Origin of the sequence: Paraburkholderia elongata, assembly GCF_013177735.1 — a bacterium.
Lineage (GTDB): Bacteria > Pseudomonadota > Gammaproteobacteria > Burkholderiales > Burkholderiaceae > Paraburkholderia > Paraburkholderia elongata.
Genome location: NZ_WOEZ01000159.1, coordinates 1 through 49176 on the forward strand (window position 1 = coordinate 1; position 49176 = coordinate 49176).

Annotated in this window: 40 protein-coding genes and 2 pseudogenes; 22 read left to right on the plus strand and 20 right to left on the minus strand. The window is 62.3% G+C overall.

Features of this window, described 5'->3' with window-relative positions; genetic code table 11:
- The 4 genes and pseudogenes from GNZ13_RS28195 to GNZ13_RS28210 all read left to right on the plus strand — a co-directional run.
- Window positions 1-291, plus strand: a pseudogene (locus GNZ13_RS28195) (ABC transporter ATP-binding protein); the annotation flags it as partial.
- A 68-nt stretch (window positions 292-359) separates the two neighbouring features.
- On the plus strand, window positions 360-1466 hold the full coding sequence (locus GNZ13_RS28200; protein WP_172170693.1) for an ABC transporter permease: 1107 nt from the start codon (window positions 360-362) through the stop codon (window positions 1464-1466).
- 18 nt (window positions 1467-1484) lie between these two features.
- Window positions 1485-2414 carry an ABC transporter permease gene (locus GNZ13_RS28205; protein ID WP_063495881.1) on the plus strand — a complete coding sequence of 310 codons (930 nt, stop codon included), beginning with the start codon at window positions 1485-1487 and terminating at the stop codon, window positions 2412-2414.
- A 67-nt stretch (window positions 2415-2481) separates the two neighbouring features.
- Entirely contained in the window at window positions 2482-3576 is a 1095-nt protein-coding gene (locus GNZ13_RS28210) for a BMP family ABC transporter substrate-binding protein (protein ID WP_172170695.1), read from the plus strand.
- Between the two features lie 220 nt (window positions 3577-3796).
- On the opposite strand, the gene GNZ13_RS28215 is transcribed toward GNZ13_RS28210, so the two are convergent.
- The gene (locus tag GNZ13_RS28215; protein ID WP_074283352.1) at window positions 3797-4003 is read right to left on the minus strand and encodes a dodecin; all 207 of its coding nucleotides are present in this window, start codon (window positions 4001-4003) and stop codon (window positions 3797-3799) included.
- Window positions 4004-4175: 172 nt separating this feature from the next.
- Between GNZ13_RS28215 and GNZ13_RS28220 the strand changes: the two genes are divergently transcribed.
- The 6 genes from GNZ13_RS28220 (at window position 4176) to GNZ13_RS28245 (ending at window position 10719) form a co-directional block, all read left to right on the plus strand.
- Window positions 4176-5135: an NAD(P)-dependent oxidoreductase gene (locus tag GNZ13_RS28220; protein WP_172170697.1), complete on the plus strand. Its 960-nt coding sequence runs from the start codon at window positions 4176-4178 to the stop codon at window positions 5133-5135.
- A gap of 145 nt (window positions 5136-5280) precedes the next feature.
- Complete coding sequence (locus tag GNZ13_RS28225) at window positions 5281-6873, plus strand: ABC-F family ATPase (protein WP_172170699.1); 1593 nt, start codon at window positions 5281-5283, stop codon at window positions 6871-6873.
- A 410-nt stretch (window positions 6874-7283) separates the two neighbouring features.
- Window positions 7284-7736, plus strand: a complete 453-nt coding sequence (locus tag GNZ13_RS28230; protein ID WP_172170701.1) for an IS110 family transposase — start codon at window positions 7284-7286, stop codon at window positions 7734-7736.
- On the plus strand, window positions 7733-8593 hold the full coding sequence (locus GNZ13_RS28235) for a transposase (protein ID WP_172170703.1): 861 nt from the start codon (window positions 7733-7735) through the stop codon (window positions 8591-8593). Before GNZ13_RS28230 ends, GNZ13_RS28235 begins: the two co-directional genes overlap by 4 nt.
- Before the next feature lie 208 nt (window positions 8594-8801).
- Window positions 8802-9992 (plus strand): NAD(P)H-dependent flavin oxidoreductase, encoded by a 1191-nt coding sequence (locus GNZ13_RS28240; RefSeq protein ID WP_172170705.1) that lies wholly within the window; start codon window positions 8802-8804, stop codon window positions 9990-9992.
- 70 nt (window positions 9993-10062) lie between these two features.
- Window positions 10063-10719 (plus strand): OmpW/AlkL family protein, encoded by a 657-nt coding sequence (locus GNZ13_RS28245; RefSeq protein ID WP_172170707.1) that lies wholly within the window; start codon window positions 10063-10065, stop codon window positions 10717-10719.
- Window positions 10720-10856: 137 nt separating this feature from the next.
- Here the strand turns inward: GNZ13_RS28245 and GNZ13_RS28250 are convergent, their stop codons facing one another.
- The gene (locus GNZ13_RS28250) at window positions 10857-11060 is read right to left on the minus strand and encodes a DUF1289 domain-containing protein (protein WP_028199276.1); all 204 of its coding nucleotides are present in this window, start codon (window positions 11058-11060) and stop codon (window positions 10857-10859) included.
- Window positions 11061-11740: 680 nt separating this feature from the next.
- Between GNZ13_RS28250 and GNZ13_RS28255 the strand changes: the two genes are divergently transcribed.
- The 4 genes from GNZ13_RS28255 to GNZ13_RS28270 all read left to right on the plus strand — a co-directional run bounded on the left by GNZ13_RS28255 (window position 11741) and on the right by GNZ13_RS28270 (window position 15844).
- The gene (locus GNZ13_RS28255; protein WP_172170709.1) at window positions 11741-12841 is read left to right on the plus strand and encodes a polyamine ABC transporter substrate-binding protein; all 1101 of its coding nucleotides are present in this window, start codon (window positions 11741-11743) and stop codon (window positions 12839-12841) included.
- A gap of 92 nt (window positions 12842-12933) precedes the next feature.
- The gene (locus GNZ13_RS28260) at window positions 12934-14100 is read left to right on the plus strand and encodes an ABC transporter ATP-binding protein (RefSeq protein ID WP_172170711.1); all 1167 of its coding nucleotides are present in this window, start codon (window positions 12934-12936) and stop codon (window positions 14098-14100) included.
- Complete coding sequence (locus GNZ13_RS28265) at window positions 14097-15026, plus strand: ABC transporter permease subunit (protein WP_172170713.1); 930 nt, start codon at window positions 14097-14099, stop codon at window positions 15024-15026. Before GNZ13_RS28260 ends, GNZ13_RS28265 begins: the two co-directional genes overlap by 4 nt.
- The gene (locus GNZ13_RS28270) at window positions 15026-15844 is read left to right on the plus strand and encodes an ABC transporter permease subunit (RefSeq protein ID WP_028199271.1); all 819 of its coding nucleotides are present in this window, start codon (window positions 15026-15028) and stop codon (window positions 15842-15844) included. Before GNZ13_RS28265 ends, GNZ13_RS28270 begins: the two co-directional genes overlap by 1 nt.
- An 811-nt stretch (window positions 15845-16655) precedes the next feature.
- On the opposite strand, the pseudogene GNZ13_RS28275 reads toward GNZ13_RS28270, so the two are convergent.
- Window positions 16656-18059 (minus strand): annotated as a pseudogene (locus tag GNZ13_RS28275) (methyl-accepting chemotaxis protein).
- A 518-nt stretch (window positions 18060-18577) separates the two neighbouring features.
- Here GNZ13_RS28275 and GNZ13_RS28280 point away from each other — a divergent pair.
- Together GNZ13_RS28280 and GNZ13_RS28285 are read left to right on the plus strand one after the other, a co-directional pair.
- Window positions 18578-19984 (plus strand): selenium-binding protein SBP56-related protein, encoded by a 1407-nt coding sequence (locus GNZ13_RS28280; RefSeq protein WP_172170715.1) that lies wholly within the window; start codon window positions 18578-18580, stop codon window positions 19982-19984.
- Window positions 19981-20667, plus strand: coding sequence for a hypothetical protein (locus tag GNZ13_RS28285; protein ID WP_172170717.1), 687 nt, complete (start codon window positions 19981-19983; stop codon window positions 20665-20667). The genes GNZ13_RS28280 and GNZ13_RS28285 overlap by 4 nt, the downstream gene beginning before the upstream one ends.
- A 48-nt stretch (window positions 20668-20715) precedes the next feature.
- Here GNZ13_RS28285 and GNZ13_RS28290 read toward each other — a convergent pair whose 3' ends face one another.
- The gene (locus GNZ13_RS28290) at window positions 20716-21705 is read right to left on the minus strand and encodes an alpha/beta fold hydrolase (RefSeq protein WP_172170719.1); all 990 of its coding nucleotides are present in this window, start codon (window positions 21703-21705) and stop codon (window positions 20716-20718) included.
- A gap of 170 nt (window positions 21706-21875) precedes the next feature.
- Window positions 21876-23366 carry a flavin-containing monooxygenase gene (locus tag GNZ13_RS28295; RefSeq protein WP_172170721.1) on the minus strand — a complete coding sequence of 497 codons (1491 nt, stop codon included), beginning with the start codon at window positions 23364-23366 and terminating at the stop codon, window positions 21876-21878.
- A 144-nt stretch (window positions 23367-23510) separates the two neighbouring features.
- Here GNZ13_RS28295 and GNZ13_RS28300 point away from each other — a divergent pair, with 144 nt between their 5' ends.
- On the plus strand, window positions 23511-24200 hold the full coding sequence (locus GNZ13_RS28300; protein ID WP_172170723.1) for a TetR family transcriptional regulator: 690 nt from the start codon (window positions 23511-23513) through the stop codon (window positions 24198-24200).
- 121 nt (window positions 24201-24321) lie between these two features.
- Here the strand turns inward: GNZ13_RS28300 and GNZ13_RS28305 are convergent, their stop codons facing one another.
- The 3 genes from GNZ13_RS28305 to GNZ13_RS28315 form a co-directional block, all read right to left on the minus strand.
- Window positions 24322-25506 (minus strand): tetratricopeptide repeat protein, encoded by a 1185-nt coding sequence (locus GNZ13_RS28305; RefSeq protein ID WP_172170725.1) that lies wholly within the window; start codon window positions 25504-25506, stop codon window positions 24322-24324.
- Window positions 25507-25621: 115 nt separating this feature from the next.
- Window positions 25622-26302 (minus strand): PspA/IM30 family protein, encoded by a 681-nt coding sequence (locus GNZ13_RS28310; protein WP_172170727.1) that lies wholly within the window; start codon window positions 26300-26302, stop codon window positions 25622-25624.
- Between the two features lie 450 nt (window positions 26303-26752).
- Window positions 26753-27367, minus strand: a complete 615-nt coding sequence (locus GNZ13_RS28315) for a hypothetical protein (RefSeq protein WP_172170729.1) — start codon at window positions 27365-27367, stop codon at window positions 26753-26755.
- A 450-nt stretch (window positions 27368-27817) separates the two neighbouring features.
- Here GNZ13_RS28315 and GNZ13_RS28320 point away from each other — a divergent pair, with 450 nt between their 5' ends.
- Both GNZ13_RS28320 and GNZ13_RS28325 read left to right on the plus strand, forming a co-directional pair.
- Window positions 27818-30319: a penicillin-binding protein 1A gene (locus GNZ13_RS28320; protein WP_172170731.1), complete on the plus strand. Its 2502-nt coding sequence runs from the start codon at window positions 27818-27820 to the stop codon at window positions 30317-30319.
- Window positions 30320-30688: 369 nt separating this feature from the next.
- The gene (locus GNZ13_RS28325) at window positions 30689-31567 is read left to right on the plus strand and encodes a lipid A biosynthesis lauroyl acyltransferase (RefSeq protein ID WP_172170733.1); all 879 of its coding nucleotides are present in this window, start codon (window positions 30689-30691) and stop codon (window positions 31565-31567) included.
- A 1259-nt stretch (window positions 31568-32826) separates the two neighbouring features.
- Here the strand turns inward: GNZ13_RS28325 and GNZ13_RS28330 are convergent.
- From GNZ13_RS28330 to GNZ13_RS28340, 3 genes are read right to left on the minus strand one after another with little or no spacing between them, the layout of a single operon-like run.
- Entirely contained in the window at window positions 32827-34383 is a 1557-nt protein-coding gene (locus GNZ13_RS28330) for an efflux transporter outer membrane subunit (RefSeq protein WP_172170735.1), read from the minus strand.
- Window positions 34384-34387: 4 nt separating this feature from the next.
- Window positions 34388-37510 (minus strand): efflux RND transporter permease subunit, encoded by a 3123-nt coding sequence (locus GNZ13_RS28335; protein WP_172170737.1) that lies wholly within the window; start codon window positions 37508-37510, stop codon window positions 34388-34390.
- Window positions 37507-38730 carry an efflux RND transporter periplasmic adaptor subunit gene (locus tag GNZ13_RS28340; protein WP_172170739.1) on the minus strand — a complete coding sequence of 408 codons (1224 nt, stop codon included), beginning with the start codon at window positions 38728-38730 and terminating at the stop codon, window positions 37507-37509. The genes GNZ13_RS28335 and GNZ13_RS28340 overlap by 4 nt, the downstream gene beginning before the upstream one ends.
- 228 nt (window positions 38731-38958) lie before the next feature.
- On the opposite strand from GNZ13_RS28340, the gene GNZ13_RS28345 reads away from it, so the two are divergent.
- Entirely contained in the window at window positions 38959-39576 is a 618-nt protein-coding gene (locus GNZ13_RS28345; RefSeq protein WP_172170741.1) for a TetR/AcrR family transcriptional regulator, read from the plus strand.
- A 44-nt stretch (window positions 39577-39620) separates the two neighbouring features.
- Here the strand turns inward: GNZ13_RS28345 and GNZ13_RS28350 are convergent, their stop codons facing one another.
- The gene (locus GNZ13_RS28350) at window positions 39621-39833 is read right to left on the minus strand and encodes a hypothetical protein (protein WP_172170743.1); all 213 of its coding nucleotides are present in this window, start codon (window positions 39831-39833) and stop codon (window positions 39621-39623) included.
- Window positions 39834-40088: 255 nt separating this feature from the next.
- On the opposite strand from GNZ13_RS28350, the gene GNZ13_RS28355 reads away from it, so the two are divergent.
- Window positions 40089-41138, plus strand: coding sequence for a LysR family transcriptional regulator (locus tag GNZ13_RS28355; RefSeq protein ID WP_172170745.1), 1050 nt, complete (start codon window positions 40089-40091; stop codon window positions 41136-41138).
- 64 nt (window positions 41139-41202) lie between these two features.
- Here the strand turns inward: GNZ13_RS28355 and GNZ13_RS28360 are convergent, their stop codons facing one another.
- From GNZ13_RS28360 to GNZ13_RS28395, 8 genes are all read right to left on the minus strand, one after another.
- Window positions 41203-41592 carry a cupin domain-containing protein gene (locus GNZ13_RS28360; RefSeq protein WP_172170747.1) on the minus strand — a complete coding sequence of 130 codons (390 nt, stop codon included), beginning with the start codon at window positions 41590-41592 and terminating at the stop codon, window positions 41203-41205.
- A gap of 120 nt (window positions 41593-41712) precedes the next feature.
- Entirely contained in the window at window positions 41713-42585 is an 873-nt protein-coding gene (locus tag GNZ13_RS28365) for an AraC family transcriptional regulator (RefSeq protein ID WP_172170749.1), read from the minus strand.
- Window positions 42582-42812, minus strand: a complete 231-nt coding sequence (locus GNZ13_RS28370; RefSeq protein ID WP_172170751.1) for a DUF2795 domain-containing protein — start codon at window positions 42810-42812, stop codon at window positions 42582-42584. The genes GNZ13_RS28365 and GNZ13_RS28370 overlap by 4 nt, the downstream gene beginning before the upstream one ends.
- Window positions 42813-42836: 24 nt before the next feature.
- A complete protein-coding gene (locus GNZ13_RS28375) occupies window positions 42837-43091 on the minus strand; it encodes a hypothetical protein (protein WP_172170753.1) in 255 nt (84 codons plus the stop codon).
- 260 nt (window positions 43092-43351) lie between these two features.
- Complete coding sequence (locus GNZ13_RS28380; protein ID WP_172170755.1) at window positions 43352-44689, minus strand: C45 family autoproteolytic acyltransferase/hydolase; 1338 nt, start codon at window positions 44687-44689, stop codon at window positions 43352-43354.
- Window positions 44690-44821: 132 nt separating this feature from the next.
- Window positions 44822-46555 (minus strand): ClcB-like voltage-gated chloride channel protein, encoded by a 1734-nt coding sequence (locus GNZ13_RS28385; protein ID WP_172170757.1) that lies wholly within the window; start codon window positions 46553-46555, stop codon window positions 44822-44824.
- A 112-nt stretch (window positions 46556-46667) separates the two neighbouring features.
- The gene (locus GNZ13_RS28390; RefSeq protein WP_172170759.1) at window positions 46668-47405 is read right to left on the minus strand and encodes a glutathione S-transferase; all 738 of its coding nucleotides are present in this window, start codon (window positions 47403-47405) and stop codon (window positions 46668-46670) included.
- Between the two features lie 145 nt (window positions 47406-47550).
- The gene (locus GNZ13_RS28395) at window positions 47551-48645 is read right to left on the minus strand and encodes a YeiH family protein (RefSeq protein ID WP_172170761.1); all 1095 of its coding nucleotides are present in this window, start codon (window positions 48643-48645) and stop codon (window positions 47551-47553) included.
- A gap of 120 nt (window positions 48646-48765) precedes the next feature.
- Between GNZ13_RS28395 and GNZ13_RS28400 the strand changes: the two genes are divergently transcribed.
- Window positions 48766-49176: LysR family transcriptional regulator (locus GNZ13_RS28400; protein ID WP_172170763.1), on the plus strand; the 411-nt coding region annotated here is incomplete at its 3' end.

Genomic DNA, 49176 nt, shown 5'->3' on the forward strand with positions numbered 1-49176 from the left:
GTGCTAGTGGTCGCGCAGCCGACCTGGGGTGTCGACGTCGGCGCGTCGGCGTTTATTCGTCAGCAGTTGCTCGACCTGTCCGCCCGCGGCGTGGCGATTCTGGTGATCTCCGAAGAACTGGAAGAGTTGTTCGACATCTGCGATCGCATCGCGGTGCTGGCAGGCGGCAGACTCTCGCCGGTGCGCGCCACGGGGGCGACCAACGCCGAGGAAATCGGCCGCTGGATGGCGGGCCTGTTCGGCGACCGCGAGGGCTCGGCGCCGTCGGCGGAACAGCCGGCGCATGCCTGATCAGATAGCTGCGCGATCGGATAGCTGATCGACGTTAAAACCAGAACCAGACATAAGCACACGCTCCCATGATTCTTCCGTATCGACTCGAAGCACGCACGACGCCCTCGCGCACGATGCAGATCGCCGTGCCGCTGATTGCCGCGTTGCTCACGCTCGTGATCGGCTTCCTGATCTTCAGCCTGGTCGGCCGTGATCCGCTCGAAGCCATGCACGCGTTTTTCATCGAACCGCTCTCCAGCGTGAACGGCTGGTCCGAACTGCTGCTGAAGGCTTCGCCGCTGTGCCTGATCGGCCTCGGCCTTGCGATCGGCTATCGCGCCAACGTCTGGAATATCGGCGCTGAAGGGCAGATGCTGCTCGGCGGCATCGCCGCCAGTGGCGTCGCGATCTATTTCGATCAGGCGACCGGCTGGTGGATTCTGCCGACCATGATGATCGCCGGCGTGCTCGGCGGCATGGCGTGGGCCGCGATTCCCGCGCTGCTGAAAAGCCGCTTCAACACCAACGAGATTCTCGTGAGCCTGATGCTCACGTATGTGGCCACGCAGTTGCTGATCTATCTGGTGAGCGGCCCGTGGCGCGATCCGCAGGGCATGAACTTCCCGCTCTCGGAGATGTTCAGCGGCGACGCGCTGTACCCGACATTTTCCGGCGACTGGCACTGGAAATGGCTGCGCGGCACGCGGCTGAACGCGTCCGTGTTCATCACGCTGATCGCGATTCCATGCGTGTGGCTCTTCATGCGCAAGAGCTTCGCGGGCTACCGGATGAACGTCGGCGGTCTCGCGCCGCTTGCCGCGCGTTACGCCGGTTTCTCCGACAAGAAAACCATCTGGACGTCGCTCCTGATCAGCGGCGGTCTGGCGGGCCTCGCCGGCATGGGCGAGATCGCGGGTCCGATCGGCCAGTTGCAGGCGACATGGTCGCCGGGCTATGGCTTCACCGCGATCATCGTCGTGTTCGTCGGACGGCTGCATCCGGTCGGTATCGTGCTCGCGAGCTTGCTGATGGCGCTGTTGTACCTCGGCGGCGAAGCGGTGCAGACCTCGATGCAGTTGCCGCAGGCGCTCTCCGGTGTGTTCCAGGGGCTGCTGCTGTTCTGCCTGCTGGGTGCTGACCTGTTCGTGAACTATCGCGTGCGCCGGCGCTCCGTTGCCGCGCAAGCCCACTGATTTTTCCGCCGGATCTCCATGGATATTCAACAAGCCAGCGCGCTCACCTCGAGCGCCGTCACCGCCGCGATCCCGCTGATGTTCGCGGGCGCAGGCGAACTCGTCGCCGAGAAGTCGGGCGTTCTCAACCTCGGCGTCGAAGGCATGATGCTGATGGGCGCGGTCAGCGGCTACGCGGTCACCGCCATTACCGGCAACCCGTGGCTCGGCGTGGTTGCCGCGATCGGCGCGGGTCTCGCAATGTCGCTGCTGTTCGCGTTCCTTACGCTCACCATGCTTGCCAACCAGGTTGCCACCGGCTTGTCGCTGACCATCTTCGGCATTGGCTTGTCGGCCTATGTCGGCAAGCCGTACACGTCGGCAGCCGTGCGCGCCACGATCGACACGTGGACCATTCCGGGTCTCTCGAAGATTCCGGTGCTCGGACCCGCGCTCTTCAGTCTCACGCCGCTCGATTACCTCGCGTTCCTGATGTTCGCGGTGATCTGGTGGTTCCTGTACCGCACGCGTGCGGGCCTCGTGCTGCGCTCGGTCGGCGAATCGCCGCAAGTGGCGCACTCGGTCGGCTTTCCGGTGGTCGGCGTGCGTTACGGCGCAGTGGCCTTCGGCGGCGGCATGGCGGGGCTCGCAGGCGGTTATTACTCGATCGTCAACCTGCACTTGTGGCAGGAGCAGCTTACGTCGGGCCGCGGTTGGATCGCGCTCGCGCTGGTGGTGTTCGCGACATGGCGCCCGGGGCGTCTCTTGATCGGCGCGCTGCTGTTCGGCGCCGTGACCGGCCTGCAGTTCTACGCGCAGGCCATCGGCGTGCCGGTGCCGACGCAGTTTCTCGCGATGCTGCCGTACGTCGCGACCGTCGTCGTGCTCGTGCTGATTTCGCGTAACCCGAACACGATTCGTCTGAATGCACCCGCGTCGCTCGGCAAGCCGTTTTTCTCGGCGGGCTGACACGGTTGTCGTTTCATATGACCGGCCACACGTTTCAAATCAATCGACAAACACGACAGGAGAAAACATGAAGAGAAGAAATCTGCTGACCGCTTTCGCTTGGGGCGCTGCCTCTTTGGCGCTTGCCGCGCCGCTCGCGCAATCCGCGCAGGCGGCCGACGCACCGGGCGTTGCGTTCGTCTACCTCGGCAATCCTGGCGACGCCGGCTGGACCTTCGCGCACGATCAGGGCTCGAAGGAAGCCGAAGCGAAGTTCGGCAACAAGATCAAGATCACCCGCATCGAGAACGTGCCCGAATCGGCCGACTCGGAACGTGTGTTCCGCGATCTGGCGAACAAGGGCAACAAGATCATCATCGGTTCGAGCTTCGGCTATCAGGACTTCGAGCTGAAGGTCGCGAAGGACTTCCCCGATACGGTGTTCCTGCACGCAACCGGCTACAAGAAGGCGCCGAACTTCGGCACCTATGACGTGCGCATGTACCAGGGCGCGTACCTGGCGGGCGTCGCCGCGGGCTATGTGACGAAGACCAACACGCTCGGCTTTGTCGCATCGGTGCCGATTCCTGAAGTGATCCGCAACATCAACGCGTACACGCTCGGTGCACGTTCGGTGAATCCGAAGATTCACACCAAGGTCATCTGGATCAACAGCTGGTTCGATCCGGGCAAGGAAAAGCAGGCCGCCGAAACGCTGATCGGCCAGGGCGCCGACGTGCTGCTGCAAAACACCGATTCGAGCGCGACGCTCGCGACTGCATCGGAAAAGCACGTGCATGCGTTCGGCTGGGACTCGGACATGAAGAAGTTCGGTCCTGAGGCGCACCTCGGTTCGGTGGTCGCGCACTGGGGCGTGTATTACAACGCGGCTATTCAGCAGGTGCTGGACGGCAAGTGGAAGAACGATCCGGTGTGGTGGGGCATTCCGCAGAAGGCCGTCAATCTTGAAGACCTGAACACGTCGGCGATTTCGGCTGATGCGCAGAAGCAGGTCGCGGCCAAGCGCGATGAACTGGCCGGCGGCAAGTGGGACGTGTTCACCGGCCCGATCAAGGATCAGTCCAGCGCGGTGAAGGTGCCGGCAGGCAAGACGCTGGCCGATCCGGAACTGCAACGCCTGAACTGGTACGTGGAAGGCGTGGACGGCTCGCTGCCGAAGTAATCTGATCCGGCTTTCGCGGTCATGGGGAGCGGGTCGTGATCGGCCGGGACGCGGTCGAGCGAGTGATGATCGACCGTCGCCATCGACCGGGTCGCGATCGACAGGGGTACCATCGACCAGGCGGCGGTTTCAGCAACCGCTGCTTTAAGGTGCTGCGTCCAGTACGGACGCAGCTTTTTTTTGCTTCGGATTATGTGTCAAAGATGTTTCAGGCGACGCGCTAGTCGATGCGCAGGCCGACCTTGATGGTCACCTGCCAGTAGGCGACCTTGTCGTTTTCGATCTGGCCCCGCGTTTCCGTTACCTCGAACCAGTGCAAATTGCGCAGCGTCTTCGACGCTTTTGTAATCGCGGTACTGATTGCGTCGTCGATCGATTTGGTCGATGAGCCGGTCAGTTCGATTTGTTTGTAGACGTGTTCTGACATGAACTTCCTCCTTTGATCTTCGTTGGTGTGCAAAAAGTATAGGCAATGGATCGCGGCCAGCGTCCTTCATATGTGCGAGTCATCTCACACATCGGGTGCCCGATATGCCGCGGCGCGGCGCGGCCGCTATGATGTCCGCGCAACTCAATCTGAAACCTGACGAGGCTTGAACGTGGAAATTGGTTTTTGCGGTCCCGGTTTGATGGGCGCGCCGATGATCCGGCATCTGCTGCGCGCGGGGCATACCGTGCATGTCTGGAATCGCACGCGGGCCAAGGCGGAAGCGTTGCTGGCGGACGGGGCCAAGGTGGTCGATAGGCCACGCGAATTGGCTTCGCGATGTGAGGCGGTGCTGCTGTGCGTCGCGGATGCGGCGGCGATTGAAGAAACGGTGTTCGGTGCAGAGGGTCTGCTGAGCGTGGATGCCGCTGCGCCGAGACGCGTGCGCTGGATCGTCGATCACTCGAGCATTCCGCCGGCCGCGACGAGAGCGTTCGCGCGGCGTGCGGCGACGGTTGCCGGCGTGACGGCAGCAGACACGGCCGCGGCCACGGTCAAGGCTGGACAGGAGCCTGGGGGTGAGTGCGCCACAGGCGTCGGCTGGATCGACGCGCCCGTATCCGGCGGCGTAGCGGGCGCGACTGCGGGCACGCTGGCGATCATGGCGGGCGGCGCCGCAGCGGACGTCGAGGCGGTTACGCCGCTCCTTGGCGCGTATTCAGCCCGCGTTACGCACATGGGCGACGTCGGCGCGGGGCAAACCACCAAGCTTTGCAATCAGACCATCGTCACCGCGACCCTGGCGGCGATCGCCGAGGCGGTGAGCCTTGCGCAGCGTAGCGGCATCGACGCCTCCAAACTGACTGAAGGCCTCGCCGGCGGCTGGGCCGATTCGGTGCTGCTGCAGATTTTCGTGCCACGCATGACGCAAAGCGGTCTCGCGCCGATCGGCGCATTCCGCACGTTCCAGAAGGACATCGACACGGTCGCCGCCACGGCGTACGAGACTGGCACGCCGATGCCGGTTTCGTCGACGGTCCAGCAACTGTTGCGACTCGGAGCGGCGATGGGGCTTGGGGAGGCCGATCTGTCGGCCTTCATCGACGTTTTGCAGACGCCGCGCGGCGGCTAGACGGCACGCGGGAGGCGCGAAGGTAGCGCGAACACAGCGTCAAAGCGGCGTCAAAACACGCGAGCACGGCGCTCGCGTGGGTCGAATTCGCGATAACCTGCTAAAATATTGGGTTGTTCGCCGATATCACATTTAAGGACGCGCCGTGCTGTCTACCGCCAATATCACCATGCAATTCGGGCCAAAGCCCCTCTTCGAGAACATCTCGGTCAAATTCGGGGGAGGGAACCGCTATGGCCTGATTGGTGCCAACGGCTGCGGCAAGTCCACCTTCATGAAGATCCTGGGCAGCGATCTGGAACCGAGCTCCGGCAACGTGATGCTCGAACCGAATGTGCGCCTCGGCAAGCTGCGCCAGGACCAGTTCGCGTACGAAGACGTGCGCGTGCTCGACGTCGTGATGATGGGGCACGCCGAAATGTGGGCCGCGATGACCGAGCGCGACGCGATCTACGCGAACCCGGATGCAACTGACGACGACTACATGCACGCCGCCGAACTCGAAGCGAAGTTCGCCGAGTACGACGGCTACACGGCCGAAGCGCGCGCGGGCGAGTTGCTGCTCGGCATCGGCATCGCGATCGAAGACCACAACGGCCCGATGAGCAACGTCGCACCGGGCTGGAAACTGCGCGTGCTGCTCGCGCAGGCGCTGTTCTCGAAGCCGGACGTGCTGCTGCTGGACGAGCCGACCAACAACCTGGACATCAACTCGATCCGTTGGCTGGAAGACGTGCTCAACCAGTACAACTCGACGATGATCATCATCTCGCACGATCGCCACTTCCTGAATCAGGTCTGCACGCACATGGCCGACATGGACTTCGGCACGCTGAAAGTCTATCCGGGCAACTACGACGACTACATGCTGGCCAGCACGCAGGCGCGCGAGCGTCAGCAGAACGCCAACGCCAAGGCGAAGGAGCGCGTCGCCGACCTGCAGGACTTCGTGCGCCGCTTCTCGGCGAACAAGTCGAAGGCGCGTCAGGCTACCAGCCGTCTGAAGATGATCGACAAGATCAAGATCGAGGAATTCAAGCCGTCGTCGCGGCAGAATCCGTTCATCCGCTTCGAGTACGAGAAGAAGCTGCACAACATCGCGGTGGTGGCCGAGAAGATCTCGAAGAAGTATGAGCGCCAGATCTTCAACGATTTCAGCATTAGCGTGCAGCCGGGCGAGCGTATCGCGATCATCGGCGAGAACGGCGCGGGTAAGACCACGCTGCTGCGCTCGCTGCTCGGCAGGCTCACGCTGGATCACGGCGCGGTGAAGTGGGCTGAAAACGCGAACGTCGGTTACATGCCGCAAGATACGTACGAAGAATTTCCGGACGACGTCACGCTGATGGACTGGATCGACGGCTACCGCCAGGAAGGCGACGACGAGCAGATGGTGCGTGGCACGCTCGGCCGTCTGCTGTTCAATGCCGACGACATCCGCAAGTCGGTCAAGGTGCTCTCCGGTGGCGAGAAGGGCCGCATGATCTGGGGCAAGCTGATGCTGGGCCGCCACAACGTGATGCTGATGGACGAGCCGACCAACCACATGGACATGGAGTCGATCGAATCGCTGCAGATCGCGCTCGACAAGTACGAAGGCACGCTGATTTTCGTGTCGCACGACCGCGAGTTCGTGAGCGGTCTGGCGAACCGGATCATCGAAGTGAAGACCGACGGCACGTTGAACGACTTCGGCGGAAACTATGAAGACTTCCTGTTGAGCCAGGGCGTGCAGTAAACGCCCTTCGTTGCACGGTGTAGCGTAAAGCCAAGCCCGCTTCTTCGAAGCGGGCTTTTTTCATGGTGCGCGTCTTGTGCACCGGTTCCAGTTTGTCTATACGCGACAGGCCCACAGATCCGCGGACCCGCAAGCGTCACGATGGAAGTTTCGAGTTCCGAGCGGAACCACACACGGACCTTGAACCGGGTACTGTAGCAATTCACGTGGTGGCCGCCGGCAGCGTGGCTGACTGACCCTTTGGTGCGTCGAGCGTCAAGCTCGATTGCCTGTATGGAAGACTGGCTCTGGTCGCGATCAGCCGCACATTTTGGTGAGCATTGCTTCCCGTTGGAGAGATTTGCATTCCCCGTGACGCGACCGGGCCGGCGTCGCTGCGTGATGGGTGCAACTTGATCCAGAGGTATGCCATGAAGACCCTGACTGTGCGGGATCCACGCGCTGCGTTTGTCGACGTGGGCAGTGAGCACATGCATGTATCGGTGGCCGGCGACGAGCCGGCGGTGTTTGGCGCCGTGACGTCGCAATTGCACGCGCTGCGCGACTGGGTAAAATCTCAAGGCGTGCGGTCCGCGGCCATGGAGGCCACCGGCGTGTACTGGTTGCCGCTGTATGGTGTGCTCGAAGCCGCAGGCTTCGAGGTACACATGGTCAACGGTCGCCAGACTCGCAACCTGCCCGGACGCAAGACCGACATGCAGGACTGCCAGTGGGGCGCCACGCTGCACATGCACGGCCTGCTGCGGGCTTCGTGCCGCCGGCCGACATCCGCCGTCTGCAGGACTACCTGCGACTGCGGGCCGACCATGTGGCCAGCGCCGCCGGCCATGTGCAGCACATGCAAAAGGCGCTCGAACGCATGAACATCAAACTGCACAACGTGATCAGCTCGCTGGCCGGCACAAGCGGCCTGGCGGTGGTGCGCGCCATCGTGGCCGGCGAGCGCTCGCCCGAAACCCTGTTGGCCCTATGCGACCAGCAGATCCGCCGCGCCAAGGCCGAACAGGTCAAGGAGTCGCTGCGCGGCACCTGGGATACCGAGCACATCTTCGCGCTGAGCCAAGCGCTGCAAAGCTGGGACCACTACCAGCAGCAGATCGCCGAGTGCGACCGGCAAATCCAGGCCGTGCTGCCCCCGCTCGATCCCGAACAGCCCGCCCTGCCGCGCCCCAAAACCGCCAGGCGCGCCGGCGTCAACTCGCCCGACATCCCCAGGCTGCGCGAGATTCTGGCGCAGATGTGTGGCGGGCGCGACCTCACGCAACTGCCCGCGCACACACACTACGGCGTGCTGCAACTGATCGGCGAAGTCGGCACCGACCTGAGCAAGTGGCCCACCGAGAAACACTTCACCGCGTGGACCGGGCTGGCGCCTGGCAACCATGACAGCGGCAAGCGCAAGGGGCGCGCCAAACGCGGCCGCAATCGCGCGGGCCGCCTGTTTTGCATGATGGCCCAAGGCCTGGTGCGCTCCAAGGATATCGCCCTCGGTGGCTTCTATCGGCGCATGTGTGCACGCCGTGGCGGACTGGTGGCCACCATGGCGCTGGCGCGCAAACTGGCTGCCTGGTTCTGGCGCGTCATGGTCAAAGGCGATGACTATGTCGAGCAAGGACTGGCCAATTACGACGCCCAAGTCTTGCAGAGCAAGCAGCGTGCGCTCAAGCGCCTGGCCAAGGAACTCGGCCAGCAGCTCGTGCCTATCGCTCAGCCCGCTTGAAACCTTGCTTCAACCAGGCGCCCTCAATCAAATCAAGGACCTATCCTATGGTTCATGGAGAGAACCATAAATCTCACCGTGAAGTGACCAACATCAACCAAACGGACTCAAAACCAGGCCAGCAAGCAGCCTCATTGACCCAAAGCAACGCAAGCCGCGCCCGACGACCGATTATCACCGTTTCGATAGTCCATCCATCGGGTCGTCAATGCTCACCTCTCACTCTTTCCCACCGCTTGTTATCCGTGGCCGCTCGCTGCTTCCGATCGTACAAGGCGGCATGGGCGTCGGCATCTCAGCTCACCGTCTGGCAGGCAGCGTTGCCCGCGAGGGCGCACTCGGCACCATCGCGAGCATCGACCTGCGTCATCATCATCGCGATCTGATCGAACTCTGCCGGCAATCCCCTGATCGGGCTACGCTCGAACTGGCGAACCTCGCCGCACTGGCCCGTGAAATCCACGCCGCCAAAGCGCTCGCCAACGGCCGCGGCATGATCGCCGTCAACGTGATGAAAGCAGTCAACGCGCAAGCAGACTACGTGCGCGTTGCCTGCGAAAACGGCGCCGACGCGATTGTCATGGGCGCGGGCCTGCCGCTCGATTTGCCGGACATGACCCAGGGCCAAGATATCGCGCTGATCCCGATCCTGTCGGATAGCCGCGGCGTCGCACTGGTGCTGAAGAAGTGGATGAAAAAGGGCCGTTTGCCCGACGCCGTTGTGATCGAACATCCGGCCCACGCAGGCGGCCATCTCGGCGTGACCAACCTCGCCGACCTGCACGACCCGCGCTTCGATTTCTTGCGTGTACTCGAGGAACTCGATGCGGTATTCACGTCGCTCGGCTTGAGTCGCCAGGACGTGCCCTTGATCGTCGCGGGCGGCATCGATAGTCACGAAGCAGTGCGCGAGCTACTGACCGCGGGTGCCAGCGGCGTGCAGCTCGGCACGCCGTTCGCCGTTACCCAGGAAGGCGACGCGCATCCGAACTTCAAGCGTGTGCTGGCCGAAGCGACGCCCGACGACATCGTCGAATTCGTCAGCGTAACGGGGCTGCCCGCGCGGGCCGTGAAAACGCCGTGGCTGACGCGCTATCTCCGTCACGAAACGAAAATCCGCGAGAAGGTCGGTGCGCTCAAACACGTCTGTCCGACCGCGCTCGAATGCCTCAGCGTCTGTGGCTGGCGCGACGGTGTCGAGAAGTTCGGCCACTTCTGCATCGACACGCGACTCGCCGCGGCATTGCGCGGCGACGTGGCCAATGGTCTGTTCTTTCGCGGCCGCGAAGCCTTGCCGTTCGGCACGGCCATTCGCAGCGTTCACGACCTGATCGAACTGCTGCTGACCGGTGCGACGCGACCCGCTGTCGCAGGGCGATGGGCGTTCTCGCTGGGTTGATGCGGGTCAACGTGAAGCCTGACGAGACCTTCGACAATTCCCGCACGCAAACAAACACTCGGGGAAGCACATGAAGCACTCGCTCAGGAACAGAATCAAGACCGCCGCCGTCGCGTCGTGCCTGCTAGGCGCGGGCGCGCTGGCTCCGCAGGCGCAGGCCGCCGGCGACGACCCGATTAGCGGCATACACGCCGGCGACGTATTGGTGCGTCTGCGCGCAATCAGCATCGTGCCGAACGTGGAGACCAATCAGTCACTGTCGGCGCTCAACGTGGGCGTCAACAACGCCATCGTGCCGGAGCTGGATCTGACCTACATGATCCGCGATTACCTGGGCGTCGAGCTGATTCTCGGTACGTCGCGCCATCAGTTGACGTCGAGCCTCGGCAATCTCGGCGGCGTGAACGTGTTACCGCCCACGCTGCTGCTGCAATATCACTTCAACCACGCGGGGAGTATCCGTCCGTACGTCGGTGCGGGTCTGAATTACACGTTGTTCTACAACAACGGCCTGAACGCTGGCGGTCAGCCGATCTCGATCACCAACCACAGCTTTGGGCCCGCATTGCAGGCAGGTGTGGACGTGCAGGTGACCAAGTCGCTGTTCGTCAACGCGGACATCAAGAAGATCTGGATGCACACCGACGCTTCGCTTGGTGGCCAGTCGCTCGGCCGGCTGAATATCGATCCGGTGGTGGTTGGTTTGGGTGTCGGTATGCGGTTCTGATTGCCGCGCTTGAGAAGCCGCGCTCGTCATGCAAAAACGCCGGAATTTCCGGCGTTTTTTTATTGCTATCTCAGTCCCAATCGAGAGACGAATTCGCCGGCAGGCGGGCCGACGCGGGCGGCCGCGGCGCGAGGAGGCTACAGCTTGTCGTTCTTGAAACGCATTGCAGTGCCGTCCTGCTCGATGCGTACCCACACGGCGCGCTTTTCCTCGTCGCTCAGGAACACCCAGTTGGACACTTCGGTGGCGGTGCGGCCGCAGCCTTTGCAGACTTCGTCGAAAAGCGTGGAACAGACGCCGATGCACGGGCTGTCGGGAAGATCGTGGAGATTCGAAGCCATCGGAAACCTTGGGGCGAAGAAGCGAAGTTCCGCTATGTTAACCGATGCGGCGAACGCGCCCGGGCGTCGTGCTCGCCGTGGCACACACGCACGCACGGTTGGCAGTATCCACTGCCGCGTTCGCCCCGATTCGACTCCCGCCCCTCAGCGCGCAATGGCCGGCGTGACGCCGCTGCGGGCAGCGGCGCGCAGGTCACGGTGAAATGCCTGGAGAAAGCTTACAAAATCACTTCGCAGTGAGGCCAAGGCACGTCCGCGTGAGTCGCGCCGCGCGGCGCTGTCTTAAAGTCTCTCAGCGCTATTGAACACGGTGGCGCGGCGGGTGGCTTACGCTTGCATCGAGGTTAGCCGTACGGCATAAACTTCGCGGAAAGCGGCCTCTGGCTGCCACCTCAATGCGAACCTGCCACGACGAAGCCGCCGCAACTTGACAACGAGATGACACCGAGGCTGCCACTGGTGTTTTTTACGGGTAGACACGCGCCCATAACCCGCTAAAATTGCGCCCATTTTGTAGCGGCGCGGCTTACGCTGTACCGTTTGCGCGACAGCCTGGCATTTTTTTTGAAGCGCGCAATAATTAATGGTAGTTTTCGGGTTTTTCAGGGGAGCCGCGCGTGCTGGTTCGCGGCGTGAATGAGGACGAGGTCGGCTCAGGCCGGTCAGGATCGGAGAACGGAATGAAAAGACGGGTAGTGGTGCAGGTGGCGGCACTGGTCTTGTGCGCGACGCCTTGGTTGACGGCCGCTGCGAAAGATACGCAGCTCAACGTGTATAACTGGTCCGATTACATCGCCAAGGACACCATTCCGAACTTCACCAAGCAGACTGCCGTCCAGGTCAAATACGACAACTACGACAGTGACGACACGCTGCAAGCCAAGCTCCTCACTGGCAATTCGGGCTACGACATCGTCGTGCCGACCAGCAATTACGCCGGCAAGCAGATCACCGCCGGCATCTTCGCGCCGCTCGACAAATCGAAGCTGCCGAACCTCAAATACCTCGACCCGTCGCTGATGGCCCTCGTGGCCGGCGCCGATCCGGGCAACAAGTTCACGGTGCCCTGGGCATACGGCACGACCGGCCTCGGCTACAACGTCACAAAGGCGCAGCAGATCCTCGGCAAGAATGTGCCGCTCGATAGCTGGGACGTTCTCTTCAAGCCGGAAAACATCTCGAAGCTGAAAGCATGCGGCGTGTCCGTGCTCGACGCGCCGGACCAGATGTTCGCCGCTGCGCTGCACTACATCGGCAAGGATCCGATGAGCACGAATCCGGCCGACTACCGCGCCGCGCTCGAGATGATGAAGAAGATCCGCCCGTACATCACGCAGTTCAACTCGTCGGGCTACATCAATGATCTGGTCGGCGGCGACGTGTGCTTCGCGTACGGCTGGTCGGGCGATGTCGTGATCGCCAAGCATCGTGCGGTCGAGGCGAAGAAGGCCTACAAGATCGAGTACTACATTCCGAAGGGCGGCGCCCCGGTGTGGTTCGACGTGATGGCGATTCCGAAAGATGCGAAGAACAAGGATGCCGCGCTCGAGTGGATCAACTACATCGAAACGCCGCAGGTTCACGCCGCGATCACCAACGCCGTCTACTATCCGAGCGCCAACCTCGAAGCGCGCAAGTACGTTGACAAGGACGTGGCGAACGACCCGGCCGTGTACCCGTCGCCTGAAGTCATCAAGACACTGTTCCTGCTGAAGCCGCTGCCGCCGGAAATCCAGCGGCTGCAAACGCGGCTGTGGACTGAATTCAAGTCCGGCCGCTGATCCGCGGCCAGAGTGAACGGGTAAGTATCATCATGAAGCCCTCGGTGTCCACCGGGGGCTTTGTTCGTCAAACGCCGGAGTAAAGCATTGTGATGAGTAGCGACCAGTCGGGCGCGCTGGCAGGGGCCACCGCGCCGTTCCCAGGCCTGAACGCAGAAGCGGGCGACGCCGCGGAGAACTTCGTCCAGATCGTTGACATCGTGAAGAAGTTCGGCGAGACCGCGGCGGTCAAAGGGGTCAACCTGTCGGTGAAAAAGGGCGAGCTATTCGCGCTGCTCGGCAGTTCCGGCTGTGGCAAATCGACCTTGTTGCGCATGCTGGCCGGCCTCGAATCGATCACGTCGGGCAAGATCCTGATCGACGGCGAAGACCTTGCGCAATTGCCGCCTTATCGCCGGCCGGTCAACATGATGTTCCAGTCGTACGCACTGTTTCCGCACATGACGGTCGAGGCCAACGTCGCCTTTGGCCTGAAGCAGGAAGGCGTGCCGAAGTCTGAACTGAAAGACCGCGTGCAGAGCACGCTCGATCTCGTGCAGATGGGCCGCTTTGCGAAGCGCAAGCCGCATCAGCTCTCCGGCGGTCAGCAGCAGCGTGTGGCGCTCGCGCGCTCGCTCGTCAAGCGGCCGAAGCTGTTGTTGCTCGACGAGCCGATGTCCGCGCTCGACAAACAGATCCGTCAGCGCACGCAAATCGAACTGGTCAACATTCTCGACAAGGTCGGCGTGACCTGCATGATGGTGACGCACGACCAGGAAGAGGCGATGACGATGGCGGACCGTCTTGCCGTGATGAGTGAAGGCGAGATCGTCCAGCTCGGCACGCCGCACGAAGTGTACGAATTTCCGAATAGCCGTTTTTCGGCCGAGTTCATCGGCTCGACCAATCTGTTCGACGGCAACGTCGTCGAAGACGAACCCGATCATGTGTTCATCGAAACCCCCGACCTGCCGGTCCGTCTCTACGTGAGCCACGGCATCACCGGGCCGCTCGGCATGCCGGTGACGATCTCGGTGCGGCCCGAGCGCATCGCGCTCACGCGCAAGCCGCCCGAAGGCGCGTACAACTGGGGCAAGGGCGTCGTAACGAATGTCGCGTACATGGGGGGCTATTCGCTGTACCACGTGAAGCTCGACGCCGGCAAAACGGTGATCGCCAACGTGACGAGCCTTGCATTGACGGAGATCGATCCGCCCACCTGGGGCGACGAAGTGTATGTGCGCTGGAGCGCGTCGGCCGGCGTGGTGCTGACGTCATGAAACGCTCGATCAGTTCTCTCGCGTCGTGGCCGGTGCGCCGTTTCAACCTGACCGGCCGCACCGCGGTGGTGGCCGGTCCGTTTATCTGGCTGCTGCTGTTTTTCCTCGTGCCGTTCCTGTTGGTCGTGAAGATCAGCTTTGCCGATTTGCAGCTTGGCATTCCGCCCTATACGGAACTCACCACGTACACTGAGGGTGTGGTTCACGTCGCGCTGGACCTGTCGCACTATGCGTTTCTGCTGACCGACAGCCTGTATTTCGCGACCTATGTGAATTCGGTGGTGGTTGCGGCGATATCCACGTTGCTGTGTTTGCTGATCGGTTATCCGATGGCGTACTACATTGCGCGATCGAATCCGGCGAGCCGCAATCTGCTGATGATGGCGGTGATGCTGCCGTTCTGGACGTCGTTTCTGATTCGCGTGTATGCATGGATCGGAATCCTGAAGAACAATGGCTTGCTGAACAACTTCCTGATGTCGGTCGGGCTGATCCATACGCCGATCGAGCTGTATCACACGAACACCGCGGTTTATATCGGCATGGTGTATTCGTACCTGCCGTTCCTCGTCATGCCGCTGTATGCGCATCTGGTGAAGATGGACATGACGTTGCTGGAAGCCGCCTACGATCTCGGCGCGAAGCCGTGGCGGGCGTTCTGGCAGATCACCTTGCCGCTGTCGAAGAACGGCATTCTTGCCGGTTGTTTGCTGGTGTTCATTCCGGCGGTAGGCGAGTACGTGATTCCGGAATTGCTGGGCGGCGCGAACACGCTGATGATTGGCCGCGTGATGTGGAATGAGTTCTTCGACAATGCCGATTGGCCGATGGCGTCTGCCGTGACGTGCGCGATGGTGTTGTTGTTATTGGTGCCGATGGCGTTTTTCCAGTACGCGCAGGCGAAGGCGATGGAGGAAAGGCGCTGATGAAGCCGAACCGGATTTTGCAGTTCATTGCCTTGGGGATTGGGTTTCTGTTTCTCTACATTCCGATCGTGAGTCTGATTGTGTATTCGTTCAACGAATCGCAACTGGTCACGGTGTGGACGCGGTTTTCCACGCGCTGGTATGCGGCGTTATTGCAGGACGACGAGTTGATCGCGGCTGCGTGGTTGTCGTTGCGCGTGGCGCTGCTGACGGCGTTTGCTTCGGTGATTATCGGTACGTGGGCCGGGTTTGTTTTGGCCCGTATGGGGCGGTTCCGTGGTTTTACCCTTTATACCGGGATGATCAATGCGCCGCTGGTGATTCCCGAGGTGATTCAGGGGATCTCGCTGCTGCTGCTGTTCATCGAAATGGCCAAGTGGTTGGGATGGCCCGCCGGGCGTGGCATTTTCACGATCTGGATCGGGCATGTGATGTTGTGTATTTCTTATGTGGCCATTATCGTGCAGTCACGGGTGAAGGAGTTGAATCCTTCTCTTGAGGAGGCTGCGCTTGATCTTGGGGCGACTCCGCTTAAGGTGTTTTTCTTCATTACGTTGCCGTTGATTTCGCAGGCTCTGGTTTCTGGGTGGTTGTTGTCGTTTACTTTGTCTATCGACGATCTGGTTTTGTCGGCGTTTTTGTCGGGGCCTGGGTCGACGACGCTGCCGCTGGTTGTTTTCTCCCGCGTTCGGCTTGGGTTGAATCCGGAGATGAATGCATTGGCTACTTTGTTTATTGCTGTTGTGACCGTTGGGGTTGTTTTGGCTAACTATTTTATGCAGCGGGCGGAGAGGAAGAGGGCTGTGATGGCGGTGTAGATTTTTTTTGCCTGCGCGGCGCTTATTGTCTGTTTGCCTGCGGCGTTGGGCTTTTCTTGATTTGTTTGCCCTCGCGGCGCTTTTTTCTGCGCGCTTACGGTTTTGGCCTTTCCTTGAATTGATATTGGATTATTAGCGTCGCCCCTGTGCGGGGCGGGCACCTACTTTTCTTTGCCGCCGCAAAGAAAAGTAGGCAAAAGAAAGCGGCTCCAACCGCTAATTCTTAAGCGGGTCCCCTGGCTTGGAGGAGGCAGTGGTGCATCTGGAATCCGTGCCCCTGCACACTCCGCGTTAGTGACAAAGCACTCATCAGCTCCCACTCCGCACTGCGTGCGTCGCGGATGGGTCTGCATGGGAAACCAGGGGCTTCGTTTGCGCACGGTGGGGGCCATCGGCTTCGCCTCGGCGGCACCCACTGCTCTATGGGTGCCCCCACTTCGAATGAAATGTCGGTGTGCCGCAGTTGCAGTTGCGAGCCACGGAACTGATCAAAAGCGCGTACGAAAACGTAGTGGTCGGTTTTATGAAGTGCGCTTCGGCGCGCTCAGCGCCGCCGGAAGAATGACTGCCTTGTCACTCACGCCGAATGTGCGAGAGCCCGGATTCCAGATGCACCACTACCGCAACTGCGCGGGGGACCCGCTTAGCAGGGGCTTTTAGCCGCTTTCTTTTGCCTACTTTTCTTTGCGGCAGGCAAAGAAAAGTAGGTGCCTGCCCCGCACAGGGGCGACGCTAATAAACCAATATCAATTCAAGGAAAGGCCAAAACCGTAAGCGCACAGAAAAAAGCGCCGCGCAGGCAAAAAACCCCTCAAACCTTATACCCAATCCGAACCCCACCCCAATGCCGCCCGGCAACAAACACGGGCGCCGACGCATCCTTCATCAAAACAAACTGCGCGCCGCCCATATCGCGCCGATACGTCTGCAACAAAAATTTCTTAACATGCGAAGCAGCCGCAATCCCAGTACGATCATCGAACATCCGCCGATTCCGGCAATTCGCCATATTCCACACAACATCCTCGCGCTGCGGCAAAGAAAACTTCAGATTATGCGTAGGCAGATAACCGCGCACATCGACAGCAGCACAAAACGCAACGCGTGGATCAAGCCCGAATAACGGCTCCTGAATCGCGGGCAAAACCCGATCGGTAAAAGCGGTAAACCGGGTAACGAACTGAGCCGGATTGCTCCCTGCAACGGGTACATAGTGTTGATCGAACAGATCCTCAATCGACACTTCGCCCCGAGCAACGGCCGTCTCGAACACCTTGCTCACCGCGGCCGCGGCCCGCTGCACGGCTTCGATAAACCGCGTATCCGTCGTCTCTACCCCCGTTGCAGCGGTCAACTCGATCAACGTCTCGGACACGCCGAGCAAATTCCCCAGGCGGTCCTTCGCCTGGACGAAGTTCTCGCTCGAATCTTCGACGCCGCTCGCCATCTCCAGCACCTGCGCCTCAAGCCCGTTGCACTGCGTTTCGATCTCGCCGGTCAATGCGGCGATCTGTCCAGCCTCGTCGTTGAGCTGCGTAATCGCATCGCCCGTCGCATGCACGACGTCGCCGATCTTGCGGGTGCCTTCGCGTACCCGGTGCGCGCGCGCCGTGTTCACCGAGCCCTCGTTGATCAACTGCTCGGTCTGCTGAGTGAGCTGCGCCAGCGTCGTCTCGATCTGGCCGGTCGCCTGCGCGGTCTTCGCGGACAGGTTCTTCACCTCGGCTGCCACTACCGCGAAACTCTTGCCGGAGTCGCCGGCGCGCGCGGCTTCGATCGCGGCGTTCAGCGCCAGCAAATGCGTCTGGCGGGCGATCAGCGAAATCTCCTCGGAGACACGGCTCACATGCGCCAACGCGCTGCGCAGCGCGCCAATCTGACTCTCGATCACCGTCACGCCTTCCACCAGCCCGTGGATGTCGGCGAGCGACGCGTCCAGCGTCTGCTGCGACGCCTGAACGCCGGTTGCGGCTTCAGCCGATACGCTGCGCATTTCGCGTGCGGCAGTGGCAATGCGATGGTTGCCCGCGAGCGTCTGCGCGGCGGATTCGCGCAGTGCACGACATACCTGCGCCTAGTGCTGCACACGTGCGGCAACCTCTTCGACGTGGCCCGATACGTCGCAGATTTCAATTCCCAGTTTGCCGGCTTGCGCGGCAATATCGCCGACGACCGTTTGTGAACGGCCGGCCCGGCGAAAGCTGAAACGCGTCATGCTGGTCTCCTTGATGGCGCGGTTGGTGCAGTCAATTAGCGCGGTCACCTAGTGCGGATGCCACGTCTTCTCGAAGTATTGACGGCAAACTTTCAAACAACTTGATCCGGGGTATCCCGTGGTCGTTATGATGTGGGATCCGGCAGGGCGCTGACGCGGCAAGGTGCGCGGCACCCGTGCAACGACCCGCCCCGAGACGGGCACGGCCTTGCAAGTGGCTGTGCCAGCCATTTCTCGCAGCCCTTCCTCTCACCAGCGGACCATGATCGACTCCTTCGCGCGCGTTTCAGGCTGGCAGCAACTCGCTCACCTGTGGGAGCTGATCGTGACGCTCTGCAAATTTCTCTGGGCCCTGCTGCGTTTGCTCGGCGGCGCTTGAATATCGCCGTGAATCGCGCTCCTCACTTGCAACGTTGACAAACTGACGAGAATTCCTAAGCTGAAAACAGTGCCCGATAAGGTTAATGAACACTCGGATGTCCTGCGCTCCGAACCACATAGCCAAGGAGAGTCCCGTCATGGGAATGCGCCCAGATCCTACGTTCCACGCATCGCCGAAACTCGCGATGGATGCGCCAGCAGAAGACTTCGCCTACACGTTACTGCTCAGCCCCGATTTCTCGCAGCCCGACGCTCTCGCCGTCATCGACGTGAAGCCCGGATCACCGACCTACAGTCAGGTGGTTCACACGGTGCCGGTACCCAACAAGGGGGACGAATTTCACCACTTCGGATGGAATGCCTGCTCATCGTCACTGTCGCCGCTGACCGGTCACGCGTTCCTCGAACGGCGCTATCTGATCATTCCGGGGATGCGCTCCTCGCGCATCTACATCGTGGACACCAAGCCCCATCCGACCCAGGCGCGAATCCACAAGATCATCGAACCCGAGGAAATCTTCCGCAAGACAGGCTACTCGCGTCCGCACACGGTCCATTGCGGGCCTGAAGGAATCTACGTCAGCACGCTCGGTGGCGGTGGGAAGGATGGCACAGACGGCCCCCCGGGCATCTTCATCATGGACTGCCAGACTTTCGATGTCCTCGGCCGCTGGGAGATCGACCGCGGGTCGCAGGAGAAACATTACGATTTCTGGTGGAACCTGCCGCGCGACTACATGGTGTCGAGCGAGTGGGCGTTGCCGCCGCAATTCGAGAACGGGATCGTCCCCGAAGATCTTCTGTCGAACAAGTATGGGCACCGCATCCACTTCTGGGATCTGCGGGCGAGGCGCAACGTGCAGACGATCGACCTCGGCGCGAACCACCAGATGGCGCTCGAAGTGCGGCCTGCGCACGATCCCAGCCGGGAGTACGGCTTCATCGGCGTGGTGGTCGACACGACGAACCTTGAAGGGTCGATCTGGACCTGGTGGCGGGAAGGGGGGAAGTTCCACATCGAGAAGACCGCGACCATTTCGCCTGAGGCCGCAGCCACGGAACTGCTTCCACCGCTCCTTCAGGGATTCGGCGCGGTGCCACCACTCGTCACCGATATCGATCTCTCTATCGACGACAAATTCCTGTACGTCGCCTGTTGGGGAACCGGCGAGATGCGCCAGTACGACGTGACGGAACCCCGCAAGCCGAAGCTCACGGGATCGGTCCACATCGGCGGGATCGTACGGCGCACGCCTCACCCGAACGGTAAAACCTTTGCGGGTGGTCCGCAGATGGTCGAGATCAGCCGCGACGGGAAGCGGGTCTACTGGACTAACTCGCTCTACTCGACGTGGGACAACGAGTTCTATCCGGACGGTGTGCCCGCGGCACAGGTCATGGCCCGGGCTGAACCTGGTGGCGGCCTTGCGCTGGCCGACGACTACTGGGTAGCCTTTCCCGACGGATACCGAGCTCACCAGATCCGGCTCGAAGGCGGAGACTGTTCGACAGATTCGTTCTGCTACCCGTCGGTGGGGACTTGATTGCGGGCGGCTGGCCGCAGACCGGCCTTTGGTTAGCCGTTGCGGCGAGTGGTCTCTATCACGGGCTCAACCCGGCAATGGGATGGCCGCTCGCCGTTTCGAGCGGGCTGATGGACAGACGTGCACGGGCGCTGTTCTCCGCGCTCTTATATCTCGCGGCGGGGCACGTGTTGGCCATGTTCGTGGTGATGGTGCCCTTCGCCATGCTTGCGATCCTGCTCGCCTGGCAGCGCGAGATCCAGATCGGCGCGAGTGTGCTGGTCATCGGATTTGGCGTCTTCCTTCTGATCTGGCGGCGCCATCCTCGTGTACTCGCGCGGATCCCACCGTCGCGGCTCGCGCTCTGGTCCTTCGCCGTTGCCATCGCGCACGGCGCAGGACTGATGCTTGTGCCGATCTACCTCGGCCTTTGCCGGTCCTACGACATGGATCAAGGGCATCGGGCCGCGCGGGCCCTGATCGACGCGAATCTGGGCATGGCGCTGCTTGTCTCCGGCGTCCATGCCACCGCCATGATCGCGGTCGGCGGACTCCTCGCCTGGTTGGTCTACCGCTACCTGGGGCTGAAGTTCGTGTCACGGAGCTGGTTCAATCTGGACGCAGTCTGGGCATCGAGCCTCATCCTGGTGGGCATGCTCTCATTGGCGTTCAATACCGCGATACCAGGCGGCGCGGGGGGATAGCCGTTGGCTTGTGGTGCCACACGGCATCGCCCGATGGGTCTGCATAAATCAGCTGGAGACGCGCACTGCGCCTGCCGTTACCGGAGCAGCCGCGGCGCTCGTGTCGAGAAACGCGCGCAGATCGGTCATTACGCGCTCGGGCGCTTCTTCCATCGGAATGTGACCGAGTCCCGGGTACATCACCGATTTCGCGCCTGGAATGCGGCTCGCAAATTCGGCCGCGTGCGCAGGTGGGATCCAGCGATCCTTTGCTCCCCACAGGACCAGCGACGGCACCTTCAGCGTCTTCAGCACGTCGGTATCGACGTCCTTGAAGTCGAGCGTCGGCACCATCTTGCCGATCGCCGTGCGGGTGCCTTCGCCATGGAAGAATTCGATGTAACTCCGCAGCGTCGCCGCATCGAGCTTGCGCGGATCGCCATACACGTTGCGTACCGCGCTCTTGATAATGACTTCGGGCAGCCACCACGGCGAACTGACCCGCACCAGCGCGCTATTGAAGAGGCCGATGTAAATCGGCAGCTTCATCGGAAAACCGGCCGAGTCGATCAATACGAGCCGTTCGACGGCCTCGCGATGGCGCACCGCGTAGTCCCACGAAATCAGGCCGCCGAGCGAGTTGCCGATCAGCGTCGCGCGCGTGATGCCGAGTGCCTGCATGAACGTGTCGATGAAACGCCGGTAGGTTGGCAGGTTCATCGTTTCGATTTCGCCGGCGCTCGAGCGCAGTGGTCCGGTCACGCCGAACGGCGGCAGATCGAGGCGGATCACGCGATGCTCGCGCTTGAGTTCGTCTGCGACGCGATTCCACGTATGCAACGAAGATGCGAAACCGTGAATCATTACGATCGTGTCGCCGCTGCCTTCATCGACATAGTGCACGTCGGCGCCCATGACTTTGACGAACTTCGAACCGCTTTGTGTATAGCGCCGCTGCAGTTCGGCGCGCGGCACGCTGGTGATGCCGAGGCGCGCGGCGAGCGAGCGGGGCGCCAGTGGCGCTGTTGATGCGGGCGTTGCGGATTCGATGCTTGCCATGGTTGTTGTCTCCCTTTAGTTCGAGTTAGATCGCGTCTGCCTGAGCCTGAGCCTCAGCGGCAGCCTTAGCCCTAGCCTTAGCCTTAGCGGCAGCGTCTGCCTTAGTGGCAGCGACAGCATCTGCCTCCGCCTCCGCCTCGCGAGCAGCCCCTCAGCCGCTGCACGCGGCCTTAAGGCGCGAAGCGATAATCGTGCGGCCGCACACGCCGCGTGCGTTTGCGAAAGCTAAACGTGAAGCCCGGCCACAGCGCTGTAACCTTGCCGCTCTTCGTCTGATACCAGCTATGGCAGCCGCTGACCCACACGGAGTGCTGCATCTGCTTTTGCAGACGCTCATTGAAATCGCGCTGGACGTCCGGGCGCAGGGTCATCGTGCGAGCCTTGCGTCGGCGCAATATGCGCAGGCAATCGGCGATGTACCGCACTTGCGACTCGATCATGTAGATCATCGAGTTGTGCCCGAGCCCGGTGTTCGGACCGACGATCATGAAGAAGTTCGGGAAGTTGGCGACGCTGGTGCCGAGGTAGGCTTCCGGCCCATCGCGCAGCCACATTGCGCCGAGATCGGCGCCGTCGAGGCCGGTCACATCGAATGGCGCGCCCACGTCGTTGACCTGAAAGCCCGTGCCGCAGATGATCGCGTCGGCCTGGTGATGCGCGCCGTCGTCAGTGACAATGCCGTCGGAGACGATTTCGCGGATGCCGGTCGTCACCACGTCGACGTTCGGTTGGCCAAGTGCCGGATAGTAATCGCTCGACAACAGCACGCGCTTGCAACCGAGCCGGTAGTTCGGCGTCACCTTGGCGCGTAGCGCGGGGTCCTTGACGCGCCGTTCCAGGTAGCTCAGACCGAACTTCATCGGCAATTTCATCAGCTTCGGATTGACGACGAACGCAATCGCGCGCGATTCGAGCTGCCAGTAGATCGCGCTGCGCACGAAGTGCTGCGTGAACGGCAGATGCCGGAACAGCCAATGCGCGCGTGGACCGATCGGCTTGTTTGGCTTCGGCATGATCCATGGGGCAGTGCGCTGGAACAGTTCGAGTTGCGCGACGCGCGGCTGGATCTGCGGCACGAACTGGATCGCGCTGGCGCCAGTGCCGATCACCGCGACGCGCTTGCCTTCGAGCGGATACTTGTGGTCCCAGCGCGCCGAATGAAACAGCTTGCCTTCAAAACGTTCGAGCCCCGCGATCTGCGGCATAGCCGGCCGCGATAGCGGACCGCTCGCCGCGATCACCACATCGGCCTCCATGCTTTCGCGCGTGCCGTTCGAGTCGATCTCGACTTGCCACGTTTGCCGCGCTTCGTCGAAACGAGCCGAGGCCACGCTCGCATTGCAACGCACATAGCGGTCGACGCCGTATTTGCGCGCGCAATGCTTGAGGTAAGCGAAGATCTCCGCCTGGCCGCCGAACGCACGTGACCACGCCGGATTCGGTTCGAACGAAAACGAATACAGATGCGACGGCACATCGCAGGCCGCGCCGGGATAGGTGTTGTCGCGCCACGTGCCGCCAATATCGCCGGCGGCCTCGTACACGGTGAATGACGTGATGCCCATCTGCAGAAGGCGGATCGCCATGCCGATGCCCGCAAACCCGCTGCCGACAATGGCGATGCGTGGCGCGGCGGGTTGGGCAGTTGAGGCAGGCGTCACGGCGGGTCTCCGGGGTAGGCAAAATTCGGGTGTCTACATATGTCTACACCGCATAACGCGCAGGGTAGACAACTGTACACTTCGCGTCAAGATCGTTTAGAGTACGACTATTAAACGCACGAGCCGCGCTCTGACTGAAAGCTCATGAACCCTGTACCTGAAGCGGCGCCCACCGCCGACCATGGCGCTGTTGCCGGGCAGGACCTTGCGCCCGGCAAGCGCAAACTGATCGAGGCCGCGTTGCGTCTGACCGCGGGCGGGCGCAACTTTGCAAGCCTGGGCCTGCGCGAACTGGCGCGCGAGGCAGGGTTGAATCCCAATACGTTCTACCGTCATTTCGACACGCTCGACGACCTGGCGCGCGAGGCGGTCGAATCGGTGAGCCGCCGCTTGCGGCCGATGCTGCGGCGCGAGCGCTGGCTGGCCGCGCACGACGAGCCGCAAAGCGTGCCGCGTCGCGCGTGTGTGGCGTTCTTTGCGTTTGCGCTGGAGAATCGCGAGGCATTTCTGAGCGCGCTGGCCGAGTATCACGGCACCTCGCGGGCGCTGCGTGAAGCGGTGCGGGCGAACCTCCACGAGGTGTCGGCGGAAATGGCGGACGACGTCGTGCAGTTGGAGCTGATGCCGACGCTCGCTCGCGCCACCGTCGACGAAGTCTGCACGCAGATCGTGCTGCAGCTGTTTCATCTGTCGGCGGAGTACATCAACGGGGATGCCGCGCGTCAGGAAGCGCTGGTCGCGTATTCGGAGCGTTTCATCGTCCGATTGTTCGCGGGCTCGGTGCTGCTGGCGCAACATGAGCCGGTTAAGGCGCTCGCGTCAGGGAGGACGTAAAGGGAATGCAGGGAATCAAGGGAATCGACATAAAAAAACAGGCTCCGTGCAGGAGCCTGTTTTCATTGCAGCTTGATTGATCAGCGTTTGATTGACTGCATCTCAAGCAGCGCTGTGTTTCTCAGGTATCGCTCCAGCCGCCGGAATCGTCGTTACTGCCCATGTCGACGCCACCGCCGTTGTTGTCGCTCCAGTCGTTCGAGCCCTGGCCGAAGTCGAGGCCGCCGCCATTGCCGCTGTCACCGCCGCCTCGGCGACGCGTTTCGTCATCGACAATCACGTCGCGCTCCACAACGCGATCACGCCCGGAATTCAGCGCCTCGCCGAGCAGCACGCCGGTCAGCAGACCACCCATGCCGCCGCCGAAACCGCCACCACCTTGTTGCACGATGACCTGCGGTTGCTGTTGATACGGTCCTTGCTGCGGATACGGCTGCGGCGGGTTGCCGAAACGCTCGGCTTCCTGCGCGTACGGCGACTGCTGCGTGCCGGCGGCCGGCGCGGCATACGGATCGGGCCGCCCTTCGGCGCGGGCACGCAGGCTGCCGATGCGTTGTTCCAGTTCGTCGAGCTGATATGGCGGCACCGGATTCTTGCCATTCGACAGCGTTTCGACGAGGCCGCGCAACTGGTCTTCAGTCGATTCGACTTCCTTCTCCAGTGCTTCATGACCTTGCGCGGTGGAGAGCTTCACGTCGAGCTTCAACGAGCGCACGGCGTTGAGCATCTCGGTCGCGCGCTTGAGCTGCACGCGACGATCGTCGTCGGCGCGCGAATCGTCTTGCGAGCGGGCGCGGCGCAATGTCCAGCGCAATACCAGCGCGATCACGCCGATCAGGAGAATGATGCCGACCCACATGCCGATGCCAGGACCATGCCGTTGCGGCGCTTGCGACACCATCGCCGACTGCTGCTGCACGGCCGGCGAATTCTGCTGCACGAACGGGTTGGCCGCGCGGCTCGTGGTGTTGCCACCGGCACGTTCCGCGTCCTTGCGGATACGCGCTTCGGTTTGCGCGAAACGGGTCGGGTCGGTGAAGCGGATTTGCGGATCGAGCGTCTTGGCCTGCTGCACCTGGGCGAGGGCGTCGGCATAACGGCCTTCGCGATCGAGCACCTGGCTGTACAGGTAGTGCGCGCGGGCATTGTTCGGATGCGCTTGCAGCACTTCGCTCAAACCGGCATCGGCCTGCTGCCAGTTGCCTTGCGACATGGCGGATTCGATCTGCTGGACCGTCGGCACAGCGAATGCCGCGGCCGACACGAACAGCAGTGAGGCGAATGCGCTTGCGAGAAATTTTTTCATTTACGGACCGGGTGCGATGCACCCGTCTCCATCAGTCGATTCCGGCGGCCGGTGTTCCGGTGGCCGGCATACCGGCTGCGCTCGTCATGGCAGCCGGTATTTACTGCTGACGCAATTACTGGGCCGGCGTGTTGATCTGCTTCTTCAACGCTTCGAGACGGTCTTCGACGGACGGGCCGCGGTTCAGATCCGCGAGCTTGTCGTCGAGCGCCTTGCCGCTCGACACGTCGGCCGAATTCAGGCGCGCGTCGGAACGGGCATTCGACAACGCAACCTTGTCTTCCAGCTTCTGGAAATCTTCGGACAGATTCTTGCCGCCGATACCGCCCAACGCTGTGGCTGCAACATCTTTGGCCTGAGCGATCTGCTGCTTGGCTTGCAGAATGTTCGAGCGAGCGTTCAGGTCGTTACGACGGCCACGCATGTCGTCGATCTGGCTCTTCAACTGCGCAACCGAAGGCTCCAGCGTGGTCAGTTCCTTAGCCAGCGCATCGCGCTCGGCTTCGGCCGTGGCTTGTGCGCCGAGGGCTTCGCGCGCGAGCGCTTCGTCGCCGGATTGCAGCGCGCGCTTCGCGCCGTCTTCGTACTTCTTCGCCTTGTCGGCGGCAACATCGCGCTTGCTTTGCTGCGTGGCGACTTGCGCCTGAATCTCGATCAGCGAGTTCTCGGCTTTAGCGATGCTCTCGTCGAGTTCGCGCACGATCTGGCGCGAATCGCGCGACGGGTCTTGCACGGAATCGGCTGCGTCGTTCAGGAGACCTTTAAGCGTGCGCGAAATGCTGTCAAAAAGCGACATGAAAACCTCCAAAGAATGAAATCGGCGCTGAATAATTCCCACGCGCTTTAACTGCTTTCAAATGCTACTTTACGCCGCCGCGCAAGAACCTGCGCAACGTTCGGACCGGAGTTCGGGGCGCACTCGTCAATTGCAATAGCGGCGCCGTAAATTTACGTTTTTGAAACTGAATTGCAAACAGCCTCAGCGGTTAAAACGCGCGGCTGACCATTCAGCCGCTCGCGGATATTACACCACGCATTCTCTTAAAACCGCCTTAAAGGGCGCGATGACACAATCGCCAACTTTGCGCACGGCGGGTATCCGCGCGGCGGGCATCCGCACGGCGAGTGTCCGCGCGGCGGGTGTCGCGGATGTGAACAGGCGTGGCGTGTGTGCGGCGTGCTTGCGCTTTAGCCGCCATGCATCGATGCGCGGTGGGCCGGGCCGTTTGGCCGCGCAACTTTCGATTCAGGCGAAGCGGCCGCCTTCCGTGCTCGGATCGCTTTGCGGATCGTCTTCGTCCCGTGCGGCGCCGAGGCGTGGGCGCTTGAGCACGTTGCGCAACGGCGCTTCTACGTCGTCCGGTTTCTGCGCCGAGTCCGCAATGGACGCCGCTTTGGCAGCCGCGACGCGCGCCACGGCTTCGGCTGCCGCCGCGGCTTCTATTTCCTCGGCGGTGGCGGTGAGGGCGGCCAGTACACCGGCCGGCAGCAACGGCTCTGGGCTTGCACCCGCAGGCGTGCCCAACAATTCATCGGCATGCGCTGTGGCTGCGCTTTCCGCCGGCGCAGGGGATTCTTTGTCACCGTGGGTTTGCAAGGCCGGCGGGAGCGCTGCCCGCGCGTGGCGCGTGCCGCGCGCGACACGCTGCAGCGCCGCGTCGAGCGCATCCGGCGCGCGCGGCGCATGCAGCCGGTCGACGATGCTAGCCGCTTTCACCTGCTCGCTGGTCGCGCCGAAGCTCAACACCGCGCGCCGCATCAGTTCGCTGACGCTAATACCCAAGTTTTCGGCGGTGGCGGCGATCGCGCGTTTCTGCGCGGTCGTGACAAATACGACGATGCGTTCGCTGGGCTTGTTCATGGTCGGCTCGCACACTTGTTTGTTGGCATTGGCGGGTCAAGGCGTGTATTTTGCGTACGCCGGCGCGCGCGTCGGTGACGACTCGCGCGCCGAGTCCATCATATGACGAGTTGCACCGATGCGGAACGGGCGCGACATGAAAATCCCGCGACATCAATGAGTTGTAGCGTTTCCGGCGGGCTTGTCCACAGGCCTTTCAACATTTTCTGTTGATAACCCGCTGGCGGGCGGCGTCGGGTGCTGGTCTGACTGCCGCTATCTACCGTTGTGACGCCGCGCGAAGGGAATTCTTACAAAAAAACTATCTTGGACGACGCTTGATTTCTTTAAAATGCGCTGTTACGTTGCGCCGGACGATGCCCGAGGCGTGCCGTGCGGCCGTCCGGGGGGCGTAGGGCCGCGCGGCGTTTTGCGCCTGATGCGTTCAGTTGCGCGCCCACTATTCCAGTCATGCCAATCATCAAACGACCGCATTCTTCAAATTCTCCGGCTGGTGACGACCGGGACTCCTACCACCGCACTCCAGGACGCAACGCTGCTTCGCGCGACGCCGAGGCCGGCCGCCGTTCGATCGGCGCGAGCATCACCATCTGGTTTGTCAGTGTGCTGGCCACTATCGCCGTAGTGGGTGCGCTGATCGTCGGTTACGCGCTCGTGGTGATGGGGCCGCAACTGCCGTCGCTCGACGCGCTGACCGACTATCGTCCGAAAGTGCCGTTGCGGGTGTATACCGCGGATCACGTGCTGATCGGCGAGTTCGGTGAAGAGCGGCGCAGCATCGTGCGCTTCCAGGACATTCCGGATCAGATGAAGAAGGCGGTGCTCGCGATCGAAGACTATCGCTTCTACGAGCACGGCGGCGTCGACTTCGTCGGCATTCTGCGTGCGGGCATTTCCGACATCACGCACGGCGGCGCCTCCCAAGGGGCGAGCACGATCACGATGCAGGTCGCGCGCAACTTCTTCCTCTCGAGCGAGAAGACCTACACGCGCAAGATTTACGAAATGATGCTGGCGTACAAGATCGAGCGCGCGCTGACCAAGGATCAGATCCTCGAGGTCTACATGAACCAGATTTATCTGGGTGAGCGCTCGTACGGTTTTGCCGCGGCCGCACGCGTGTATTTCGGCAAGGATCTGAAAGACATCACGCTGGCTGAAGCCGCGATGCTGGCGGGCTTGCCGAAGGCGCCGTCCGCGTATAACCCGGTCGTCAATCCGAAGCGCGCGAAGATCCGTCAGGAATACATTCTGAAGCGCATGCTCGAGCTGAAATACATCAGCCAGGACCAGTACGACCAGGCTGTCAAGGAAGAGATTCACACCAAAAATCCGGGCAACGAATACAGCGTGCATGCTGAGTACATCGCCGAAATGGTTCGCCAGATGATGTACGCGCAGTACAAGGACGAAACCTATACGCGCGGCCTGAACGTCACCACCACGATCGATTCCGCCGACCAGGACGCCGCCTATCGCGCGGTGCGCAAGGGCGTGATGGACTACGAACGGCGCCACGGCTATCGCGGACCGGAAGGCTTCGTGCAACTGCCCGCCCCGGGCGACGACCGCGATCAGACTATCGACGACGCACTCACCGATCACCCCGACAATGGCGAAATCATCGCCGCCGTGGTGACGGACGCGAATCCGAAACAGGTGAAGGCGCAACTGGTTGACGGCACCGAAGTGACGATCAGCGGCGACGGCCTGCGCTTTGCAGCCGGCGCGCTGAGTGCGCGCGCGGCGGCCGCCACGAAGATCAAGCCGGGCTCGATCGTGCGCCTCGTCGCCGACGACAACGGCAACTGGCAGATCACCCAGCTTCCGCAAGTGGAAGGCGCACTGGTTTCGCTTACACCGCAGGACGGCGCGATTCGCGCGCTGGTGGGCGGCTTCGACTTCAACAAGAACAAGTTCAACCACGTCACGCAGGCGTGGCGTCAGCCGGGTTCGAGCTTCAAGCCGTTCATCTATTCGGCGGCGCTCGACAAAGGGCTCGGACCGGCCACGATCATCAATGACGCGCCGCTGTACTTCCCGCCGAGCACGCCGGGCGGCGACGCATGGGAGCCGAAGGACGACGACCAGCCGGACGGTCCGATGCCGATGCGCCTCGCGTTGCAGAAGTCGAAGAACCTGGTGTCGATCCGCATCCTGTCGTTCATCGGCACCAAGTACGCACAAGATTTTGTCACGCAGCGTTTTGGTTTCGACGCTGACAAGACCCCGCCGTATCTGCCGTTGGCGCTCGGCGCCGGCCTCGTCACGCCGCTGCAATCGGCGGGCGCATACTCGGTGTTCGCGAACGGCGGCTACCGCATCAATCCGTATCTGATCAACGAGGTGACGGATGCACGCGGCGAGCCGCTCTCGAAAGCGCAGCCGCTGACCGCCGGCCGCGATGCGCCGCGCACGCTCGAGCCGCGTAACGCGTACATCATGAACAGCCTGCTGCATTCGGTGGCCACGGCCGGCACGGGCGCGGGCACCAACGTGCTGCATCGTTCGGACCTGCAGGGCAAGACGGGTACGACCAACGACGCGAAGGACGGCTGGTTCGCCGGTTATCAGCAATCGCTGGTGGCGGTGGCGTGGATGGGTTACGACCAGCCGAAGAGCCTCGGCAGCCGCGAGTTCGGTGCACAGCTCGCGCTGCCGATCTGGGTCGAGTACATGCAGCGTGCGCTGCGCGGCGTGCCGCAAGGCGAGCCGGAGCAGCCGGACGGCGTGACCGCGGTCGACGGCGAACTGTTCTACACGGACATGACGCCGGGCAATGGTTTCGTGGCCAGCATCGGTCTCGATTCGGCGAATCCGACCGCTGGTGTGAGCGACGCGGTTGGCGGCGTGGGGCCGGCGGGTATGACGCCACCGGTGGTGCCGCCACCGAGCGTCTCGTCGAATGAAAAGAAGCAGATCATGGATCTGTTCGAGTCGAACAAGCCTTGATGAAGTGAGCGTGCGCGGTCTGCCTGGGCCGCCCACGCAAGTTATTGAAGGGCAGGGAAGTCGCCGCCCGGCGCGGGTTTCGTGGCGCTATTCGGGCGGGCCCCGCCAGCAGATTTTGTGCCTGTTCTGCGCAGTGTGTTTTAATCACGCCTGCGGTGCTTTTATATTGGGTCCAATACGGACGCTTGATTCCTAAGAGGTTTCGGCCTCCAGCACCGCTGTGTCTCGCCGCGAGCGAGGCGTCCATCTTCGAAAGCCGCGCAGCGCGAGACCCGTTTGACGCGCGCGCATGCCACTTCGCCCGTGGGCAACTGTCAGGTTGCTGCGGCCGGCGTGTTTGTCACCCAGCATCCACCGGGCCGTTGCCTCTTGAAAAGTCGAATTCTCATCTGTCTGATGACAGGTCTGCTGCGTGCGTTTGCTTTCCTGCCATATGGCGTTGTCGCGCGTATCGGTACGGGCATCGGTGCGTTGCTGTACCGGATTCCGAGCGCGCGTCGGCGCGTCGTGCATACCAATCTGAAACTGTGTTTCCCCGACATGAGCGACGAGGCGCGTGAACGCCTCGCGCGCGCGCATTTCTGTCATGTGATCCGCAGTTATGTCGAGCGTGGCCCGCAATGGTTCGGCAATGCGCAGGCGTTGGCACGCCTTGTCGAAGTGGAGAGCGCGATCGACCTCACCGACATGCAAGGCAAGCCGACGATTTTTGTCGGTTTCCATTTTGTCGGTATCGAGGCGGGCTGCATGATGTATTCGACGCGGCACCCGGTTGCGTCGCTGTATACGCCGATGTCGAACCTTTTGCTCGATGCTATGGCTAAGCGGCAGCGCGGGCGCTTCGGTACGGAGATGATTCCGCGTAGCGATAGTGTGCGGCGCGCGTTGCGCGTGCTGCGTGAGGGTAAGCCGGTCATGCTGGCAGCCGATATGGATTTTGGGCTGCGGGATTCGGTGTTTGTGCCGTTTTTTGGCGTGCCGGCTTGCACGCTGACTTCTGTTTCGCGGATGGCGAAGGCTGGGAATGCGCGGGTGGTGCCGTTTGTGACTGAGGTTTTGCCGGATTATCGTGGTTATAAGCTGACTATTTTTGATGCGTTAAGCGATTTTCCTTCGGATGATGTTGCTGTTGATGCGCGGCGGATTACCGAGTTTCTTGAGACGCAAGTGCGTCGGATTCCTGATCAATATTATTGGGTGCATAAGAGGTTTAAGAATCGGCCTGTGGGGGAGGCTGGGGTTTATTGATGTGTTTTTTGCGCGTAGCGCCTGATTGAGGTTTTTGCCTGCGCGGCGCTTGTTCGTCTGTTTGTCGACGGTTTTGGCCTTTCCTTGATTTCTTATTGGTTTATTAGCGTCGCCCCTGTGCGGGGCAGGCACTTACTTTCTTTGCCGCCGCAAAGAAAGTAAGCAAAGAAAGCGGCTTCACACCGCTAATTCTTAAGCGGGTCCCCTGGCTTGGAGGGGGTAGTGGAGCATCTGGAATCTGTGTCCTCGCACCTTCGGCGTGAGTGACAAAGCCGTCATACTTCCGGCGGCGCTGCGCGCGCCGAAGCGCATTTCATAAAACCGACCACTACGTTTTCGTACGCGCTTTTGATCGGTACCGTGGCTCGCAACTGCAACTGTCACCGCGACACACCGACATTTCATTTGTATTAGCCTGGACTTGATCTGACAGGTCGTCGCCGAGGCGAAGCCGATGGCCCCCACCGCCCCAAAACGAAGCCGCGGGTTTCCCTGGCAGACCCATCCGCGACGCACGCAGTGCGGAGTGGGAGCTGATGAGCCCTTTGCCACTAACGCGGAGTGTGCGAGGGCACGGATTCCAGATGTTCCACCACCGCTACTGCGCGGGGGACCCGCTTAGCAGGGGGGCGAGCCGCTTTCTTTGCTTATCTTTCTTTGCGGCGGCAAAGAAAGTAAGTGCCTGCCCCGCACAGGGGCGACGCTAATAAACCAATAAGAAAACAAGGAAAGGCCAACGCCGCAGGCATACAGACGAACAAGCGCCGCGCAGGCAACCAGATCAAGGAAAGGCCAACGCCGCAGGCATGCAGACGAACAAGCGCCACGCGTCAAACCCTCCGCATTCTCAAGCACTTACCCCGGATGTCCAGGCGTTATCAACAGGCCTTTCAACAAAATCTGTGGATAAACCGCTCCGCCGCGATACACCCACAGCCGCGCGCAGCGCAGTCGATCACCCCTGCATCCACCCGCACCGCGTGCAACAAACCGATCTGCATCAAGCACTTAAGCGCGTAGCCCCATAGTTATCAACAACCCTGTCAACATAAACTGGGGATAACGTTGAGTTATGTTGAGGCCTCCCAATGGCTTCCGCCGGAAACAAAAGGCACATTCAGCACCCCGTGGTTCATTCCGCACCGCAGCCAGAAAACCCCGCGCGTTCAATGCGTTAGCCCGCTTGTCAGATAGTTTTCAACAGCCTCATCAACATAAACTGGGGATAAGTCCGCTGCCGTCAGTACGGAATCCCAGGTTTAGTTGGAAGCGCCCACGTTCGCCGCATTAACCGCCGGTACCGCCGCTGCCGTCTGCGGCACTGTCGCAGGAACCGCCGGCACCGCCGCCGCCACAGATGGCTGCGACTCCAACGGCGGATTCCCCATCGCCTGGAACAAGGCCGCGGTGTCGGTCAGCCGCGCGCTCGTATAGCGGATCTCATCAAGTTGCGCGTTGCGAAACTGCTGTTCGCTCGACCGCGTCGACGCAATCGGTAACGCGCCCAGCCGGTAGCGTCCCGACGTCTCGTCGAAAATTCCCTGCGCCGAGCGCGCGGCAATGTTCGCCGCGTCGAGCGCTTGTGCGTCGTGCTGCAGCGCTGCGAGCGTATCGGCGACGTTCTGGAATGCGGCCAGCACGGTCTGCTTGTATTGCGAAACCGTAGCGTCATAGGTGTCGACCGCCGCGCGGCGCTGCGCGAACAGGGCGCCACCGTGAAACAGCGGTTGTGACAATGACGCGCCAATACTCCAGATCGCCCCCGCGCCGGATAGCGCCACCGGCCAGCTAAAGCCGCCTTGTCCCATCGATGCACTCAGCGAGAGACTCGGGAACATCTGCGCCGTCGCGACGCCGACATCGGCCGCCGCGGCCTTCAGGGCGGCGTCCGCAGCCTGAATGTCGGGCCGGGTGCGCAGCAGCTCGGATGGCACCACGACCGGCACCTGCTCAGGCACATGCAGTTGCGCAAGATCGAGGTCGTCCGGGGCCGCGTCGGGCGTGCGGCCAAGCAGCACCGCTAGGGCATGGCGTGTAGTTAGCCATTGCTGCTTCAAACCCGGCAAACTCGCGGACAGACTCGCCGCACTTTGTTGCGCACTCAACTGATCGGCGTGCGAGACCGCGCCCAAGGCATAGCGCCGTTGCGTGTCACGCGCCTGATCGTTGGCAATCGTCACGAGCCGCTCGGTCGTGTCGATCTGCGCATGCAACGCCGCACTCGTGATCGCCGCCGTCACGATGTTGGCGGCCAGCGCGCGGCGCGCAGCATCGAATTGATAGGCCTGCACGTTCACGCGAGCAGCGAGCGCAGCATCGGCGAGACGCGCGGCGCCGAACAGATCGAACGTATAGTGCGCCTGCAATTGACCGACGAAGACGTTGTACAGGAATGTGTTCGGACCGGCCTCGGGGATTGCCAGCGCACGATTGCGGGTGGCCTGGCCACCCGCGTCGATGGTCGGCAGCAGCGAACTGCCGATCTGCGCGCGCAGTTGCTCGCGCGCGGCGGCCAGGCTCTTGTCGGTCGCGGCAAGCGTCGGGCTGTTGCGCAAGCCTTCGTCGACCAGTGCGTTCAGCGCTTCCGATTGATACAGCTTCCACCATTCGGGCACGGGCTTCGCGCCAACCACAAATTGTTGGGTGATGCCTTGTGCGGGCACGGTTTGCGTCGGCTGCGCTTCGGCGCCGTAGTGAGCCGGTTGCGGCATGGCGGGCGGCTCGCCGTTCGGGCCGAACGAGCAGGCGGCCAGCGCCAGCGCGGCGCCGCTGAGAAGCGTGAGGCGCAGGTGTCGAGGGAATGGAAAGGTAGTCATGATCTCAGTTCCCCGTATGCGTCGTGCCAGACGGCGCCGGCGGCTCGCGCTCGTCGCCGCGCACTCTGAACGACGTGGCGTAAAGAGCCGGCAGATAGAACAGCGTGAGGATGGTCGCGCTCGTAATGCCGCCCATCAACGCGGTTGCCATCGGGCCGAAGAAGTTCGAGCGCAACAGCGGAATCAGCGCGAGCACGGCGGCTGCCGCGGTTAGCGTGATCGGCCGGAAGCGCCGCACCGTCGCGCCGACAATCGCGTCGAAGCGCTTATGTCCCGCAGCAATGTCCTGCTCGATCTGATCGACCAGAATCACTGAGTTGCGCATGATGATGCCGAACATGGCGATCACGCCGAGCATCGCGACGAAGCCGAACGGCTTACCGAACAGCAGCAGCGTGATGACCACGCCGATCAGGCCGAGCGGCGCGGTCATCACCACCATCAGCACGCGCGCGAAACTCTGCAACTGGACCATCAGGAGCACCAGCACTGCGATGATCATGATCGGCATCTGCGCATTGATCGACGTTTGCCCCTTGCCGCTTTCCTCGACCGATCCGCCGATTTCGATCCGGTAGCCGACCGGCAGCGTGCCGCGAATCTGGCTCAGTGCCTTGTCGACGGCATGCGTAACGTCGATCCCTTGAGCGCCCGGGGCTACGTCGGACTGCACGGTGATCGTCGGTTGCCGGTCGCGTTCCCAGATCACACCGTATTCGAGGTCGTTGCGCAGATGACAGAGCGTGCCGAGCGGCACCGGGCCGTTCGGCGTCGGCATCGCCAGCGTGACGAGCTTCGCCGGGTCGACGCGTTCCGCTTTGGGCGCGCGCAGATCGACGCTGATCAGCTTGTCGCGCTCGCGGTACTGCGTGACGGTGTAACCGGAGAGCGTCATCGCGAGAAAACTCGAAATGTCTTCCGAGGTCACGCCGAGTTCGCGTGCTTTCGTCTGGTCGACTTCGAAGCGCACCGAGCGCTCGGCGGGCTCGTCCCAGTCGAAATGGACGTTGCTGGTGCCGCGGTCGGCGCGCATGGTCGCGGCGACGCGCTCGGCGATCGAGCGCACGGTGGCGATATCGTCGCCGCTCACGCGGAACTGCACCGGATAGCCGACCGGTGGCCCATTCTCGAGACGCGACAGGCGTGTTCGGATCGCCGGAAAGTTGTTGCGCAATTCCGGTTCGAGCCACTGCGCGAGCTTCTCGCGATCCTTCACCGACTTCGCCGTGATGACGAACTGCGCGAAATTCGGCTGTGGCAACTGCTGATCGAGCGGCAGATAGAAACGCGGCGCACCGGTGCCGACGAAGTCCACCGTATGATCGATTTCCGGACGGCCCACCAGCGCTTTCTCCAACCGCTCTGCTTGCCGCAACGTCGCTTCGAACGAAGCGCCTTCGGGCAAGCGCACATCCACCAGCAACTCAGGACGGTCCGAACTCGGGAAGAATTGCTGCGGCACCAGCGTGAACCCTGCCATGGCCAGAATGAACAGCACGACGGTGATTGCCAGCACGACGAAACGGCGCTCGATGCACGAACTGATCCAGCCACGCAGTCGCGCATAGAAGCGCGTGTCGTAGATGTCGTGTTCGTGATCGTCCGCTTCGTGTGCCTGACGTTTACGCTCCGGCAGCATGTGATAGCCGAGCAGCGGAATCAGCACCACGGCCGCGAGCCACGACGCGATCAGCGCGATCGCCGACACTTCGAAGATCGAGCGCGTGTATTCGCCAGTGCTCGACTTCGCCAAAGCAATCGGCAGGAAGCCGGACACGGTCACGAGCGTGCCGGTCAGCATCGGAAAGGCGGTACTGGTGTACGCAAAGGCCGCGGCGCGCGTGCGGCTCCAGCCTTGCTCGAGCTTCACCGACATCATTTCGACCGCGATGATCGCGTCGTCCACCAATAGCCCCAAAGCTAGCACCAGCGTGCCCAACGACACCTTGTGCAGGCCGATGTCGAATAGATACATGCACAGCGCCGTGACGGCGAGCACGACAGGTATCGAGATCACGACCACCATGCCGGTGCGCACGCCCAAGGACAGCAGGCTGACCACCAGCACGATCGCAATCGCCTCGGCGACAGCTTCGAGAAAATCGTCGACAGAACGTGCGACTGCGTTCGGCATGCTCGACACTTCGGCCAGGTGCAAGCCGGCGGGCAAGTGGGCCCGCAGCATGACCATCTCCTGATCGAGCGCTTTGCCCAGACGGATCACGTCGCCGCCCGGCTGCATCGTGACGCCGATGCCGAGCACCGCGTTGCCGCCCGAGCGCATTTGCGTGGCGACCGGATCGTCGTAACCGCGCTTGATGGTCGCGATGTCGCCGAGACGGAACGAGCGGTTGTTGATGCGGATCAGCGTGTCGGCGAGCGCATTGACGTCCTTGAACTGACCGGTGGGGCGCACGAACACGCGGTCGTCGGTGGTGGTTAGCGTGCCCGCCGGCGAGATGCTGTTCTGCGAATTGATCGCCTGGCCGAGTTGCTGTGGGGAGATGCCGAGGCGCGTGAGTTGCGTGTTGGCGATCTCGATGTAGATGTGCTGATCCGGATCGCCGAAATAATCGACCTTGCCGACGCCGGGCACACGCAGCAGCACCGTGCGCAACTGGTCCGCGTAATCGTGCAGTTGCGCGGCGGAAAAGCCGTCGCCCTCGAGCGTCCAGATGTTGGTGTAGACGTCGCCGAATTCGTCGTTGAAGAACGGGCCTTGAATGCCTGGCGGCAAGGTTGCCGCGATATCGCCGACTTTCTTGCGCACCTGATACCAGGTTTCGGGCACGTCCTTGACCGGCGCCGAGTCTTTCATCGAGAAGAACATCAGCGATTCGCCGGGGCGCGAGTAACTGCGCACGAAATCGATGGCGGGCGTTTCCTGCAATTTCCGGCCAATGCGGTCGGTGACCTGTTCCTGTACCTGGCGCGCGGTCGCGCCGGGCCAGAAGGTGCGGATCACCATGACGCGGAACGTGAAGGGCGGGTCTTCCGATTGGGCGAGACGGGTATAGGCGAGAACGCCGAACGCGGTAGCGAGCGCGATCAGGAAGACGACCAGCGCCTGATGGCGCAGCGCCCATGCGGACAGATTGAAGCGTCCTTCTTCAGGCGTGGTGCTCATGAAGCGAAGTCCTCGGGATGCAGCGGCGGAATCACGTGGACTTTTTCGCCGGCGGTCACGGTATGCACGCCTTGCAGTACGACGCGTTCACCGTCCTTGAGCCCCTGGCCGATCACGATCGTGCGCTCGTTATAGCGCGTGACCGTCACGCGGCGCAGTTCAAGCGTATCGACGCCCGGCGTACCGACGCCCGGCGCGCTATCCGCAGGACGCACGACCCACACAGCCGGCTGCGTGCCGTCGTGGAACAGGGCGGAGGCAGGCACGGTGAAGGAGCCGCTCTCGGTTGCAGCCGATTTGGCCGATGAGTTGGCAACTGAGTTGACCGATGAGTCCGACGGCGAAGCTGCGGAGAGCGCGACATCGGCGGTCATGCCGAGGCGCACGTCCGGGCCGGCATTGTCGAGCGTGAGCTTGGCGCGGTACGTGCGGCTTTGCGGATCGGCGGCGGGCGACAGTTCGCGCACGCGCGCGGTAAAGCTGCGGCCCGGCAGCGCGGCCAGCGTGACCTTCGCGGTCTGCCCGATCGAGAGCGCGGCTAGCGCGCTTTCCGGCACGTCGCAGACCACGTCGATATCGCCGCTCCATGCGAGGTTGTAGACGGCTTGGCCCGCGGACACATTCTGGCCTGTGTCGGCCTGTTCGGCGGTGATCACGCCGGCGTGATCGGCCATGAGCGTGGTGTACTGCAACTGGTCTTTCGACAACGCCGCCTGTTGCGCGGCCTGGTCGCGCTGCGCGGCGGCTGATGCGTAGGCGTTGGTGGTCTGTTCGAGCTGCGCGGGCGCGATCAGGTTTTCTTTCGCCTGTGCCTGGTCGCGATCGAGTTGCTGCTTCGCATACACGAGACTGTGTTGCGCGGCTTCCAGTTGAGCCTGGGCGCTGGCGGCGTTCTTCTGTGCATCCGCCGGATCGAGCCGGGCGACTACCTGCCCATTCTTCACCACGTCGCCCAAACGTACGCGCCGTTCGATGATTTTGCCGCCGACGCGAAACGATAGCGGCGTGGAATAGCGCGCCTGCACTTCGCCAGGCAACGATGCCGCCGCCATCGCGCTGCCGTCCGTATGCACGGCGACGGCGACTACCGGACGCGGCGCGGGCGCAGCCGCTTCTTTCTTCGAGCACGCGGCTAGGGTGACGATACCGGCGAGAGCGAGGGCGAATGCTGCGCGGCGCAGGCGCGCGGCACGGGCATCCCGATGGGACTGCTGGCGCATCGCAGACGATGCGGGAGGACCGGGACGCTTCACAATTACCCCAACTGGAGACAGCGAACGAACACGGCAAGCCGCAGCGGCCCGCCAGCGAGGACGCGTGGGCCGAAACATGCGAAACATGCATTTGGCATACGCATCTGACTTCAAATGGATGAGTGCATTCTAATACACACATGTATTTGAATGTCGGAGTGAATTGAAATTCTTTTCAGTGCTAGACTTGCGCCCATGAAACGGCAACGACTTACACGCGAGCAGAGCAAAGACCAGACGCGCCAGCGTCTGCTCGACGCTGGGCAAGCGATTTTTATGAAGAAAGGCTTTGTCGCGGCGAGTGTCGAAGACATCGCCGGGGCGGCGGGTTATACACGCGGCGCGTTCTATTCGAACTTCCGCAGCAAGAACGAGTTGTTTCTCGAACTGCTGCGGCGCGACCACGAGACCATGCAGGCGGGGTTGCAGGCCATCTTCGAAAACGCGCCCTCGCGAGAGGAGATGGAAGAGCGCGTGCTGCGCTACTACAGCAGTCTGCATCGTGAGAACAAGTGCTTCCTGCTGTGGGTGGAGGCGAAGCTGCTCGCCGTGCGTGACGGCCGCTTCCGGATACGCTTTAACGCGTTCATGCACGAGAAGCTCGAACAGTTGAGCGCGTACATTCGCGAGTTTTCGACGCGGGTCGGCACGCCGCTGCCGCTGCCGGCGGAAACGCTGGCGATGGGTTTGATGGGCTTGTGCGACGGCGTGCAGTTCTTCTACACGGTCGACCCGCAGAATGTGTCGGCGGAGATGGCTGAAACGGTGCTGGCGGGATTTTTTGCGCGCGTGGTGTTCGGGCGCGACGCGTAATCGGGCTGGATACCCGATCAGATAATATGACGAATGCCGACGAATCAGCTCGCCGGCAACTGCGCGCAGGCGTCCGCGACCGGCGTGGCGCAGACGAACGAATACTGCCCGCTGTAGCGCAGGACTTCTTCACCGGCGTGCAGGACGACCTTGATGTCCGGGCACCGCTCGTAAGCGATGAAGGCCGAACAGGCCGCGGCGGACCAGCAAACCAGTGAAAACGCGATTTTTTCGAAAAGCTGAAAACGATGTGGCATAGCGATGTGTTCCTTTCGGGCGCTATGTTACCAGCATATAAGGGTTAATACCTATCTAATATTCGCAATAAGCCTCGCAATAGTGTCGCGAGCGCCTCAGAAACCTGACCGGATTGTCATGTTCGAGTCAGGGTTGGGACAGGATCGGATCGATACAATCGAATCGTTGGGCAAATCCGCGCGCGCCTTGTCGTGCGGGTCGACACAGGCTGCAGCGTTGCGCCGGCCCGGCTTTACCGAGGCAGGAGTCGTCCCATGAATCAATTGCAGTCGATGCGCGTATTCGTCAAGGTGGCCGACCTTGGCAGTTTCGTTCGCGCGGCTGGCGTGCTGGATCTTTCCACTGCCGTCGTCACGCGTCACGTCGCGGATCTCGAAGCGCGTCTCGGCACGCGGCTGCTCAATCGCACGACGCGCCGTCTTTCTTTGACCGAATCCGGCACGACCTATCTGGAACGTGTGCGCCACATTCTCGACGACCTGGAAGGCGTCGAGCAGATGGTGGTGGCGCGCAATCACGAACCGGTCGGGACCTTACGCATCGTCGCGCCAGTGGTGTTTGGGCTGCATAGCCTGGCTCCGGTGGTGCAGACGTACGCCGCGCGCTATCCGGATGTGATGCCTGACGTCACGCTGGCGGATCGCCATGTCGATCTGGTGGAAGAGGGTTTCGATGTCGGGATCATGGTGGCGCGGCAGATGCGCAGCGCGAGCATCGTCACGCGGCGTCTGACCACCGGTTATATGACGGTTTGCGCGACGCCTGCTTATCTTGAGCAGCACGGCACACCGACCCGCCCTGAAGATTTGTTGACGCATCCGTGTTTGAGCCGGCCTGCTGAGCAGGGCGGCGACGAGAAGGTATTCACCGGACCGCACGGCGAAGTGCGGGTCAGGCCCACCAACGCGATTGCGGCGAACAACACCGAGATGCTGAGGCAGTTCGCCCTGCTGGGTATGGGCGTGGCGATTTTGCCGAGCTATCTGATCGGCCGGGATCTGGCGGCCGGGCGCCTTGTGCCGTTGCTCGGCGATTACCGCCTGCCGCAGATCGAAATCACGATTGCTTATCCAAGCCGCCTTCATTTGCCTGCGAAAGTGCGCACCTTTATCGACCACCTTGTCGCGCATTTCCAGCAGACTGACGAGCACATGCGCGATCCACGCGCCACGATGCCGCGGCGTGCCGTTGCCGTCTCGCCGGCGTATGCCGATGACTTGCCGGCGTCTGCCTTGCCGGGCGACACGTCCCGGCCAAAGCACCGGGCTTCGCGCTCGGGAATCGTGGCGTCGTCGCCGATTTGACGAGCGTGCGGTACACAGGCGCCTGAAGCACGCCTTCGAAACCCGAAGCGAGCCGCCGCCCGGCCTAGATCCACACGTCGTTCGCCGCCGTGCGTTCGTTGCTTTCTTCGCCGGTGTTCTTCACGCCGCGCGGTTCGATCAGCAGCAGCTTAACCTCGCGTTCGGCATACGGTTTGTGCTCCGTGCCTTTGGGCACCACGAACATTTCGCCCGCCGAGAGCAGCACGGATCCATCGCGCATGTCGATGCGCAACTGCCCGTCGAGCACGATAAACGTTTCGTCCGTATCGGCGTGCTCGTGCCAGACAAAGTCGCCTTCGATACGCACCAGCTTGAACTGGTAGTCGTTCATTTCCGCGACGACGCGCGGTTGCCATTGGTCGTTGATGAGCTGCAGCTTTTCAGCGAAGTTGATCGCGCGGTGAGGCCGTTGAATCGTTTGATGATCGGACATCGGGGTGCTCCTCCTGAGTGGTAGGTGTCAGTCAGGCACGAGCGTAGGACGGAAGGCGCTATCGGGTCTTGTACGTTTGTGCGCGCGGCTGCCAGGCGGGGGGATCCGTCGAGTTGTCGCTTAACGCTTGCCGCGCACCGAAGGCCCCAGCATCTGGAGCCAATGCGCCGGCGCAACGCCCCACGCGCGCTTGAAGTGCCGCGTCATATGGCTCTGGTCGGTAAAGCCGGCCGCCGCCGATGCGTCGGCGAGCGACACGCCCTGAACCGCGAGGCGGCGTACGAGATCGAGGCGACGCATGGTCAGATAACGGTGCGGACTCGTGCCGAACAGCGCACGAAAATCCCGCGACAGGCTCCAGCGGTCGCGGCCAGCGGCTGCCGCCAGTTCATCGAGCGTCACTGCGCTATCGAGCGAGCCAAGCATATACTCGCGCGCCCGCTCCGCCGCGAGGTAATCCACCGGACGGCGCGTTGCCGCCGCACCTGCGACGCTGTCGAGTGCGATAGCCAGATCGTAGAGCGCATCGTCCTGTTCGAGCGAATCGATTGCGCAATCCATGGCGCGCAAGAGGCTCTCGGTCGCAGCAAACAGGCGCGGGTCGTTCGACAAGCCGCCTTCGACGAACGGCAGAGGTTTGCCGCCGAGCGCCTGCTGGAACAGCGCCGGGTCGACATAGATCATCCGGTAGTGAAAGCCGTCGCGGGTGCCGGCCTGGCCGTCATGCGGTTCATCGGGATGCAGCACCATCGTGCCGCCCGGCAGGCTGTTACATGTGCTGCCACGGTAGCGAAAGCTCTGCACGCCTGCCAGCGTGCGGCCTATCGCATAGGTATCGTGCCGGTGCATGGCATAGCCGGCATGATGAAAGAATGCTTCGATTCGCTCGACGCCGCTCGTGCCGCCCGAATGCGGCGAGCGGTAGATCCAGTCGGCAGCCGGCTTCTGATTGGACGAAAGCGAGCCGAGTGCGAAGACCTGCTTTCCGCTCATGCCCCCAGACCCGGCCCGTAATTGCCGCCGATCAGGCGCGTGACCGACGTCACGTCGGCGTAATCCTGCTCCGGCAAGCCGTCGAGCATCGACAACACTTCGTTGCTCGCGCCGGCTTCGCGCGCGGCATCGACTAGCGCGTCTTTATACGTCGGGAAACTGACTTCCCGAAGAATGTCCGCGATCTGCAGATCAATCGATTCGTCGGGAATAGCCGATGCGGTCATGCAAGTGCTCCCAGGGGGCTGTTTTCAGGTCTGCAAGTGCTCGTTCTGGCCCGTGAAGCTTCGCTCCAGATGCCGCGACTTGGGTAGCGCGATGTGTTGCCATTGTTGCGGACGGTTGTCGTCCGTGACCGCGACGTCCGGCGCCGCGGGGGCGACCGGTGCGGCGTTGGCGCGTTCGGCAAGGCTATTGGCGGGAGTGCCGTCCGACGCGGTATGAACCGGCGCGGCAAAACACGAGGCTGACAGCGTCACCATGGTCAACAGTGTCGAGGTTTTCATCGCCCGACCTCCTAAGCTCATGCGGCGCTAACGGGTTGAGCAAACGCTGTGCCGTCCCCGCGTCGAAAGGAGGGCGCAACCTACACGCCGCGTTTCACTACGCGGGCAGCGTGCAATTACCATCTTAGATGGCAAACCGCTGCGCCGCGCGCGCAAAAGAGACAAAACCTCATTGTAGGTTTCACATGATGGCAGGAAAAAGGCAATGCAGTCGCGAACGGTCGTACAGCGTTTGTGCTGCGCTGCAATAACCTCGTCGTCTAGCGCAGCACTTCGAACCGCGTCCACGGCCATGACGGCCGGTCGCGCATATAGCCGTTGAGCCAGTTCCACTGCGGATGGCGCTTCATGAACGCCTGGGCGTCGAACGGCCGGCCGCACGGGTGTCCCCAGCGCGCGGAGAAGGCCATGGCGCGCGCCATCTCGCTGTCGACCACCTTGCCGTCGTTGGCGCCCCACGGATTGAACGGCCCGTGATCGGTGCCGCCGAAGCGCGCGTCGTCCAGTTCCAGATGCCCACAGATGGTCCGCGAGCACGGGTTGTCGTTACGGTCGAGATAGACGTCGTGATGGTCGGCGATCATCTCTTTCGCAAGTTCGACGTCGATCTTGCCGTGATGCATTTCTTCGAGCTGCATGAAGCGCAAGCGGCGCGCGCCGTTCTTGCGCACGTCCGTATAGTCTTCGCCTTCGCCGATGCATTCCTGGTTGCGGATCTTCAGATCGGTCGCGGTGTTGTAACCGCTATAGAAGCCGTTTTTCGTACTTTCGAAACCGGAATAGTGCAGCCCGAGTTCGTAGCGAGCGATCTCACCGGTCTTGGTATCGCCGAGCAGCCAGCTGTTCGCATAGCCGCCGTTATTGGCGACCGCGAACATCTCGCACCATTCGCCGATGTTGTTGGCGTACTGCGACGCGCGCCGCGAGCGGTAGAACTCCGGCGCACCCGCTGCGTTGTAGCCGGCAAAGTTGGAGATGGTGGTTTCCGTGACCATCAGGCCGGCTTCGGTGACCCAGAAATCGGTAAGGCTGGAGATGCATCCCGGCAAGCCCTGCATCAGGATGCGGTTGCCGCGATCCGGCACGATGTCGAACACGACGTTGAACGCATCGCCCGCGGCGTAGCGGTCCCACGAGTTGTGCGCCATCACGATGCGGCCGTCGCGGGTGGCATTGCCGGTGGCGATGAACGCGCTGCAGTGATGGCCGCGGCGCCCGCGCCACGGTTTCACGCCGAGTTGCGGTTGCTGGGCCGCCGCGTGGCTCGGCCACCAGCTTTGCAGCAGATCCATGTAACCGTTCCAGGCCAGCACTTCGGCGAACGGCAGCTTCGCGCCGTCGGCGATGCCCTGGATTTCGTCGGCGAATTCAGTGTCGAGTTTGTTGGCGAACTGGGATACGGCGGCGTCGACGAAGGTATCGAAGTCTTCGCCGGTGTCCCATTTCGCAAGGTAGCGGGCGGTGCGGATCGCGTTCTGGATTTCAGTGGCAAGCAACTGGCCATGCTGCTCGCCGCGATCGTACGGCTCGCCTTCGATATGCAGGAAAATCCAGCCCGCCTGGTCACGGCGCACGGCATCGAGGGACGGTTCGCTCATCTTCGCTCCGGTCGAAGGGCGGGCGTCTCGGTGCGCCCGTCTTGGCGTAACGCGCGCTGCTCGCAATCGCTGCAGCGGTCTCCCCATTGTAGAGAATCTTCCGCGCTTTGCACGGGACCTGGCGCGCGGGACCTAGCGCGTCGGATTCATGCGGAAATACGCATCGAGCAGCGATGTCTTGTAGACCACGCCGGCAAGCTTCGGATCCGCGGCGCTTTCGACGACCGGCAGCCGCTCGCCTTGAAACGCCATGAAGTGCTGCAACGCAACGCCGAGGGGCATATCGGGCGTGAGCACATCGAAATGCGGCTGCAGATAATCCGCGGCGGTTTTCGTGGCGGTGTCGCGCTTGTCGAGCAGATCGGAGGTGATGTCCTTGAGCGCGACTACGCCGAGAAACGCGCCAGACTCGTTGGCGACGTACAGATACTTCACCGGATATTCGAGGAACACGCGCGTCATGTCGTGCACGGTCGCGTTCGGTGGCACGACGGTTTCGGCGGGACGGATCAGCTCGCGCATCTGCGTGGCGCGCAGACGGGTGCGCTCCTGTTCCTCCTGATTGCGGCGCAGTGTGATTTCGTACATCGATGTCTTGCCGATCGCGCGCGACACGAAATACGCCACCACGCACGACAGCATCAGCGGCAGCACCACTTGATAGCTGAGCGTCATTTCGAAGATCATCAGGATCGCCATCAGCGGCGCCTGCGTGGCGCCGGCCAGAAACGCGCCCATGCCGACCATCGCATAAGCGAACGGCGCCGAGGTGCCGTGCGGCCACAACGCGTGCATGCCGAGGCCGAACAGCGAGCCGACCACCGCGCCGACGAAGAGCGTCGGCGTGAACACCCCGCCGATCGCGCCTGAACCCACGGTCGCCGAGGTCGCGACGATCTTGAACACCAGCACGAGGACGAGCGCGGTCCACGTCCACGGTGAATGCAGAATGGAATTGACCACACTGTAGCCGTTGCCCCACACCTCGGGCGTCCACACTGACAGAATGCCGACGACGAGACCGCCCAGCGCCAGCCGGAAGGGCAGCGGCACGGGCAGCTTGCGAAAGTTGGCTTTCGAGAAGTCCATCAGCCGCAGAAACTGCGGCGCGGCCGCACCGCACAGCAGCCCAAGCGCGACGAACAACAGGACTTCGGCACCCGCCACCGGTGGAAACACCGGCATTTCGTACGGCGGCTTGTAGCTGGTGAACTCGCGCATCGTGATGTTGGCGACCACCGCGGAGACCACCACGGGGCCGAAGCTTTCCATCACGATCGAGCCGAGCACGATTTCAGTGACAAAAAACGCGCCGGCAATCGGCGCACTGTACGCGGAGGTAATCCCGGCCGCCGCGCCGCACGCTACGAGCAGGCGCAGACGCGGCGGATCGAAATGCACCCAGCGGCCGATCAGCGACGCGGCCAGCGCCGCCAGTTGCACCATCGGACCTTCGCGGCCGATCGAGCCGCCGCTCGAAATCGTGAATAGCGACGACACACTGCGCCAGAAGCTCAGCTTGACCGGCACCACGCCGTCGCCGATGGCGACGGCTTCCATGTAGTCGATGTGATTGCACTTGTCGACGTGGCGCTGCGCGATCAGCAGAAAGAAGCCGGCGATCAGGCCGCCCGCGGCGGGCAGCCACACGCGCACCGTCCACGGCAAGCCGCGCGCCATTTCGACGAAACTGCCGGACTTGCCGACAACCGCCAGTTGCAGCAACGCGATGCCTTCGCGAAAGGCAATCGTCGCGAACGCGCCTGCGACGCCGACCACCACCGACCAGACCAGCATCGTATGGGCGTCGGACAGACGGAACAGGGTTTGGGCGCGGGTGCGCAGCTTCAGCAGGAATGAAAGCACGTCGGCAGGAGAGGGCGTGATGGGTGGATGGAATGCGCGTACGGTAACAGCATCGCGCCCGCTGGCGGAAGCGGGCGCGATGCGGAGGGTCCGCGAAGGGAGGCGGCGTGGATCAAGTCGCCGCCTTGTCGAGTTCCGGGTAGTGCCGGAAGATGCAGGCTTCGTTATGCGCGATGCGCCGGTCGGACTGGAGATAAGCCGCGATGTTCGGCCGCTCGATCACCGCGTCGTGCAAGGCCGCGAGGCGCGGATAGTGTTCGCCGAAACGCTTGAGCGCGCGTGGAAACGCGTACAGCAGACCGTCGATCAGCTGGAACATCGACAAGTCGACGTAAGTGAGTGAGTCGCCCACCATGAACGTGTCGCCGGCCGGGTTCTGTTTCAGCACGCGCTCGAAGTACTTCATGAACTTCGGAATGCGGTGGTCGATGAAGTCGTGTGCGCGCACTTTGGCGGCGTCTTTCTGGTCTTCGTAATAAAACGCACTGGCGAGCGGATGATGCGTGTCGTGCGCTTCGGTCACCATGTCGGCGATCGTCAGTTGCAATCCGTTGGCGACGTAGCGCAGGCTTTCAACCGATGGCGCGAGATTGAGCTTCGGGCCGAGATAGAACAGGATGTTGGCCGTCTGCGCGATCACCAGATCGCCGTCTTTCAGAAACGGCGGCGCGAACGGCGGATAAGGCTCGTCGCGGCTCTTCATGATCGCCATCATCGCGTTCGTGCCCAAGCCATCCGACGGCTCGCCGCGCGCCACTTCCACGTAGTCCGCGCCGGCTTCTTCCAGTGCCAGCCGCACGAATTCGCCTCGGCCTTGCAGGCCGTCCCAATAGTAAAGTTCCAGGCTCATCGATCGGTCCTCATTCCGGTTGCATGAACGGTTTTGCGTGAATGGGTAACGTCAGCAGCCAGTATGCCGCGCGAGCGTGCCGGATGGTTCTCCTGAACGCACAAAACCCCGCACGCGGCGGGGTTGGCGGGGAGGCGAGGGAGGTTTAGCCGAGCAGATGCTGGACAGTCCATGTGATACCCAGTCCGCCGGCAATCAACCACACATACAGGATGAAGCCGGTGGTCAATGCGCGGGGTCCGGCCTGACGGATCTGCGCGATGCGGGTTTCGATACCGAGCGCGGTCATGGCCATCGTGAGCGCGAAGGTGTCGAGCATGTTCAGCGTGCTGGTCGCGCTTTCGGGCAGGACGTGCAGCGAGTTGATCACGACGAAGGCAAGGAAGCCGAGCGCAAACCAGGGAATCGCCAGCTTGCGCGGAGCGTGGTGCTTGCCGTCTTCGGCCGTTGCTGCCGTGGCCACGCTGCGTGCCGAGCGGTTCACCCACAAGCCGACGACCAGCAGCACCGGCACCAGCAGCATCACGCGGGTCATCTTGACGATGGTCGCGATGTGGGTCGCTTCCGGGCTCACGTTGCTGGCCGCGCCGACCACCTGCGCTACTTCATGAATGGTGCCCCCGAAGAACAGACCCGCGCCAACGGTGTCGAGATGCAGCCAGCCCGCCTTGAACAGCACCGGGTAGAGGAACATCGAGAGGGTGCCGAACAGCACCACGCTGCCCACTGCCATGGCGCTCTTGTGCGGCTTCGATTGCAGCGTCGACTCGAACGCGAGCACGGCAGCCGCACCGCAGATTGCGCTGCCAGCAGCCGTGAGGAGTGCGGTGTCGCGGTCGAGTTTCATGATCTTCATACCGGCCCACGTGCCGATCACCAGTGTGCTCACGACGATCAGCACTGATTCAGCGAGACCGGGCAAGCCGACCTGAGCAATTTCCTGCAGGCTGACGCGCAGCCCGAAAAACGCCACGGCGATGCGCAGGAGCTTGCGCGCCGAAAAGTTGACGCCGGCCGCCCAGCTTTCGGGCATGCCGTCGCGCAGCGCGTTACCGTAAATGGCGCCCGCCACGATGCCGACAATCAGCGGGCTCAAACCCAGGCCGGCGATGGCCGGGATCGAAGCGATGCGGGTCACGGCAGCCGCAAATAGTGCAACGAAGAGGATACCGTTGAGCTGGCCGCGGGTGGATGAAGACCCGGCGGGTGTGGCAGAAGCGGTGAGATGAGCGGTGGACATGGCGTAGTGCCTTTCTATGACTGTCTTGATTCGATAGCCCTAATCCTAAATTAGATATATCGATATGAAAAATCATGATTTAGAATGTAAAGTATCAGTTACACGGATACTTTGACCCCCATGACCCCGGACCAACTTATAACGTTTGCCGCCGTTGCCGAACATCGCAACATCAGCCGGGCGGCTGTGGCGCTGCATTTATCGCAGCCGGCCGTGTCCGGACAATTGCGGCAGTTACAGGACGAATTCGGCGAGCCGCTTTACCTGCGCGACGGGCGCGGCGTGCGCCTGACGCCCGCCGGCGAGCAACTCGCCAGCTATGCCACCCGGCTGCGCGATACGTGGCGGCAGGCGCATGCGTATCGCGACGCGTTGCGCGGCCTCGAGCAGGGCACCTTGCGCATCGGCGCCAGCACCACGCCGGCGAGCTATCTGCTGCCGTACCTGATCGCCGACTTTCATCGCCGCTATCCCGAGGTAACGCTGCATACCGCCAATGGCAACACGACGGAAATCGTCGGCGCGCTGGGC

Coding starts and splice junctions, on each gene's coding strand:
- GNZ13_RS28350 (WP_172170743.1), bottom strand. CDS start 39,833: ATGCCACATCGTTTTCAGCTTTTCGAAAAAATCGCGTTTTCACTGGTT.
- GNZ13_RS28305 (WP_172170725.1), bottom strand. CDS start 25,506: ATGAAAAAATTTCTCGCAAGCGCATTCGCCTCACTGCTGTTCGTGTCG.
- GNZ13_RS28210 (WP_172170695.1), top strand. CDS start 2,482: ATGAAGAGAAGAAATCTGCTGACCGCTTTCGCTTGGGGCGCTGCCTCT.
- GNZ13_RS28380 (WP_172170755.1), bottom strand. CDS start 44,689: ATGAGCGAACCGTCCCTCGATGCCGTGCGCCGTGACCAGGCGGGCTGG.
- GNZ13_RS28360 (WP_172170747.1), bottom strand. CDS start 41,592: ATGTCCGATCATCAAACGATTCAACGGCCTCACCGCGCGATCAACTTC.
- GNZ13_RS28200 (WP_172170693.1), top strand. CDS start 360: ATGATTCTTCCGTATCGACTCGAAGCACGCACGACGCCCTCGCGCACG.
- GNZ13_RS28300 (WP_172170723.1), top strand. CDS start 23,511: ATGAACCCTGTACCTGAAGCGGCGCCCACCGCCGACCATGGCGCTGTT.
- GNZ13_RS28270 (WP_028199271.1), top strand. CDS start 15,026: ATGAAGCCGAACCGGATTTTGCAGTTCATTGCCTTGGGGATTGGGTTT.
- GNZ13_RS28215 (WP_074283352.1), bottom strand. CDS start 4,003: ATGTCAGAACACGTCTACAAACAAATCGAACTGACCGGCTCATCGACC.
- GNZ13_RS28250 (WP_028199276.1), bottom strand. CDS start 11,060: ATGGCTTCGAATCTCCACGATCTTCCCGACAGCCCGTGCATCGGCGTC.
- GNZ13_RS28230 (WP_172170701.1), top strand. CDS start 7,284: ATGAAGACCCTGACTGTGCGGGATCCACGCGCTGCGTTTGTCGACGTG.
- GNZ13_RS28280 (WP_172170715.1), top strand. CDS start 18,578: ATGGGAATGCGCCCAGATCCTACGTTCCACGCATCGCCGAAACTCGCG.
- GNZ13_RS28340 (WP_172170739.1), bottom strand. CDS start 38,730: ATGCGCCAGCAGTCCCATCGGGATGCCCGTGCCGCGCGCCTGCGCCGC.
- GNZ13_RS28395 (WP_172170761.1), bottom strand. CDS start 48,645: ATGTCCACCGCTCATCTCACCGCTTCTGCCACACCCGCCGGGTCTTCA.
- GNZ13_RS28235 (WP_172170703.1), top strand. CDS start 7,733: ATGAACATCAAACTGCACAACGTGATCAGCTCGCTGGCCGGCACAAGC.
- GNZ13_RS28205 (WP_063495881.1), top strand. CDS start 1,485: ATGGATATTCAACAAGCCAGCGCGCTCACCTCGAGCGCCGTCACCGCC.
- GNZ13_RS28290 (WP_172170719.1), bottom strand. CDS start 21,705: ATGGCAAGCATCGAATCCGCAACGCCCGCATCAACAGCGCCACTGGCG.
- GNZ13_RS28240 (WP_172170705.1), top strand. CDS start 8,802: ATGCTCACCTCTCACTCTTTCCCACCGCTTGTTATCCGTGGCCGCTCG.
- GNZ13_RS28355 (WP_172170745.1), top strand. CDS start 40,089: ATGAATCAATTGCAGTCGATGCGCGTATTCGTCAAGGTGGCCGACCTT.
- GNZ13_RS28375 (WP_172170753.1), bottom strand. CDS start 43,091: ATGAAAACCTCGACACTGTTGACCATGGTGACGCTGTCAGCCTCGTGT.
- GNZ13_RS28345 (WP_172170741.1), top strand. CDS start 38,959: ATGAAACGGCAACGACTTACACGCGAGCAGAGCAAAGACCAGACGCGC.
- GNZ13_RS28330 (WP_172170735.1), bottom strand. CDS start 34,383: ATGACTACCTTTCCATTCCCTCGACACCTGCGCCTCACGCTTCTCAGC.
- GNZ13_RS28310 (WP_172170727.1), bottom strand. CDS start 26,302: ATGTCGCTTTTTGACAGCATTTCGCGCACGCTTAAAGGTCTCCTGAAC.
- GNZ13_RS28265 (WP_172170713.1), top strand. CDS start 14,097: ATGAAACGCTCGATCAGTTCTCTCGCGTCGTGGCCGGTGCGCCGTTTC.
- GNZ13_RS28335 (WP_172170737.1), bottom strand. CDS start 37,510: ATGAGCACCACGCCTGAAGAAGGACGCTTCAATCTGTCCGCATGGGCG.
- GNZ13_RS28260 (WP_172170711.1), top strand. CDS start 12,934: ATGAGTAGCGACCAGTCGGGCGCGCTGGCAGGGGCCACCGCGCCGTTC.
- GNZ13_RS28245 (WP_172170707.1), top strand. CDS start 10,063: ATGAAGCACTCGCTCAGGAACAGAATCAAGACCGCCGCCGTCGCGTCG.
- GNZ13_RS28315 (WP_172170729.1), bottom strand. CDS start 27,367: ATGAACAAGCCCAGCGAACGCATCGTCGTATTTGTCACGACCGCGCAG.
- GNZ13_RS28390 (WP_172170759.1), bottom strand. CDS start 47,405: ATGAGCCTGGAACTTTACTATTGGGACGGCCTGCAAGGCCGAGGCGAA.
- GNZ13_RS28365 (WP_172170749.1), bottom strand. CDS start 42,585: ATGAGCGGAAAGCAGGTCTTCGCACTCGGCTCGCTTTCGTCCAATCAG.
- GNZ13_RS28255 (WP_172170709.1), top strand. CDS start 11,741: ATGAAAAGACGGGTAGTGGTGCAGGTGGCGGCACTGGTCTTGTGCGCG.
- GNZ13_RS28370 (WP_172170751.1), bottom strand. CDS start 42,812: ATGACCGCATCGGCTATTCCCGACGAATCGATTGATCTGCAGATCGCG.
- GNZ13_RS28320 (WP_172170731.1), top strand. CDS start 27,818: ATGCCAATCATCAAACGACCGCATTCTTCAAATTCTCCGGCTGGTGAC.